At 31.2% G+C, this 57,671-nt stretch carries 44 protein-coding genes and 1 pseudogene (1 of these 45 running past the window's edge); 22 read left to right on the top strand and 23 right to left on the bottom strand.

Going from position 1 to position 57,671, the window contains the following annotated elements:
* From ffh to argS, 8 genes are all read right to left on the bottom strand, one after another.
* Positions 1-160 carry the 5' end (the start) of a signal recognition particle protein gene (gene ffh / locus ABWP78_RS03525; RefSeq protein WP_353169126.1) on the bottom strand. It extends 1,196 nt beyond the left edge of the window, so the window shows 160 of its 1,356 coding nt (coding positions 1-160); its start codon is at positions 158-160; its stop codon lies beyond the left edge, outside the window.
* 140 nt (positions 161-300) lie between these two features.
* Positions 301-492, bottom strand: coding sequence for a hypothetical protein (locus tag ABWP78_RS03520; protein WP_353169124.1), 192 nt, complete (start codon positions 490-492; stop codon positions 301-303).
* Positions 493-575: 83 nt separating this feature from the next.
* Entirely contained in the window at positions 576-1,034 is a 459-nt protein-coding gene (locus ABWP78_RS03515) for a hypothetical protein (RefSeq protein ID WP_353169122.1), read from the bottom strand.
* 67 nt (positions 1,035-1,101) lie between these two features.
* A complete protein-coding gene (locus ABWP78_RS03510) occupies positions 1,102-1,278 on the bottom strand; it encodes a hypothetical protein (protein ID WP_353169119.1) in 177 nt (58 codons plus the stop codon).
* A 67-nt stretch (positions 1,279-1,345) separates the two neighbouring features.
* On the bottom strand, positions 1,346-3,019 hold the full coding sequence (locus ABWP78_RS03505; protein WP_353169117.1) for an MBOAT family O-acyltransferase: 1,674 nt from the start codon (positions 3,017-3,019) through the stop codon (positions 1,346-1,348).
* 6 nt (positions 3,020-3,025) lie between these two features.
* On the bottom strand, positions 3,026-4,459 hold the full coding sequence (locus ABWP78_RS03500) for a GDSL-type esterase/lipase family protein (protein ID WP_353169114.1): 1,434 nt from the start codon (positions 4,457-4,459) through the stop codon (positions 3,026-3,028).
* Positions 4,452-5,909 (bottom strand): SGNH/GDSL hydrolase family protein, encoded by a 1,458-nt coding sequence (locus ABWP78_RS03495; protein ID WP_353169112.1) that lies wholly within the window; start codon positions 5,907-5,909, stop codon positions 4,452-4,454. The genes ABWP78_RS03500 and ABWP78_RS03495 overlap by 8 nt, the downstream gene beginning before the upstream one ends.
* A gap of 101 nt (positions 5,910-6,010) precedes the next feature.
* Positions 6,011-7,789 carry an arginine--tRNA ligase gene (gene argS, locus ABWP78_RS03490; protein WP_353169275.1) on the bottom strand — a complete coding sequence of 593 codons (1,779 nt, stop codon included), beginning with the start codon at positions 7,787-7,789 and terminating at the stop codon, positions 6,011-6,013.
* Between the two features lie 179 nt (positions 7,790-7,968).
* Here argS and ABWP78_RS03485 point away from each other — a divergent pair, with 179 nt between their 5' ends.
* Positions 7,969-10,374 carry a TonB-dependent receptor gene (locus ABWP78_RS03485; RefSeq protein WP_353169110.1) on the top strand — a complete coding sequence of 802 codons (2,406 nt, stop codon included), beginning with the start codon at positions 7,969-7,971 and terminating at the stop codon, positions 10,372-10,374.
* Positions 10,375-10,588: 214 nt separating this feature from the next.
* On the opposite strand, the gene ABWP78_RS03480 is transcribed toward ABWP78_RS03485, so the two are convergent.
* The 3 genes from ABWP78_RS03480 to ABWP78_RS03470 are packed head-to-tail and all read right to left on the bottom strand — an operon-like array spanning position 10,589 to position 13,217.
* Complete coding sequence (locus ABWP78_RS03480; RefSeq protein WP_353169108.1) at positions 10,589-11,173, bottom strand: outer membrane beta-barrel protein; 585 nt, start codon at positions 11,171-11,173, stop codon at positions 10,589-10,591.
* Positions 11,174-11,232: 59 nt separating this feature from the next.
* Complete coding sequence (locus ABWP78_RS03475; RefSeq protein WP_353169105.1) at positions 11,233-12,240, bottom strand: 3-oxoacyl-ACP synthase III family protein; 1,008 nt, start codon at positions 12,238-12,240, stop codon at positions 11,233-11,235.
* Positions 12,241-12,290: 50 nt separating this feature from the next.
* A complete protein-coding gene (locus tag ABWP78_RS03470) occupies positions 12,291-13,217 on the bottom strand; it encodes an ABC transporter ATP-binding protein (protein ID WP_353169104.1) in 927 nt (308 codons plus the stop codon).
* Between the two features lie 173 nt (positions 13,218-13,390).
* On the opposite strand from ABWP78_RS03470, the gene htpG reads away from it, so the two are divergent.
* Positions 13,391-15,271: a molecular chaperone HtpG gene (htpG, locus tag ABWP78_RS03465; protein ID WP_353169103.1), complete on the top strand. Its 1,881-nt coding sequence runs from the start codon at positions 13,391-13,393 to the stop codon at positions 15,269-15,271.
* Between the two features lie 110 nt (positions 15,272-15,381).
* On the top strand, positions 15,382-16,287 hold the full coding sequence (locus tag ABWP78_RS03460; RefSeq protein WP_353169101.1) for a DUF1574 family protein: 906 nt from the start codon (positions 15,382-15,384) through the stop codon (positions 16,285-16,287).
* On the opposite strand, the pseudogene ABWP78_RS03455 reads toward ABWP78_RS03460, so the two are convergent.
* A pseudogene (locus ABWP78_RS03455) lies at positions 16,274-18,394 on the bottom strand (TonB-dependent receptor domain-containing protein). The gene ABWP78_RS03460 and the pseudogene ABWP78_RS03455 sit on opposite strands and share 14 nt — an antisense overlap.
* Positions 18,395-18,516: 122 nt before the next feature.
* On the opposite strand from ABWP78_RS03455, the gene ABWP78_RS03450 reads away from it, so the two are divergent.
* The 7 genes from ABWP78_RS03450 to ABWP78_RS03420 all read left to right on the top strand — a co-directional run bounded on the left by ABWP78_RS03450 (position 18,517) and on the right by ABWP78_RS03420 (position 24,278).
* Complete coding sequence (locus ABWP78_RS03450; protein ID WP_353169098.1) at positions 18,517-18,918, top strand: DUF2721 domain-containing protein; 402 nt, start codon at positions 18,517-18,519, stop codon at positions 18,916-18,918.
* 46 nt (positions 18,919-18,964) lie between these two features.
* On the top strand, positions 18,965-19,861 hold the full coding sequence (locus tag ABWP78_RS03445) for a DMT family transporter (RefSeq protein ID WP_353169095.1): 897 nt from the start codon (positions 18,965-18,967) through the stop codon (positions 19,859-19,861).
* Positions 19,862-19,908: 47 nt separating this feature from the next.
* Positions 19,909-20,511 (top strand): alpha-ketoglutarate-dependent dioxygenase AlkB family protein, encoded by a 603-nt coding sequence (locus ABWP78_RS03440; protein ID WP_353169088.1) that lies wholly within the window; start codon positions 19,909-19,911, stop codon positions 20,509-20,511.
* A 100-nt stretch (positions 20,512-20,611) separates the two neighbouring features.
* Complete coding sequence (locus ABWP78_RS03435; RefSeq protein WP_353077860.1) at positions 20,612-20,899, top strand: TIGR03643 family protein; 288 nt, start codon at positions 20,612-20,614, stop codon at positions 20,897-20,899.
* Between the two features lie 91 nt (positions 20,900-20,990).
* Positions 20,991-22,853, top strand: a complete 1,863-nt coding sequence (locus ABWP78_RS03430; RefSeq protein ID WP_353169086.1) for a M61 family metallopeptidase — start codon at positions 20,991-20,993, stop codon at positions 22,851-22,853.
* Between the two features lie 101 nt (positions 22,854-22,954).
* Positions 22,955-23,674: a DUF4369 domain-containing protein gene (locus tag ABWP78_RS03425; RefSeq protein ID WP_353169083.1), complete on the top strand. Its 720-nt coding sequence runs from the start codon at positions 22,955-22,957 to the stop codon at positions 23,672-23,674.
* A gap of 37 nt (positions 23,675-23,711) precedes the next feature.
* A complete protein-coding gene (locus ABWP78_RS03420; RefSeq protein WP_353169080.1) occupies positions 23,712-24,278 on the top strand; it encodes a pentapeptide repeat-containing protein in 567 nt (188 codons plus the stop codon).
* On the opposite strand, the gene ABWP78_RS03415 is transcribed toward ABWP78_RS03420, so the two are convergent.
* The 6 genes from ABWP78_RS03415 to ABWP78_RS03390 all read right to left on the bottom strand — a co-directional run bounded on the left by ABWP78_RS03415 (position 24,271) and on the right by ABWP78_RS03390 (position 30,201).
* A complete protein-coding gene (locus ABWP78_RS03415; RefSeq protein ID WP_353169078.1) occupies positions 24,271-25,302 on the bottom strand; it encodes an endonuclease/exonuclease/phosphatase family protein in 1,032 nt (343 codons plus the stop codon). The two genes, ABWP78_RS03420 and ABWP78_RS03415, sit on opposite strands and share 8 nt — an antisense overlap.
* A gap of 12 nt (positions 25,303-25,314) precedes the next feature.
* Positions 25,315-26,145, bottom strand: a complete 831-nt coding sequence (locus ABWP78_RS03410; protein WP_353169075.1) for a rhomboid family intramembrane serine protease — start codon at positions 26,143-26,145, stop codon at positions 25,315-25,317.
* Between the two features lie 96 nt (positions 26,146-26,241).
* A complete protein-coding gene (locus ABWP78_RS03405; RefSeq protein ID WP_353169073.1) occupies positions 26,242-26,895 on the bottom strand; it encodes a rhomboid family intramembrane serine protease in 654 nt (217 codons plus the stop codon).
* 2 nt (positions 26,896-26,897) lie between these two features.
* Positions 26,898-28,736, bottom strand: coding sequence for a DNA mismatch repair endonuclease MutL (gene mutL, locus ABWP78_RS03400; RefSeq protein WP_353169071.1), 1,839 nt, complete (start codon positions 28,734-28,736; stop codon positions 26,898-26,900).
* A 182-nt stretch (positions 28,737-28,918) separates the two neighbouring features.
* A complete protein-coding gene (gene ribH / locus ABWP78_RS03395) occupies positions 28,919-29,407 on the bottom strand; it encodes a 6,7-dimethyl-8-ribityllumazine synthase (protein ID WP_353169069.1) in 489 nt (162 codons plus the stop codon).
* The gene (locus tag ABWP78_RS03390) at positions 29,407-30,201 is read right to left on the bottom strand and encodes a tetratricopeptide repeat protein (RefSeq protein WP_353169067.1); all 795 of its coding nucleotides are present in this window, start codon (positions 30,199-30,201) and stop codon (positions 29,407-29,409) included. The genes ribH and ABWP78_RS03390 overlap by 1 nt, the downstream gene beginning before the upstream one ends.
* A 135-nt stretch (positions 30,202-30,336) precedes the next feature.
* On the opposite strand from ABWP78_RS03390, the gene recF reads away from it, so the two are divergent.
* From recF to ABWP78_RS03345, 9 genes are all read left to right on the top strand, one after another.
* Positions 30,337-31,416, top strand: coding sequence for a DNA replication/repair protein RecF (gene recF / locus ABWP78_RS03385; protein WP_353169273.1), 1,080 nt, complete (start codon positions 30,337-30,339; stop codon positions 31,414-31,416).
* Positions 31,417-31,541: 125 nt separating this feature from the next.
* A complete protein-coding gene (locus ABWP78_RS03380) occupies positions 31,542-32,231 on the top strand; it encodes a thioredoxin domain-containing protein (protein WP_353169065.1) in 690 nt (229 codons plus the stop codon).
* A gap of 102 nt (positions 32,232-32,333) precedes the next feature.
* Positions 32,334-33,347 (top strand): UDP-N-acetylmuramate dehydrogenase, encoded by a 1,014-nt coding sequence (gene murB / locus ABWP78_RS03375; RefSeq protein ID WP_353169063.1) that lies wholly within the window; start codon positions 32,334-32,336, stop codon positions 33,345-33,347.
* 77 nt (positions 33,348-33,424) lie between these two features.
* Positions 33,425-34,540, top strand: coding sequence for a glycosyltransferase (locus ABWP78_RS03370; protein WP_353169060.1), 1,116 nt, complete (start codon positions 33,425-33,427; stop codon positions 34,538-34,540).
* Positions 34,531-35,094, top strand: coding sequence for an RNA polymerase sigma factor (locus tag ABWP78_RS03365; RefSeq protein WP_291241136.1), 564 nt, complete (start codon positions 34,531-34,533; stop codon positions 35,092-35,094). Before ABWP78_RS03370 ends, ABWP78_RS03365 begins: the two co-directional genes overlap by 10 nt.
* Positions 35,095-35,193: 99 nt before the next feature.
* Entirely contained in the window at positions 35,194-36,021 is an 828-nt protein-coding gene (locus ABWP78_RS03360) for an energy transducer TonB (protein ID WP_353169058.1), read from the top strand.
* 204 nt (positions 36,022-36,225) lie between these two features.
* Positions 36,226-37,092, top strand: coding sequence for a lipoyl synthase (gene lipA / locus ABWP78_RS03355; protein WP_353169055.1), 867 nt, complete (start codon positions 36,226-36,228; stop codon positions 37,090-37,092).
* An 88-nt stretch (positions 37,093-37,180) separates the two neighbouring features.
* Complete coding sequence (gap, locus tag ABWP78_RS03350) at positions 37,181-38,185, top strand: type I glyceraldehyde-3-phosphate dehydrogenase (RefSeq protein WP_353169053.1); 1,005 nt, start codon at positions 37,181-37,183, stop codon at positions 38,183-38,185.
* A gap of 38 nt (positions 38,186-38,223) precedes the next feature.
* A complete protein-coding gene (locus ABWP78_RS03345) occupies positions 38,224-40,395 on the top strand; it encodes a tetratricopeptide repeat-containing hybrid sensor histidine kinase/response regulator (protein ID WP_353169050.1) in 2,172 nt (723 codons plus the stop codon).
* On the opposite strand, the gene lpxK is transcribed toward ABWP78_RS03345, so the two are convergent.
* Positions 40,373-41,392: a tetraacyldisaccharide 4'-kinase gene (gene lpxK, locus ABWP78_RS03340; protein WP_353169047.1), complete on the bottom strand. Its 1,020-nt coding sequence runs from the start codon at positions 41,390-41,392 to the stop codon at positions 40,373-40,375. The genes ABWP78_RS03345 and lpxK overlap by 23 nt on opposite strands.
* A 151-nt stretch (positions 41,393-41,543) precedes the next feature.
* On the opposite strand from lpxK, the gene ABWP78_RS03335 reads away from it, so the two are divergent.
* The 3 genes from ABWP78_RS03335 (at position 41,544) to rluF (ending at position 44,373) form a co-directional block, all read left to right on the top strand.
* On the top strand, positions 41,544-42,635 hold the full coding sequence (locus tag ABWP78_RS03335; protein WP_353169044.1) for a Nif3-like dinuclear metal center hexameric protein: 1,092 nt from the start codon (positions 41,544-41,546) through the stop codon (positions 42,633-42,635).
* Positions 42,636-42,639: 4 nt separating this feature from the next.
* Entirely contained in the window at positions 42,640-43,419 is a 780-nt protein-coding gene (locus tag ABWP78_RS03330; protein WP_353169042.1) for a zinc ribbon domain-containing protein, read from the top strand.
* A gap of 165 nt (positions 43,420-43,584) precedes the next feature.
* On the top strand, positions 43,585-44,373 hold the full coding sequence (gene rluF, locus ABWP78_RS03325; protein WP_353169039.1) for a 23S rRNA pseudouridine(2604) synthase RluF: 789 nt from the start codon (positions 43,585-43,587) through the stop codon (positions 44,371-44,373).
* 130 nt (positions 44,374-44,503) lie between these two features.
* On the opposite strand, the gene ABWP78_RS03320 is transcribed toward rluF, so the two are convergent.
* From ABWP78_RS03320 to ABWP78_RS03305, 4 genes are all read right to left on the bottom strand, one after another.
* Positions 44,504-45,001, bottom strand: coding sequence for a GNAT family N-acetyltransferase (locus ABWP78_RS03320; protein WP_353169036.1), 498 nt, complete (start codon positions 44,999-45,001; stop codon positions 44,504-44,506).
* Positions 45,002-45,079: 78 nt separating this feature from the next.
* Positions 45,080-54,811 carry an Ig-like domain-containing protein gene (locus tag ABWP78_RS03315; RefSeq protein WP_353169034.1) on the bottom strand — a complete coding sequence of 3,244 codons (9,732 nt, stop codon included), beginning with the start codon at positions 54,809-54,811 and terminating at the stop codon, positions 45,080-45,082.
* A gap of 166 nt (positions 54,812-54,977) precedes the next feature.
* Positions 54,978-55,286 carry a DUF3467 domain-containing protein gene (locus ABWP78_RS03310; protein WP_353169031.1) on the bottom strand — a complete coding sequence of 103 codons (309 nt, stop codon included), beginning with the start codon at positions 55,284-55,286 and terminating at the stop codon, positions 54,978-54,980.
* 268 nt (positions 55,287-55,554) lie between these two features.
* The coding region (locus ABWP78_RS03305) for a DNA-directed RNA polymerase subunit beta' (RefSeq protein ID WP_502905452.1) at positions 55,555-57,671 on the bottom strand (2,117 nt) is incomplete at its 5' end.

Below are 57,671 nucleotides of genomic sequence, written 5' to 3'. Positions count from 1 at the left end.
TTGTAGTAAAATCTTTAGCAATTTTAAAGTTCACATCGGCATCTAATAATGCACGACGTACTTCTTTTAAAGTATCGGCTACGTTTACATCCGTAATTTTTCCGTGTCCTTTTAGTATATGGAAGGCTTTATCTAACTTATCGGTAAGATTATCAAACATAATAATTGAGCTTTTTTAATGAAATGCAAATATATGGTAAAGTTTTAAAAGTCGAAAGTGATAAAGTCGAAAGTTAGAAATTAGAAATAAAAAAACCGTTCTGAAAATTCGGAACGGTTTTTTAACTTATATAAAACATATTATTTTTTAGAACAACATGATTTTTTTTCTGTTGAAGCACAAGACTTTTTTTCACCTTCTTTTTTGTCTGTACAAGAAGATTTTTCAGTTTTTGCTTTTTTCTTTTCTTTTTCTTTTTCTTTGAAGTTAACTACAGAAGCAGAAGAAACCATAAATGCCATTAAGGCAACAATTGACAATACTTTTTTCATGATATTTATTTTTATTTGTTATACTTATTAACTTATATATTTCAAATGTAATAATTTTTTATTACTTAAAACATAAATTTTTCTTAATTTTTTTCAAAGGTTAAATAATCTGTTCCTCCGTTGCCTCCACTCACATCAATCAATTGAATTTTTGTATCAGTTCTGGAAACAATATCCCAGTCGTCTGTTAAATCCAAAAAGTTAGCTGGAGCTGTAAAGGCAATATTAAAATCTAAATCGTTTAAAGTGTCGTCATTACTATTTGAATCCGTAACCGACCAAGTTCCTGATGTAGTTAATCCGTTTCCTACTGCAGTAAGTACATTATTTGATGCAAAAGTAAAGTTATAACCTGTAAAATTAGTGGTTTCATTTACTCCAGAATCCACATAATTTGTAATACGCCAAGTGCCTGAAATAACCGTATTAATTACTTGAGTTTGATTTACATTTGTTGGTGCATCATCGTCATCACTACACATGGAAGCCACATTAAGCACAAATAAAAGCGCTAAAACTGAAATTATTTTAATTTTTTTCATGTCGTAAATTATTAAATTATAAAACAAATATAATCCTTTATTAGTTAAAAACTTAAATTACAATGCTTTAATTCTTGCAACTTCCACCGCAACCTAGATTAAAAACTGCTTGAAACATAAAGAAAACTCCAAAAGGAACAAATACCCATTGATTTTGCTCGTAAGCTGAATAAAAACAAAACATGGCTATTGCAATACGAAAGTATCGCATAAAATGCCAATTATTAAAAAATATCTTTTTCATAATTTAAAAAACTTTAAGCAAATGTACTAAAGTTAAAATCACTACTATGTAACAAATAGTACAGAACTTAAAACTGAAAATAAATAAATGGCTGTGGACCTGCAGATGCAGTGGCATAAACCAACCAAAAAACCAATCCTAAAATAATAGCACGAGTAATTAAAGGCATAGCTTTAAAAACATCTTGAATGGCGATAGTAACTTTTTCAGGAATGTAATGCCAAAAATATCCTAAAAACATCAAAATAAAAACATTTTGATAGCCTTGAATAATAGTGAGCCACTGATTGAAATCTAAAGTTACTTTTCCGATATTCTGAATAATTTGTAATGCAATTGTAAAGTCTTTTGCTCGAAAGAAAATCCAACAAAACGCCACAAAATGAAAGGTTACAAGAATTCCAATAACTTTTAAAAACGGCGTTAAAAAGAATATTTTTCGCTTTGACGGTGGATAATATTCTAAAAATATTTTATGAATAGCCAAAGCCATACCGTGTAAAGCGCCCCAAATTATAAATCGTAAACTGGCTCCGTGCCATAAACCACCTAATAGCATAGTTGTCATTAAATTCACGTTGGTGTACATCGTTTTTTCTTTTTCTCTTGAAAATAAAAAAGTAAATACAAAGACTATAGTTGATGCTACAGCTATTATTAATGGTATATTACTTGTTTTAGAAAAAGAAACACCCCAAACAATAGCACCAATAAAAAACAAACTTGGAAATAAAAATCCTGCAAACGTTCCGTAACGATTTCCTCCTACAGAAATATATAAAAAATCTTTTAACCAAGTAGATAAAGAAATGTGCCAACGCCGCCAAAAATCTGTAATAGAAGTTGATTTATATGGCGAACGGAAGTTGGTTGGTAATTTGAAACCTAACAATAATGCTACCCCAATTGCCATATCTGAATAACCAGAAAAATCACAATAAATTTGAATCGTATAGCCATAAGAAGCCATTAAATTTTCGAAAGGAGTATAACTATTTGGTAAATCGAAAACACGATCTACGAAATTTAATGATATGTAATCTGAGATGACTGTTTTCTTAATTAATCCACCAATTATCAATAGAAACGCACGATTGATATCGTCTTGCGTTACATTTAATTTTTGATAAATTTGAGGTAAAAAATCTTTTGCTCTTACAATAGGTCCCGCCACTAATTGTGGAAAAAAGGAAACGAAAAACAAATAATCTACAAAACGTTTAGTAGGTTCTATTTCTTTTCGATAGACTTCAATAATGTAACTTATAGATTGAAACGTGTAAAATGAAATTCCTACAGGTAAAATCACGTCAAAAAACGCAAATTTTTCTCCAGTAACGGTGTTGGTAATGTCTACTAAAAAATTACTATATTTAAAATAACCTAAAAATCCTAAATTTAGAATAATACTAAATGTTAAACATAATTTTTTATAAAAAACACTTGAAGTACGATGTACTAAATTTCCTAAATTATAATCAACAACTGCCGAACCTAAAAGTAATAAAAAATAAATTCCGCTTGACTTGTAATAGAAAAACAGTGAAAATAAAATTACATAACCCATTCGGAGCGTGTTGGCTTTTCTTAGTAAAATATACCAAAAATAAAACACTAAAAACAAACCTAAAAACAATCCTGTATTAAAAAGTAATGGTTCTTTTTCGTTGTAAACAAACCATTTTTCTATTACTTCAGGAGTAATTTTGCCTATATTTTTATAAAACCATTCTTGCAGCACAATCTCTTATTTTTCAGATTTATATAATTCGTACGATTGAATAAAGGCGTCAAAAAACAATTCGCCTTGTTTATCATAACCTGTATTTGAATAATGCACCTTGTCTCTTGCCATTAATCCCATTCTTGAATTCGTATTGATGTTTTTGTTTCCACCAAAAATATCTAATAAATTCCAAACAGCGTAGTTTTCGGCTGGTGCCATCTCAATTATTTTTTCAGCATATTTTTCAATATAAATATTTTGATATTTTCCATGTAAAACAGAAGGTGGTGGCGTAGTAATTAAAAAAGAAGCCTCTGGGCATTTTTGTTTTATTCCGTCAATCATTGTTTTTAAATTTCCAAAATAAGTAGCAATATCTTGTTTGTCAAAACTTTCATTAGTTCCCAAAGAAATTACATATAAATCAGCTTCTAAACTTGGTAATTGATCAAAAAACAAAGGAAATTTATTGAAATCGTTGCTTTTTGCACCATTTACACCGATAGATGAATAGGTAACACCTGGTTTTTCATTTTCTAAAATTAAACCATTTAAAGCAAATTCAGCACTATTTTCATTTCCAATAATGGTAATTTTATCAATTGGTTTTTGAGAATTATATACATTATAAAACGGTGTGTTTTCTAAAACAATCGGTTCATAAATATACTTTACAGTTGAAACTGTTTTGTATATGGTTACTGTTTTTCCACCAGGAATTTTTAAAGTTTTTCCATCTCTAATATTATCAGATGTCAATCCGTTTGCTGCTTTTAATTGTTTTAATGAAATGTTATATTTATCAGCAATTCCACCTAAAACTTCACCCGGTTTAACTTTATGAGAACTTATTGCTGGTGTTTTAACAGCTACTTTTTCTTGCGTAGTAAAACTTTTTTTAGCAAAAGACACATTGAAAATATTTTCGTTTTTAGGCGAAATGACTTTCAATTTTGTAAAATCGAATTGGGCATCTTTCACCAACATATCAATATGAAAACTCTTTTGTTTTGGCTCAAAAGATATCCCACTTACGCCAACAGGTTTTGAAGTGTCAGCATATAAATTTCGTGTAGCAGAAAATCCACCAGAACCAGTAAAACGTATTGGTGAACTATTATTAGTATTTGCCAAACTATAAGGAAAAGTAAAACCGAAACCCGCATTTCCAAAAATTTGCTGCACTCGGCGTCTTATTTTTGCTGTAAACAAATCTGCTTGAACATGCGAATCACCAATATGAACTATTCGTACTTTTCGATCTTGATTTTCTTCTAGTTGGTATAACTTTTCAAAAATTGTAGCCAATGCTTTTTCATTGGATATTACATTGTTAAATGCTTCAAAATTAGACATATCGATAGAAACGGTTGCGCTATCAATAGCCACTTTTACAGAATCAGTTTGCGAAAAACCAAATGCTGTAAAAAACAACATATATATAAACTTATTCATTTAAAGTATCTTTAATTACGGGTAAAGAATCGATTACCGTTGGTTTTGGATTGTTTTTTTTCTTGGCTAAAATGCGTAATCTTTTATACTCTTTATAACCTGTATTTATTTGTTTATAAATAAGTTGTGCAATTTCTTTAGCACCTCTGTGATTAAAGTGCGTATAATCTTTATTGGCTTTTGCAGGTACATTTTCTACCCATTTTACCATAGAGCCATCGCCTCCCATAAGGGCAAACAAATTGACTAAACCCGCTTCAGATTTTACTGCATATCTTTTCTGAGCCATAATTAAAGGAGCAACTGCAGAATCCGATTTCATTTGCATATCGTATTTAGTTGATTTATCGGCAGTTGTAATAATTAAAATGGCAGCTCCAGGAAAACATTGTTTTACGTGTTTTACAACCGAAGTCATTTTTCTTTCGTACCAAGAATAATTTAATGACCCGTAATTTAAAACGTTTGTTCCGAATTGTAAAATAATTAAATCGTATCCTAACTTTTGCTGAAAAGCATTCATTAAATCAATATTGAACGAACCTAAAGGCAAACCAGAATTTCCTCGAGAAGAAAAATTATCAACGTGAATTCCTTTTCCATTATCAAAATTAAATCCGTAAAACGGAATAGAATCTGAATTTATAAAATTGACCTTAACATTTATAACAGAAGTACCAATTTGAGTTGTATTTAAAATTGCGTTTGCCGAAAGCTTTTTATAAATGGTATCTTTTCCTAGAACTTGGCGCAACATTCCTTTTTTATTATTGGAACTTCCATAAAAAAGAGTAGGATTATTTAAAGTTGATGAAAAGCCATTTCTACCTGCTTTATATTTTACCCAAGTAGGATTTGCAGTGTCTTTTACGAAAAATACTGAACCATTAACTCCAAATGAACGTAACGGGCTTTTAGTTTTTAGATACGATTGCGATTTCCAATTTGTAGAAAATTCATGTGAAATTGACCCTCTAGACGCAGCTGATTCTGATGTAATATTCACAAAACCAACACCTTCACCACCAAAAACACTTTGAAATTGGGTACGAACATCTTGTACAATCATATCGCCATCTGTCATTGAATCTCCAAAATAGGCAATTCGAGCTTTTCCTTTTTTATTGGTTTCTAATTGGTATAATTTTTCAAAAAACGGAATTAAATATTGATATCCTTTGTATTGTTCGAATTTTTCACTGGAAAATTTAATTCCAAGTGGATTTGATACAAATGAAATGGTTTTGTTCGTTAATGTATCTTCTTCAGAAAGGTTAGCGCCTTCCGCAACAGCTTCTAACATTAAACTATCCACCACAACATTTTTACTATTTGTTGTTGTATCAGGGAAAAGTTTTTTTGGTAAAAACGATTTAAATCCAATAAAAGATACAATTGCAATTACTACAATTAGCCAGGATTGAAAGAAATAGGTTTTGTTTTGGTTCACTTTATTTTGTTTGTTATTTCAAATTTCGTTAATCAAAATTCATTGTTCAACATTTTTACACTTGGAACACTCAACTTGGAATTTTGAATGTTGAAATGTGATTACATACGTTCAGGAACGCTAATTCCCAACAATCCGAAAGCGTTTTTAATTACTTGGCTTACCGAGTTTGAAAGTTGCACTCTAAATACTTTTCTATCTAAATTATCTTCTCCTAAAATCGACACATTTTGATAAAACGAATTGAATTCTTTTACCAAATCGTAAGTATAATTCGCAACTAAAGCTGGGCTATGATTTTCTGCCGCACTTTGAATTACTTCAGGAAATAATTGTACTTGTTTTATTAACTCTTTTTCTTTTTCGTGTAATTCTACAAGTTTAGATTCAGAGCTATAATCGAAAGTTGCTTTTCTTAAAATCGATTGAATACGAGCATAAGTATATTGAATAAAAGGCCCTGTGTTTCCGTTAAAATCTACAGACTCTTCTGGATTAAACATCATTTGTTTTTTCGGATCTACTTTTAACATATAATATTTTAGAGCACCCAAACCTATGGTTTTGTATAAACTTTCTTTTTCATCTTCAGAATAGCCATCTAATTTTCCTAAATCTTCAGAAATTTGTTGTGCTGTTGTAGTCATTTCAGCCATTAAATCGTCAGCATCAACAACAGTTCCTTCACGAGATTTCATTTTTCCAGAAGGTAATTCTACCATTCCGTACGATAAATGGAATAAATTTTCAGCCCATTCGTACCCTAATTTTTTAAGAATTAAGAACAATACTTTAAAATGATAATCTTGCTCATTTCCAACGGTATATACCATACCGCCAATGTCTGAAAAATCTCTAACACGTTGAATTGCCGTTCCGATATCTTGTGTCATATAAACAGACGTTCCATCCGAACGCAATACAATTTTTTCGTCTAAGCCATCTGCTGTTAAATCTATCCAAACCGAACCGTCTTCTTTTTTAAAGAAAACACCGCGACTTAAACCTTCTTCTACTACATCTTTTCCTAACAAATACGTATTGCTTTCGTAATAATAGCTATCGAAATCTACTCCTAAATTTGTATACGTTACGGAAAATCCATCGTATACCCATTGATTCATCATTTTCCAAAGATCAATAACTTCTGGCTTGCCGTTTTCCCAATCTAAAAGCATTTGTTGGGCGTCTAAAATAAGTGGCGCTTGTTTTTTAGCTTCCTCTTCTGTTTTTCCTTGCGACATTAAAGCAGAAATTTCAACTTTATAAGCTTTATCAAATTCCACATAAAAATTACCCACTAATTTGTCGCCTTTTAAACCTGTTGAAGTTGGTGTTTGTACGTTTCCGAATTTTTGCCAAGCCAACATCGATTTACAAATATGAATTCCTCTGTCGTTAATAATTTGTGTTTTATATACTTTTTTACCAGATGCTTTAATGATTTCAGCAACAGAATAACCCAATAAATTATTTCTTATATGACCTAAATGTAAGGGTTTGTTTGTGTTAGGCGAAGAATATTCTACCATAACTGCTTTTTCACCTTCAGTAGGCGTTACAAAACCATAAGAATTATCATTTTTTATGCTATTGAAATAAGAAATATAATATTCATCTGAAATTACTAAATTTAAAAAACCAGCAACTACATTAAATTTTGATACCTCAGCAACATTTTCTACTAAATACTCCCCTATTTTAGTTCCTATTTCTACAGGATTTCCTTTAATTTGTTTTACCAACGGAAAAACCACCATAGTAATATCGCCCTCAAAATCTTTCTTTGTAGATTGAAATTCAACTTTTTCAATAGAAATTTGAAATAGTTTTTCAACAGCATTTTTTATAGGTTCGAAAAGAATTTCTTGTAATAACATCATCGTATTTTTAATAGCGTGCAAAGATAGAATTTTTAACCAATTGAAAAGTTCATTTGTAACAAAAATGCACAAATTTTGTCTAATGTATAAAATTCATATTTTGCGCTTTAATTACTCTTCACTTTTTAGAAGAATATTAGGAGTAATTTATGTGTTCAAATCATTTAAAAAGAATCATGAAATTAAAACACATTTTTAGCACCTTAGTACTTGTTTTTTCCACTATAAATTTGGTAGCTCAACAAAACAATCCAGGAATAATTAAAGGGAAAATTATTGATAAAACATCAAACGAACCAGTTGGTTATTCAACTGTTAGCATTTTAGAAGGTCAAAAACCAATCGCAGTTGTTTCAACTAAAGAAGACGGGAGCTTTGAAATAAAAAATTTAGAATTGAAAAGCTATCTTCTAAAAGTCAACTTTATCGGGTATATGGACGCGTCAAGAACGATTGCTTTATCTGAAGGAAATACAGAAATCAATTTGGGAAATATTACTTTAGAATCCAATGCCAATACTATTGAAACGGTATCTATTGTAAAAGAACGCTCTACAATTGAACAAAAAGCGGATAGAAAAGTAATAACTATTGGAAAAGATTTAATTGCTTCTGGAACGACTGCATCGGAAATTTTTAATAACATTCCAACTGTAAGTATTGATCCACAAACTAAGGAATTAAGCTTACGTGGAAACAGCAATGTTAGAGTTTTAATTGACGGAAAACCAACCAATATTGATGCGGGACAGTTATTACAACAAATTCCTTCTGCTTCCATAAAACAAGTGGAATTAATCACCAACCCTTCTTCTAAATACAATCCAGAGGGAAATAGCGGAATTATTAATATTATTTTAAACAAAAACACACAAAACGGATTTAACGGAAGTATAACTTCTGGTTATACATTTGGAATTACACCAAAAACAAATCAGTCGTTAAACTTAAATTACAAAGTGGGTAAAGTAAATTTTTATACAAATTATGGCTTTAATCACGGAAGAAATAGAAGCTTTGGTTTTGTAGAATCAGATCGTCCGAATTTAGAAAACAGACAAGATTTCAATTTTGCCAATACCAACACATCTCATTTGGCTAAAGTTGGTGTGGATTATTATATTAATGACAACAATACTTTATCGTTTTTTACCAACTGGAATATTGCAGATGGAAAAGGAAATTCAAATACAAATATAAATTATTACAATAATACTACGTTTGCAGACGAACTTCAAACCATTACCAATAACAGCGGAAATATTACGCAAACCTACGATTTAAACTTTAAACATAACTTTAAGAAGAAAGGCGAATTAATTGAGTTTCAAGCAAATTATGCCAAGACTTCAAACGAAGACATCTCCTATTTTAGAAACAATGGTGTATTAAGATTGAATGACATAGACAGCAAAACGAATTATGCCCAGTTTAATATTGATTATACGAATCCGATAGACGATAACACAAAAATTGAAATGGGTTTTGAAAGTAGAATTCAAGATGGGCAAAACAATTTCTATAATGAATCGCTGGCATTTTATGGTACTAATCCGTTTACTTTTAACAGAAACATTCATGCGATTTATACCAACTACAGTAAATCATTTGGCAAATTTAGCGCTCAAATTGGCGTTAGAATCGAAGAATATACTTTAGATGCGAAATTTGAAAGAAATGAAAAAAATCCAAATTATTTTGAATCCACTTCGATTGCAGATGAAATATTTACAGCGTATCCATCAGCTTACTTGTCTTATAAATTAGATGACAACAATACTTTTAATTTAAACTATACCAGAAGAGTAGATCGTCCAAGTATTGGACAAATAAACCCTATTAGAGAGTGGACCACACCTTTATTAGAGTCAAGAGGAAATCCTGCGTTAGAACCTCAATTTACGAATTCATTCGAAATTAATCATACTAAAATCTTCAGTCTAGGAAGTGTAACTTCAGCTGTATTTTACCGATTAATTAATGCTGAAATTTCAAGAGTTATTTTTCCAAACCCATTAAACAACATTCAAAACATAATGTCATATGATAATTTTGACAATAACAGTCAATTGGGTGCAGAAATTAATGCCAATTTAAAATTAACAAAATGGTGGTCAACCAACGCAAGTGCAGATGTGTATTACAAAACCGTTAGAGGAACCGTTACAAACATCAACACCAACTTACCAGAAAATAAAGAAATAAACGTAACCACATTTAATACGCGATTAAACAACACATTTACTGCTACAAAAAAATTACGATTTAATTTATTTGGAATGTACAGAAGTCGCGATTTAGGCTTGCAATATTTAAGAACGCCAATGTATCGAGTAGATTTTGGAGCAAATTATAGTGTTTTAAGCGGTAAAGGAACCCTTTCTGCAAGAATGAATGATATGTTTAGAACCCAATTTTTCGGATTCAATGGAAACATTCCTTTCCGTCAAGATGGTGAATTTAGATTTGAAAGCAGAACTTTTTACGTAGGATTCAATTACAATTTTGGTAGCGGTAAAAACAAAGAACTACAACGCAAACAACGTGAGAAAAACGAAACCCAAGGTGGTGGAATGTTTTAGGAGTTGGGTGCTAGGTTTTAGGCATTAGGCATTAGGCATTAGGCAAAACTTAAAAAAGCGTTCAGAAGTTTCTGAACGCTTTTTTAAGTTTTGTTTCCTAGGTTAGCATTAGTATAATATTGATAATTCAACTATATAATTCATAATTACTTAAACAACTCTAAAGATTAAAAAAATTCAAAATGAGTCTATGACTTTTGGGAGTTTATTTTATTTATAATTTTATAACAGCTCCTAAATTTAAATTACTTCCTTTGTTAGTAAGTACGTATATCTCATCTTGGTCTAAACCAGTTGCTCCAGAAAAAAATTGATAATCAATTAAAATTCCAATCCTATTTGAAATTTCAATTTTATAACCTGTTCCAATATTAAAACCACTTTGAATATTTTTAATTTTGGCGCCTAAAATACTTTGGCTTTCTGAGTCATTCAATCTAAGACTTGTAGTCATTCCGATATTAAAATTCCACTTTCTTTTACTTCCAAAATGCCAATTTGCATTAATTGGTAAATTAATGTATTCTATTTGAAATTTGTCATAAAAAGTTTTACCACCCATTTTTTGATACAATATTCCTGTTTGCATACTCCAAATTTGATTAAAATAATAATCCCCAGTGACACCAAAATTTATAGAATTCAATTTTCCAGATGGAAAGCCAGATGCATAATATCTAAATGTCGAATACCCTATTTTAGGGGTTAACTCTATTGTGTTTTTCTCCCTAACTTGAGAATATAAATTGATTGAAAAACAAATTAAAATTATGTAAACCGTTTTATTAATTATTTTCATAAAATTGAAATTATTTTAAACATCTATCCTCTATATTCTGTTTTCTATACTCTAAAAAATTACCATCTTATAATCACACTTCCCCAAGTAAAACCAGAACCAAAAGCAGCTAAAACAACTACATCGCCACTTTTAATTTTACCTTTTTCCCAAGCTTCTGTTAAAGCAATCGGAATAGAAGCTGCGGTAGTATTTCCATAATTCATTATGTTATTGTACACTTGGTCGTCAGATAATTTAAATTTCTGCTGAATAAACTGGGAAATCCTTAAATTCGCTTGGTGCGGCACTAATAAATTAATGTCTGAAACTAGTAAATTATTGGCTTGTAAACCTTCGTTAATGACTTCGCTAAAACGAACTACTGCATTTTTAAATACAAATTGTCCATTCATATAAGGAAAATAACTTTCATCATTTGGATCATTATCTGCAATAATATCGGTAACCCAGCGTTTTCCCATTCCTGGTGCAATAAGAGCTAATTCTTCTGCGTGTTGTCCTTCGGAATGTAAATGAGTTGATAAAATTCCTTTATTCAAATCTTCTTCTCTGGAAAGTACGGCTGCTCCTGCTCCATCACCAAAAATCACTGAAACACCTCTGCCTTTATCAGACATATCTAATCCGGTAGAATGAACTTCGGAACCAATTACTAAAATATTTTTATACATTCCAGTTTTGATGTATTGGTCGGCTATTGAAATGGCATACACAAATCCAGAACATTGATTTCTAACATCTAATGCACCTACTGTTTTTAAATCTAAATCACGCTGTACTAACACACCAGGACCTGGGAAATAATAATCTGGTGAAAGTGTGGCAAAAATTACAAAATCAATATCTTCTTTAGCAACATTTGCACGCTGTATAGCTATTTCTGCAGCTTTTACACCCATAGAAGTAGTGGTGTCTTCACCTCTAATAATATGACGACGCTCTTTAATTCCTGTTCTTTCCTGAATCCATTCGTCATTGGTATCCATTATTTTGGATAAATCATCATTTGTTACAATGTTTTCTGGCACATAATAACCTAAGCCCGATATTTTTGAATGGTACATTTTTTTCGATTTATTAAGCAAATTTAAGAAAAATACGCCTTGTTTTACGCTTATTTTTCCCTTAATGTTAGATAAATAGTGCTTTTTTCTACTAAATTATTTTCTGATTCAAAAAACACAAATTGATTTTCAAATTTGGCTTCAATTAAATAATATTTCCCTTTAAAATAGGAAGACACTACCTCAACTTGTATATCAGATTTTTCAACAATTTGCAATTGATTGGGATAAATTGATTGCATTTTTCCATTTATTTCAATTTCATTTACCTCACCAAATAATGCCGCAGTATATGGATATTTAGGATGATTATATAATTCAAAAGGGGTTGCTTTTTCTAAAATAGTAGTGTCTTTTAAAACAATAACCTCATCTGAAAATGACAACACATCATTAATATCGTGACTGGCAACTAATGTAGTTATTTGTTTTTCTTTTAAATATTGAAATATTTTTCTTCTTAATTTGTTTTTTCTAAAATTATCAATGTGTGAAAATGGCTCGTCTAAAAGTAATACTTCTGGTTCTTGTGCTAAAACTCGTGCCAACGCCACACGCTGCATCTGTCCGCCACTTAAAAATTTGGCTTTTACGTGCTTAAATTCAGACATTTCTACCAAATTTAAAAGCTCATCTATTCGATTTTGTTTTTCTTTTGGATAAAAATTTGATAAAAATTTCCCAACGTTTTCCCCTACTGTTATAAATGGCATTAAATCGAAATCTTGTGCTAAATATTTCATAAAAGGCATTCCGGGTATAAGATGAAATTTCGGACCTAAAATAGGTTCTGACTTCCAAGAAAGATTGCCTTTATCGCAGTCATATAATCCGTAAATTAATTTCAATAAAGTACTTTTCCCACAACCACTTTCTCCAATAATGGCTAATTGTTGTCCTTCATCTAAAGTAAATGTTAGATTTTGTAAAATAATTTTTTCTTGATAAGAAAAAGAAGGAATGTGTACTTGAAGCATTTGCGAATAGTAAGAAAATAATTCTAAAAATAAAGTGTAAATATATTACTTTAAATGTAACCAAAAAAATAGGGTGTTTTTGATGAAATAAAAATGTCAATTTGTCAGCAAAAACAAAATTGGTACTTAATTTGACTATTCATAATCATTAATTTAATTAAAACAAACATCATATGACATCAGGAAAAATTAATGTTTCGGTGGAGAATATTTTCCCATTGATTAAAAAATTTTTGTACAGCGATCACGAGATTTTTCTACGTGAATTAATTTCAAACGGAACCGATGCCACTTTAAAATTAAAACATCTTACCAGCATTGGTGAAGCAAAAACGGAATACGGAAATCCGATTATAGAAATTAAAATTGATAAGGAAGGTAAAAAACTTCACATTATCGACCAAGGTATTGGTATGACTTCAGATGAAGTGGAAAAATACATTAACCAATTGGCGTTTTCAGGTGCAGAAGAATTCTTAAATAAATACGAAGATTCCGCTAAAGATTCTGGAATTATTGGACATTTTGGTTTAGGATTTTACTCTGCTTTTATGGTAGCGTCTAAAGTTGAAATTTTTACAAAATCATTTAAAGACGAGCCAGCTGCGCATTGGACTTGCGATGGAAGTCCTGAATTTACTTTAGAACCACATACTAAAACGGATAGAGGTACCGAAATTATATTACATATTGCAGAGGATTCATTGGAGTTTTTAGAAGAATATAAAATCCGTGAGTTACTTACTAAGTACAATAAATTTATGCCGATTCCAATAAAATTTGGAACTAAAAAAGAAGCATTGCCAAAACCAGATGATGCTGGAGACGATTATAAAGCGGAATATATTGATGTTGATAATTTCATAAACAATCCAAATCCAGCTTGGACCAAACAACCAAGCGAATTGTCTGATGAAGATTATAAAAGTTTTTATAGAGAATTGTATCCATCACAATTTGAAGAACCTTTATTTCACATTCATTTAAATGTAGATTATCCTTTTAATTTAACTGGGATTTTATATTTTCCAAAATTAGGTTCTGATTTACAAATTCAGAAAGATAAAATTCAATTATATCAAAATCAAGTTTTCGTAACGGATAATGTTGAAGGAATTGTGCCTGAATTTTTATTAATGCTTAAAGGTGTGGTAGATTCGCCAGATATTCCTTTAAACGTTTCACGTTCTGGTTTACAAGCCGATAGCAATGTGAAGAAAATTTCAAATTACATTACACGAAAAGTGGCTGATAAATTGAAATCGTTATTCAATGAAAATAGAGAAGATTTTGAATCAAAATGGAGCGATATTAAAATTGTTTTAGAATACGGAATGCTTTCTGAACCAAAATTTTATGAAAAATCGGGTGATTTTGTTTTATATCCTACAACTGAAAACAAATATTACACGTTAGCAGAATTAAAAGAAGCAACTAAAGATTTACAAACAGATAAAGATGGAAAATTAGTTGTTTTATATGCTTCAAATAAAGAAACACAACACAGTTATATTGATATTGCCACAAGCAAAGGATATCAAGTATTACTTTTAGATTCTCCAATTGTGTCGCATTTAATTCAGAAATTAGAAGCCGACAATGAAAATTTAACTTTTGCACGAGTAGATGCAGACCATATTGATAAGTTAATCAACAAAGAAGAAACACAAATTTCTAAATTATCAGATGCTGAAAAAGAAACCTTAAAAACGTCTTTAGAAGCAGTAGTTCCTAAAGCGTATACTGTTCAATTAGAATCGTTAGACAGTGATGCTACGCCATTTATAATTACGCAACCCGAATTTATGCGTCGTATGAAAGAAATGAGTCAAAGCGGCGGCGGCGGAATGTTTGGAATGAGCAATATGCCCGAAATGTATAATTTAGTAGTAAATGCCAATTCGGAATTAGCTACTTCAATTTTACAAGCTAATGAAGAAAATCAAAAAGAATTAGTTAAAAATGCTTTAGATTTAGCTAAACTATCTCAAGGTTTATTAAAAGGTGAAGAATTAACTGCTTTTGTAAAAAGAAGTTTTGAAACACTAAAATAATAAGCAATACATATTTTATAAATCCTGACAGTACATTTTTTCTGTCAGGATTTTTTTATATATTGCGATTAAAGTAACAAAAATAATATTAACTATTTCAGAGCTTATAAATGAAAAAATTTTGGTTACATATTTTGAAAATCATAGTGCCAATTTTTATTTTCTTTTTGGTTTTAGAAATAGCTATTCGTAAAATACCTAACGACTATCAACTAAAAAAAGCCTATTTAGATAAAAATGCTTCAAAAATTAACACTTTAATAGTAGGAAGTTCTCATACTTTTTATGGCGTTAATCCGGAATATTTTTCAAAGCAAACATTCAATGCTGCTTATGTATCGCAAACCTTGGATTTAGACGAAGAACTTTTACATCATTACAAGGATAAATTAACGAATTTAGAAACAGTGATTATTCCTATTTCATATTTTAGTTTGTTTGAAACCTTAGAAACTGAGGTTGAAAAATGGCGTTTAAAAAACTACATCTTGTATTATGGCTTTGAAAATAAATATCATTTTACAGCTAATTTTGAAACTTTAAATCCTGATATTTTACTAAATTTAAAAAAAGTAGTAAAACATTATGTTTTAAATAAATCATTTATAACTTCGTCTAATTTGGGTTGGGGAACAAACTTTAACTCAAAAGAAAGAAAAAAATTTGAAGGTCAATATACTGCAAAAAAACATACTGCAAAAAACTTTAAATTATTTGATGGAAATATAAAAAGTCTTCAGAAAATTATTAAAATGTGTCAAAAAAAGAATATTAAAATTCTATTTATTACCACGCCTACTCATCTATCTTATTATAAGAATTTAAACCAAATTCAATTGTCTAAAACAATTAAAACTATAAATGAATTGGTTCAAAAAAACCAAAATTGCAGTTATTTAAATGTATTGAAATCTGACAAATTTATAACATCCGATTTTTATGATGCGGACCATTTAAATGATATTGGTGCAAAAAAGTTATCTTTATTACTTGACAAAAAAATTAATTCCCAATAACTGTTCCTTCTTCCTTTTTGTCGTCTTTAAGTATGTTTTGTTCTATTTTTGCTGCCTTATTTTTTGTTGGTAATTTGTAATTTATTGTAAAGCCAAATTTTCGAGTATCACTTTTATTGTAAGATAATAATGGATCATTTATTGGTCGGAACAAACTTCTATTCATATTAAAAATATCGTCTCCAAAAATAGTTACCGTTAATTGATCTTTCAGGAACTTCTTGCTAAAAGTCATATCTAAATAATTATTAAATGGTTTGTCAGCTACAAAATAAAAGTAATTTCCACCTGAAGTGATGAAACCAAATTCGGTAATAAACTTAATATCTTTTGGTAAAATTATTTGGGACATTAAGTTTAAATTCCAAAAACCTTTTGTGGTAACATTGGGAATTTGATGCAATTGATATCCTGTATAAAGGTATAAAAAGTTGATTTTATCTGGATTAAAATCAAATTTCATCGTTTCTTTTAAGCCTTTTGTAAATAGCATATAAGGCAGAGGAAGTGCAAAATTAAAGTTATGTATTTTTACTTCCGATACATTAAAATTACTGCTTTGAACTAAATTTCCATTTAAACTAACTTGTTGAACCACTTGATTTTTCGAACTACTTAAGTTGTAGCCAACATACGCATAATCAAAAGCGCTAATTTTAAATTCAAAATTATCAAAAATTGTAGGTTGTAAATTTGGATTACCAACCGTGTTTAAATTCTGATTTTGATACGTGGTATTGTTCGGATTTAATGCAGAAGTAGATGGCAATGTAATTTTCTTGTTGTAATTCATATTTAAGAAAATTTGTGGCGAAATATTATATTGTACCGTAGCGTTTGGAAACCATCTAAATTGGTCAAACGGAATCAAATCAGCTGTGGTGGTTTTGCCGTTAATTTGATATTTTTCGGCTCTGGAACCTAAAATAAAATCGAACTTATTGTATTTCGCTTGAAACTCTAAATAAGTAGCAGCCGTTGTTCTTTGGTAATCTAAATTTATGCTTCAAAAATTTTCAGCTTCAAAAAGTAGTTTTTCATATAAGGCACCAAAACTAACTTTTCCTTCATCTAAAATTTTTAAGCCTTGCGAATAGTCAAATTTTCCGTTGTAATAATTTTGGTTCGAAAAATTATCCAAAACAGCATTTCTAAAAACGTTTGAAAACAAATTGAAATCATTTTTATTGTTGTTATAATTAAAAACAAAATCTAATTTTTGACTTTTATAATCAAATCTTTTCTGATACGTTATTGTAGCATCCTGTCGAGTATTATGGGATTTCCCTTTATCTGATGTAATAAACCCTAAACCAAAACCTTCTGTTTCACTATTGCTATTTGCCAAATTAATATCATAATTTAACAACAACCTATCTTTATTAATATCAAAAGTAATCCCAGATTTTAAAAACTGCGATCTATTTATTTTATCACTTTCTACTTTTGATAAAATAGTGTTAGAACTGGTATTTAAAAATTCGGACCAAGTGGCATTCTCACGATAATTTTGTCCAAAATTTAATTGCCAACCAAAATATTTATTCTTAGCATTTAATAATACGCTATTATAAGTTTTAAATCTTATTTTGTCGTAAGAATTAAAATTTGAACTACTGGTATAAGTAGCGCTTAAATATTTCTTTGCGTTTCTATTTGTAATAATATTTAAAATCGCACCACCAGATGTAGCAGGGAATTCGGCTCCTGGTTGCGTAATTACTTCAATTCGTTCTACAGAATTAGCGGGCATTCCTTCTAAAAAAGAATTTAATTCCGTACTTGAAATATTTAGTGGTCTTCCATCTAAAAAAACCTCTAATTGTTTTCCTTGATACATCATTCCTGCCACATCTGAAGAAATTAATCCTGGCAATTGTTTGATGGTTTCCATTAAAGTTCCCGCGTTTAAATTCGGTTGATCCGAGATATTAAAAATAGTTCGATCTGGTTTTTGCTCAATGGCTTTTTTCTGTTTAATAATTTTAACTTCTTCAATCTGATTTTCTTTTTGAATATCGTCTTTTTTTACTTTTGTGGTATCTTGAGCAAAAGAAAAAAGTACAAAACAAGTGGAAAATAAGAAATTTAGAATAAGCTTTTTCATAAAAAATAAATAAATATTTGAATTTAGTTACTTGTAAGACGAAAAAATGAGCTAAAAGTTACATTATATTTTACATAAAAAGTATCTTTAAACTTTATTAATTTAAATTAAAATTACTTCTGATGAATCTTTCTATTGAAACTCCAGCATTATTGTTTTCAGCAACTTCATTAATTTTATTAGCCTATACCAATAGATTTTTAACCATTGCTCAGATTGTACGAAGTTTAAAGAAAAACTACGACCAAGATCAAAACAAGTCCATTTTAGTTGAAATTAAAAACCTTAACCAAAGAATCACACTAATTAGATATATGCAACTTTTTGGCGTATTGTGTTTGTTTTTGTCTGTTTTTGCGATGTTTTTACTGTTTTTAAACTATGAAGCTGCTGGGATTTATATTTTTGGCATCAGTTTATTGTCGCTACTTATTTCATTAGGAATTTCATTTTGGGAGATTAGCATATCCGTAAATGCGCTTCGAATTCATCTTAAAGATCTAGTTGAGGACGAAAAAAAATAATCGTCATTTTTATAACTACCTTTGTTGACTTTATAAAAACAGATTAATGAAAAATAATGTACTAAAAGGTGTTTTTCTTGTTGCATTAGGCGCTACCAGCTATGGAATGTTAGCAACGTTTGTAAAATTAGCCTACAAAGACGGCTATACAACAGCTGAAGTAACTTTTTCACAGTTTATTTATGGAATACTTGGGGTATTATTAATAAATTTATTCCAAAAAATAATTAATAAAAAAAAAGCTCAAAAAGCCAGTTCAAAAAATATTTTTCAACTAATGGTTGCTGGAACTTCATTAGGAATGACAAGTGTTTTTTACTATTTGTGTGTAAAATATATTGATGTTTCAATAGCCATTGTACTTCTTATGCAAACCGTTTGGATGGGCGTTTTATTAGAGTGGATTTTAGATAAAAAACGACCTTCTACCCAAAAGATAATTTCGGTAATTATTGTTTTATTTGGAACATTTTTAGCTACAAAATTATATGAATTTACAATTCAATTAGATTGGAGAGGCATATTTTGGGGTATTTTAGCTGCAGCTTCATTTACCACAACTATGTTTACAGCAAATAAAGTAGCTTTGGGAATTTCATCCGCACAACGAAGTTTATATATGCTATTAGGTGGCGCAGTAATTGTGTTTGCTTTTTCGGCATTTTCACAAGTTGGATCTTTAAACATTGAAATTTTCAAGAATTACGGATTGTTTTTAGCCCTTTTCGGAACAATCATACCACCAATATTACTAAATGCTGGTTTTCCAAAAACAGGATTGGGTTTAGGAAGTATTGTGGCTTCTTTAGAATTACCAGTTTCTGTACTAATGGCTTTCTTACTATTAAATGAAGAAGTTGTACTTTGGCAATGGTGCGGAATAGTTTTAATACTTCTAGCCATTGTGATTATGAATCTTAATTTTTCAAAAAAGAAACACTAATTCAAAAAAATAGCAATAAATTAGCGGCGTAAATCATCGCTTTTTTTATGCTTAATTTATTTGATAAAGAACCTATATTTTTAAATTTACCCGATGCCGAGTTTATTTATTATCCAAATTTTTTCTCTAAAGAAAAAGCCGATATATTTTTAGAAACCCTATCTAAAGAAATAGCTTGGCAACAAGATGACATAACCATTTTTGGGAAAAAAATAGCACAACCCAGATTAACAGCTCTTTATGGAAATGACGGAAAATCATATGGATATTCCAATATTGTTATGCAACCTCATCCGTTTAATAGCGTTTTAACCTTCATAAAAGAAGAAATTGAAGCCACCACAAATGAATATTTTACTACTGCATTACTAAATTTATATAGAAACGAAAGAGATAGTAATGGTTGGCATGCCGATAACGAAAAAGAATTAGGTAGAGATCCTGTTATTGCTTCCGTAAGCTTTGGAGAAGCAAGAATATTTCAAATAAAACACAATACAAAAAAAGAAATAAAACAATCTTTATTATTAGAACACGGTAGTTTATTAGTAATGAAAAATGGTGCTCAAGTTCATTATAAACATCAAATTCCAAAAGCCACTCAACCTAAAAACCCAAGAATAAATTTAACTTTCAGAAAAATTCTTTAAAAAAAGCCTCTATTTTTTTGCTTCAAAATATTTTTTTTAATAATATTGGGTTATAAATTAAAAATAAGATAGAATAATTAACAAATTATACTTTTCACTAATGAAAAAAAGTAAAAAGATTGAACTAAATTACGAAGATACAGAACGTGTAATTAGTATGGCTCAAGAGGAAAAAAAGCCTTTTGAAGTAATTAAAGAAGAATTTGGTATTTCCGAAAGTGAAGTAACCGAAATTATGCGAAAAAAACTTTCTAAAGATAATTTTGAACTTTGGAAAAAGAAAGTTGCAGCAGGAAAACCCAAACCAAAAGCATTTAAAACCAATGTTTTAGATGACGACATAGACGATTTAGATAGCAAATATTATTTTAAAAATAAATTCGATTAATAAAAATCCTGTCTGATTAGTATCACGACAGGATTTTTTTTGTAACAATTTTTAGCGTTTAGCTACTTATTCAATATATAATAAAATGAAAATGAAAAAAATAGTACTTACCCTAAGTTGCGCCATTTTTTTAATGAGTTGTAAAACATCTAATGTTACTTCAACTGTAAAAAATGATGTTTCTGTTAGCATTGATTTAGTAAATGTAACTGACGACAAAGTAAAAGTTACAATAATTAATCCTACAATTACAACTGAAACTACCACGTTTAACATTCCTAAAATTGTTCCCGGAACCTATTCTGAAGACAATTACGGAAGATATGTAGATAATGTTAAAGCTTTTGACCATAAAGGAAATCCTTTAAAAATCGCTAAAATGGATGAGAATTCATATACGATTTACGAAGCGACTAAATTAGCCAAAGTAACTTATAATGTGAGTGACACTTTCGATACAGAAGGCGGAGCTGGTTTTGGTGAAAGTGAAGATATATTTTCACCTGCTGGAACAAACATTAAAGCTGGAGAAAACTTTATGCTTAACACGCACGGTTTTGTAGGCTATTTTGAAGGAAAATCTGAAATTTCTTACACGGTTGAAATACTACATCCGGCAACTTTATGGGGTGCGACTTCATTAGTTGATACCAATCCCAGTAATGAAGTTGACATCTTTACTGCAGAAAGATATGGCGCTTTAGTAGACAATCCGATAATGTATTCTAAGCCAGATTATACTGAGTTTAACGTTGAAGGTATGGATATTGTAATCAGTGTTTATTCTCCAAATGGAAAGTATAAAGCGGCTGATATAACTCCAGAAACTGAAAAGTTTATGAGAGCTCAAAAAAAATTCTTAGGTAAATTTAACGCCAATAAAAAATATACGGTTTTGTTATATCTTTCTGATATGGCAGCTAAAAATGCAAAAGGTTTTGGTGCTTTGGAACATATGACGTCAACAACCGTTGTAATGCCAGAAATGATGCCGTTAGAAGCGCTACAAGAACAATTAAAAGATGTGGTTTCACACGAATTTTTTCATATTGTAACACCATTAAGTGTACATTCAAGAGAAATTCATTATTTTGATTTCAACAAACCTCAAATGTCTGAACATTTATGGATGTATGAAGGAATTACCGAATATTTCGCGAATTTATTTCAAGTAAATCAAGGATTAATATCTGAAGAAGATTTCTACAAAAGAATGAATGGAAAAATTGAGGAAGCAAATGCCATGAATGACAAAATGAGTTTTACAAAAATGAGTAAAAACGTTTTGGAACAACCTTATAAAGACCAATACCTAAATGTATATCAAAAAGGAGCTTTAATTGCTATGTGTATTGATATTCAAATGAGAGAATTAAGCAACGGACAAAGAGGAATTCTTAGTCTAATGCAAGATTTATCTAACGAATTTGGAAGCAACAAACCATTTAAAGATGAAGAATTATTTGCTACGATTACAAGAATTACATATCCTCAAATTGGAGAATTTTTAAATACCTACGTTGCTGGTGAAACTCCAATTCCTTACGAAGTGTTTTTTGCTAAAATGGGTGTTACAAAAGGTAAAACCATCGCTTCAGGAAATCCTTTTCTAAAAGACGGAAGAACGCCCTTAATTACAGTTGACGGTGCTACAAAACAAATTAAAGCTTTAGAAGATGTTAGCAATAATATTTTTATGACTTCTTTAGGAATTCAAGGTAATGATGTGTTAAAAGCATTTAATGACAAAGAATATAATTTAGACAATATATACGATTTAATTATGTCAAGCGAATCTTGGAAAGACGGCGATGCTATTTCAGTAACTGTAATTAGAGATGGAAAAGAATTAGTTTTAAAAGGTAAAATTAATTTACCTAAAGAAGAAAAATCAGGTTTTATGGCAACGGATAAAACAAAAGAAACAGTTAAAAATGCTTGGTTAAAAGGATAATCAATAAGTAAAGACCAATATAAAATCCTCAAATTACTATTAATTTGAGGATTTTTTTATTTTCTTTGCACTTCATATAAATTGAAATCAACACTTGTAAAATGAAAAAAATAGTTACAATACTTTTAGTTACCATTTTAGTAGCTTGTAGTAAAACAGAAAGCAATAAAACTGGGAATTTAGAAATATCTGGAAGTGTAGAAGGTTTAAAAAAAGGAAAACTATACATTCATAAGCTTAATGATACTAATTTAGTAATTTTAGATAGTATTATAATCTCTGGGAAATCTAATTTTGAAACCAAAATTCAATTAGATGAACCACAAATGTTATATCTAACTTTAGATAGAGGAACGACTGAATCTATAGATAATAGTATTCAATTTTTCGCAGAACCTGGTAAAATGAAAATAGAAACCACTTTACAAGGTTTTTACGCCAATGCAAAAATTACAGGTTCAGAAAATCAAAAAGTGTATGAAAAATTCTTAAAAATTAAGTCAAAATTAAATGACGAAAAGTTAGATTTATTAGAAAAAGAATTGAAAAACAAAACAGCAAACAAGGCAACAATAACAGAAGACATTCAAAACAAACGCGATAAATTAACCATTAGAAAATATTTATATACGGCTAATTTCGCACTAATTAATCCAAAATATGAGGTGTCGCCTTATATCGCTTTAAGTGAAATTCCAGATGCAAATATAAAATTATTAGATACAATCAATAAAATGTTAGTTCCAAAGGTTGCGAAATCTAAATACGGAAAACGTTTAAATGAATGGATAGCTGAAAGAAAAAAAACAGAAGAAAAATAAAATAATTTCTTTTGTTATTTTAACAATTCCTTTCGTTATGAAGCTAATATTAGATAGTACTTTTAGTAAAATAAATTATTCCAACGAATTGTTTGAAACCGCGGAATACGATACTTGTATTTTTGATTCCTGTAAATTTATTAAAACAACACTTTCAAAAAGTGTATTTACAAACTGCGAGTTTATTAATTGTAATTTTGAAGCGCCAATAATCAGTCAAACTTCTTTCAAAGAAGTAACTTTTCAGGAATGTACGCTTTTAGGAATGCAATTTGAATATTGTAGTGATTTTTTATTTGAAGTTTCCTTTGATTCTTGTATATTACAAGTATGCTCGTTTTTTAAGATGAATTTAAAAAATTCAAAATTTAAAGATTCAAAAATTATTGATGTTGATTTTTCTAATGCGACACTTAGTGGGGTTAAATTTGAAAATTGCGATTTGTCAAAATCCATTTTTGACGCAACCAATTTAGAAAAAACAGACTTCAGTTCTGCATTTCATTTTTCTATAGATCCTGAAAAGAATAAACTAAGTAAAACTAAATTTTCAAATGAGAATTTAAGCGACCTTTTAAATAAATATGATTTGGATATTATTTAATTTCTAACCGAGAAATTAGAGGAAAATGATCACTATTATAAAAATCATTTAAAGTTTCAAAACTATTAATCTGAATGTTTTTGTCTGCAAAAATATAGTCAATTCGAGCTGGATAATATTTAAAATTATAGGTTTTACCAAATCCTTCCCCATTTGATTCAAAAGCATCTTGCATTGATCCTTTTATAGTTCTATATACGAAAGAAAAGGCGCTGTTATTCATATCGCCACAAATAATTTTTTTGTATTTACAATTAACGTAATGCTTTTTTAAGAGTAAGGCTTGTACCTGTTGCTTCGTAAACGCATCGCTTATTTTTCTAAAAATATATTTGGTTTTAGATTCATCCATTTTCTGAATTTCTTCTTCTTCAATATCGGTACTAATTTTTATGGATTGCAAGTGCATACTATAAATTCGTAACGTATCCTTCCCTTTAATAATATCGGCATAAACCACATTATTTGTGGAATTTGGAAAATTAATAACACCTTTGTCTATAATTTTATATTTAGAAAAAATAGCATTTCCTACGATAATGTTTTTGCCTTCTTTAAAAACGTGTTTGTACTTATAATTCGAAAATTGTGTTTTTTCTAAATTCGAATACTCTTGAACACATAAAATATCTGGGTTTTTCTCACTTACAAATTCAGCAATTTTGGTTGGGATATTCGCTTTTTTGTTCCAATTAAATTTGTTGAACAAACGAACATTATAACTCATTATAGTAAACTCTTTTTCCGATTTTGGCAGTTTGGTTGATTTTAAATTATAAAACTTATTTATAAAAGTGATTCCTAAAAGCAGCACCAAACCTGATACAAAAATATATTTTTTAAATTGTATCAACCAATACATAAAAAACAACAAATTTACCACCAAGAAAAAAGGCAAAAACAAACTTAACACACTCAAGAAAGGAAACCATTTTGGTGCTAAAAAAGGCAACAAATAAGCCATTAATGTAGTAAACGAAACTACCACATTAAAAAACAACATTGTTTTTGAAATAAATGACATTTTTTTTAACATCTATTTATTGGCTGCAAAAAGAAACTCTTTTTCTTCTTTAGTTAAACTTTCATATCCCGATTTACTAATTTTTTCGAGTATTTCATCAATTTGTCTTTGTGTAAAATTTACATCCGAAACACGAACGGATTGATACTTTTTTACGGACTTGTTTTTATATACTTTTTTAAATGTATCATTTTTTTTATTTTTAAATGCAAAAATGGCACTTATATCAATTCCTTTTTTCATTAACATAGCAAAAATAAATCCAACGAAACCACCAGACAAATGTGCAATATGACCACCCGTGTTTTCAGTTAATAATTGTGCTATATCTATAAAAACATAAAAAAATGCCAAATGCCAAATTTTCAAATAGCCAATTAAAGGTAATCGTAACGAATAACTAGGAGCGTATGAAGCCACAGCTATAAAAACAGCCATAATAGATGCGCTTGCACCAACTATTAAATTAGTATAATTAAATAAATAACCATAAGCTACAAAAATTAATCCTGCAAAAAAACTGCCTAAAAAATAAACCGTTAAAAACTGTCTGGTTGTAAAAAAAGTATAAAACAACGTACTAATGTAGTACAAAAACAACAAGTTAAAAATCAAATGAATGAAATCTGAATGTAAAAACCCATAAGTGATTAAAGTCCACGGAAACCATAAAACATCTTTATAATTAGAAGACAAAGCCAGCCAGTTTGGATATTGAAACTGATTTGAAACAAAACTAAAACACAAAGCACTAATAATGAACACCAAAATATTAATAAAAATTAACTTTTGAGAAACATCACCTGTTTTGTATTGTTGTTTTATTTCGTTTATAAAATTCATTTATTTTATCGCTTTTGACTTTTTTTTAACCATTTAAGTCATATAAGGAAATGTAAGAAATATGAACTATGACTTTTTTATTTTTTACTTTTCTACCTAATTCCACCTAGTATGCGTAAACTTATTTTTTCTCCAAAGCATCATCAAAATAAAACCTGTTAAAGCGCCGCCAATATGAGCAAAATGCGCAATATTACCACCGCCTGAAAATATTGAAAAACCGGTTACGCCTGAAAATAAATCTAAACCTATAATTATTGGTACGAAAAACTTTGCTTTAATTGGTACAGGAATAAACATCATCATTAATTCTGCCATTGGGAACATCACTGCAAATGCTACTAATAAACCATAAATGGCACCTGAAGCACCAACGGCCTGACTATTCAATATTACATCAGCAGCTTCAGGTACATTACTAATTAAATAGTAATTAATTAAAGTATGTAAAAATGCCGCCCCTAAACCACAAGCAATGTAAAAAAACAAAAACTTTTTTCCGCCCCAATAATGTTCTAAAGCCGAACCAAAAGAAACCAACGCAAACATATTGAATAAAATATGCATTAAATTTGGCATAGGCGCGTGCATAAACATATGCGTAAAAGGTTGCCAAAATCGGAACTTTTCACTTTCGAAATAAAATAAGGATAACGTTTCATAATTTTGAGGCATAGCCTGACTCAATATAAAAACCAAAACATTTATTATTAATAGTTGCTTTACAACCGGTGTCATATTATTGAACATACTTAAAATCTTTTATCTAAATCTTCAGAGGTTAATGTAATAAAAATTGGTTTATTAAAGGGCGATACGTTAGGTTCTTTACAAGCAAATAAACCATTTACTATGTTTTCTAATTCAATAGTATTCAAATATTTACCAGATTTTATTGACACACTTTTTGCCATAAATTTAGAAATACTATCACTTAATGAAAAACTATCTTCTGGTAGATTTTCTTGCAAATTGTAAATTAAATCGTGTAAAATTTCTGTAACATTTGTATCTGAAATTTGACCAGGTAAACCTGATATAACTAATTCATCTAATCCCATTTTTTCAAAAGCAAAACCTATTCCTTCTAAATTAGGTTGAATTTCTTTTAAACACATCATCTCTTCTCTTGAAAACTGAAGTTCTAAAGGAAACAACAACTGTTGACTTGAGGCTTGATGAATGGTGATGTTTGTTAAAAATTGTTCGTACAAAATACGCTGATGTGCCCGACTTTGATGAATAACTAATAATCCTGATTTAATGCTATTGATAATATATTTTCTATTGAATTGATATAGTAAAGTCTCACTTTCTGTCGATTTATCATCAAATAATTTACTGGCTACTAAATCGGTTTCAAAATTTGTAGCAGTAACCTCAAAAGAATCTTGCTTTAAATCGGTATATAAACTTTCCCAATGTGGTTGCACTGATTTACTTTTATCGTAAGAAGGCGAACTTGAGTATTTTTTAGTTTCAGGTTCAAATGGATTAAACGAGCGATCCACCTGAATGGTTGGCGTACCTAACATTTTATCTTTATAATCATACGGAACATCTAAGTTAGCATCTCTCTCAAAATCAAGAATTGGCGCCACATTAAACATACCTAAGCTGTGTTTTACTGTTGCTCGTAAAATAGCATACAAGGCTTGCTCGTCGTCAAATTTTACTTCTGTTTTTGTGGGATGAATGTTAATATCGATAGTGTGAGGCGGCACTTCTAAAAACAAGAAATAACTGGGTTGGTTATTATCTCGTAATAAACCATCATAAGCATTCATAATAGCGTGATGCAAAAATGGACTTCGTATAAATCTATTATTGACTAAAAAAAACTGTTCTGATCTGTTTTTCTTAGCAAATTCGGGCTTTCCTACAAAACCAGTAATTTTTAAAATCTCCGTTTCTTCAGTTACAGGAACTAATTTTTCATTTGTTTTACCTCCGAAAATATTTACAATTCGCTGGCGATAATTTGAACTTGGCAAATTAAACACTTCACTTCCATTACTAATCATAGTAAAACTGATATTTGGATGTGCCAAAGCTACGCGTTCAAACTCGTCAATAATATGTTTTAATTCGATATTATCCGATTTTAAAAAATTTCTACGAGCAGGAATATTGAAAAATAAATTTTTTACTAAAAACGAAGTTCCTTTTGGCAAAACAGCCACATCTTGTGTAATTACTTTACTACCTTCAATGATGATATGAATACCTAATTCTTCTTGATCTTGTTTGGTTTTTAATTCTACGTGAGCAACTGCAGCAATTGACGCTAAAGCTTCACCTCGAAATCCTTTTGTATGAAGCGCAAACAAATCTTCCGCGTGACGAATTTTAGAAGTAGCGTGACGTTCAAAACACAATCTTGCATCGGTAACGTTCATTCCTAAGCCATTATCTATGACTTGAATAAGCGTTTTCCCGGCATCTTTTACGATAAGTTTAATTTCGGTTGCCTTTGCATCAACAGCATTTTCAATTAACTCTTTTACTACAGAAGCAGGCCGTTGCACCACTTCCCCAGCAGCAATTTGATTGGCTACGTGATCAGGTAATAATTGAATAATTCCAGACATTAATCTGTTTTGTTTTTTATTTTGGTTATGTTACAAATTTAAGAAATTAAAAACGTATTTTTATATCTCAAAAAATACAAATTTGTAAAAGTTAATAACAAAATAGATTTGTGAAAAATAAAAAATCACAGATTACACGAATGGAAACCTGTGATTTTTGTTTTAATTAACTTTGTTAAAGTTTAGTATCGTTTATTTAAATCTATCATTTTAATAGCGGCAATAGCGGCTTCTACACCTTTATTTCCGTGTTTTCCTCCACTTCTATCGATAGATTGTTGCATCGTATTATCAGTTAAAACACAAAAAATTGTAGGCACATCATAAAGTAAGTTTAAATCTTTCATACCCTGTGTTACGCCTTCGCAAACAAACTCGAAATGCATCGTTTCGCCTTTAATCACACAACCAATAACAATTACAGCATCTAACTCTAATTTTTCGTGCATTTGACGTGCTCCGAAAATTAATTCAAAACTTCCAGGCACATTCCATCGGTTGATGTTTACTGGCAAGGCACCACAATCGGTTAATGCTGAAATTACTCCGTTATACAACCCTTCGGTTACAGTATCATTCCATTCTGAAACAACAATCCCAAACCGAAAATCTTTCGCGTTTGGGATTGTGTTTTTATCGTATTGAGATAAATTTTTATTTTCGGTTGCCATTATTTTTCCAATGAAGCAATTAAAATATCTACTGTACTTCCTTCTTGAGACGTTTCGTATTTTTCTTTTATCGTTTTTAAATAACCTAAAGCTTCATCATTTCTCTTTAAAACAATAGCCCTATTAGCTGCTTTAAGTAAAAATCTTGGCGTTACAAAGTCGTTTTCATCCACATTAGCGGCTTCAACATATAATTTCAACGCTTCTTCATTATTATTTAATTCTGCATTTGCATCACCTTTTGCACCGATAGCCAACGCGTGTAAATTTAATTCTTTTGTAGAAAAATTATCTAAATGTTCAATTGCTTTTTTAAAGTCTTTTAAATGTAAACAAGCCATTCCTGCAGAATATTCTGCTAAGTTAGCTGCTTTTGTTCCTGAATATTCAGAGATAATTCCTTCAAATCCTAATTTACCTTCACCACCTTTTAAAGATAATTTAAATAACGAATCTTGTTTTTCTGAAGCGTCAACCGCTTTTTGAAAATACATTTGTGCCTGATTCATTTCTTTAAATGCTTCTTCCTGACTTGGAGTAGCGATGTATTTATCGTATAAAATATATCCTAAAGTACCAATTGCAACTGCTACAATTACACCTAAAATCGCTTTTTGGTTTTTTATTACCCACTCTTCTGTTTTATTTGCAGTTTCATCTAACGTATTAAAAACGCCAGCAGTTGTGCTTTCTTTTTCATTTACATTAATGTCATCTACACTTGTATCAAATGCTGGATCTTTTTCTACTTCAGGTTTTGGTGATTTATAACCTCTTTTATTATATGTTGCCATTGAACTAAAATTTTATTAGAAGTGCAAAAATATACTTTTTATTTAAATTTAAAAGTTCTTTTATTTATATTTTTAAAAATTGAACTTACATTTGTACTCGAAAGTATAATTTTTGATGCTTTTTACGAAAAAAACGTGATATTAAAAAAACTATCTTTACTTAATTACAAAAACATTGCCGAAAATTCTTTTGAATTTGAAAGCAAAATAAACGCTATTGTTGGAAAAAACGGCATTGGAAAAACTACAATATTAGATGCAATATATCATTTAGCGGTTGGTAAAAGTTATTTTAATCCACTTTCCACCCAAAATATCAAACACGGCGAAGAGTTTTTTGTAATTGATGGTGTTTTTGAAAAAGAAAATCGTAACGAACAAATTATTTGTAGTTACAAAAAAGCACAAAAGAAAATTTTAAAACGCAACGGAAAAATATACGAAAAATTTTCAGAACATATTGGTTTGATTCCTATTGTGATTATTTCACCGAGCGACACCGATTTGATTATTGAAGGTAGCGAAACCCGAAGAAAATTTATTGATAATGTAATTTCTACTTTTGATGCTACTTATCTAAAGACATTAATAAATTATCAGAAAACGTTACAACAGCGTAATGCATTATTAAAGTACTTTGCGTTAAATCAGGTTTTTGATGCCGATAATTTGAATATTTACAACGAACAATTATCTGAATTTGGACACATAATTTTCACTAAAAGAAAAGATTTTTTAGAAAAATTTATTCCTGTTTTTCAAGAATTATATGAAGTTATTTCAGAAAATGCTGAAAAAGTAACTATTGAATACGAAAGTCAACTTTATGATGACAATTTGGATACCTTACTAATTCAAAATCTTCAAAAAGACAGAATTACACAATATACCACTTGTGGGATTCATAAAGACGATGTTTTGTTTAATATTTCTGGTTTTCCGGTTAAAAAATTCGGATCGCAAGGACAACAAAAATCATTTTTAATTGCTTTGAAATTAGCGCAGTTTGATTTCATTAAAAAACATACAAAAACATTGCCGATTTTACTTTTTGATGATATCTTTGACAAGCTAGATGCGTTTAGAGTGCAACAAATCGTAAATATGGTAAACGACGATGTATTTGGACAAATTTTCATTTCCGACACACATCCCGAAAGAACGGAAAACATTATAAAACAGACACATAAAAGCTATAAAATATTTAATATTTAGATTTATTTAGATGGTTAGATAGTTAGATTTTTAGATTTTTAGATTTTTAGATGATTCGATTTTTAAACGGAATACATCATAAACGAATAAACAAAAAACGAATAAACATTATAATTTTTAATAAAATGAAAAACTTAAAATCAATTATTGCAACAGTAATTATTACACTATCAATTAGCTGTACAAATAGTCAAAACTTTAAAAGTGTAGATGCAGCAGAATTTAAAGCGACTATTATAAAAACGGATGATGCACAAATTTTAGATGTTAGAACGCCTGGCGAATATGCTAACGGAAAAATTGCCGATGCTAAAAACGTAGATTGGAATGGAGATTCTTTTGATACACAAGTCGCAGATTTAGACAAATCAAAACCCGTTTTTGTATATTGCTTAAGTGGCGGAAGAAGTAAAAAAGCAGCCAATCATTTAGTGGAATTGGGCTTTAAAAATATTATCGAATTAGATGGCGGATATATGGCTTGGGAAAAAGCAAACCCTAAATCAAATGGTGTTTGGTCTGGTATGACACAAGATGAATACAATAAACTAATGATTTCAGATAAAACTGTTGTAATTGATTTTTATGCAGAATGGTGTGGACCTTGTAAAAAAATGGGGCCTTATTTAGATAAAATTAGCAAAGAAATGACTAATAAAGTTATTATCCACAGAATTGATGCTGATACAAACAAATCATTATTTAACGCATTAGGTTACCAAGGTTTACCAGTAATTATTGTAGTTAAAAACGGAAAACAAACGTTCTTTAAAAACGAATTTGTTAGCGAGGAAGAGTTGAGAAAAGCTTTATAAGAGCAAAGTAAAAATGTGACTTCGAGAAACTCAGTCAACGGTTGGCTGAGGCTCTCTAAGCCAAAATAAAATCAAAATATAATTTACTATTCACTTAAATATATGAATATCGTACAACAACAATCGTTAAAAAAATACAACACTTTTGGTATTGAAGCGTTTGCAACTGAATTTTGCGAAGTGAATTCAATTACTGATTTAGCCAGCGTTTTAAAAGAAAATCAGCAGAAAAAACTATTTATTTTAGGTGGTGGAAGCAACATGCTTTTGACTCAAAATATTGAGGCTTTGGTGTTACACATTAACAACAAAGGCATTGAAGTAATTGAGGAAAACGAGGATTTTGTTTGGGTAAAAGGAAACGCTGGTGAAACTTGGCACGAATTTGTTCAGTTTTGCATACAAAAAAATTATGGTGGCATTGAAAATTTATCTTTAATTCCTGGAAATCTTGGTGCCACTCCAATTCAAAATATTGGTGCGTATGGAGTAGAAATTAAAGACACCTTTATTTCGTGTGAAGCGATGAAAATTGACACACAAGAAATTACCACTTTTGACAAAGCTGCTTGTAAATTCGGTTATAGAGAAAGTGTTTTTAAAGCTGAATTAAAAAACCAATACGTGATTGTATCGGTTGTTTTTAAACTTACAAAAAAGAATCACAAAATAAATACGTCTTATGGTGCTATTGATATTGAATTAGAAACTATGGGCATCAAAAACCCAACCATTCAAGAGGTAAGCAAAGCCGTAATCGCCATTCGTGAAAGTAAATTACCCAATCCGAAAGTATTAGGAAATAGCGGAAGTTTCTTTAAAAATCCGATTGTTCCTATTGAAATTTACGAAAAAGCAAAAGCGAATTGTCCAGATATGCCACATTATCCAGTTTCGGAAACGCATGTAAAAGTGCCTGCGGGTTGGCTAATTGAGCAAGCCGGTTTTAAAGGTAAACGTTTCGGAGATGCTGGAATTCATACCAAACAAGCTTTAGTTTTAGTGAATTACGGAAATGCGACAGGAAATGAAATTTGGAACGTTGCGCAAAATATCCAAAAAACTATTTTTGAAAAATACGGGATTCGTATTGAGGCAGAAGTAAATGTGATTTAATTTACGAATTACTTATAAAAATTAAACTTGAAATTGTAAACAAATAAGACTAAATTTGCACAACTTTTAAAAAGAATATGGAAACAACATTATTTATACTTTTTATTGCATTTTTAGTTTTTTTCGCCGTTCAATTCGTTTATCAATCGTTTGTTTTTAGTCGTTTTTCATTTGTAAAACCTAAAAAAGAAACTCCAAAAAGCGTACCTGTTTCTGTAATTGTTTGGGCAAAAAACGAATATGAAAATTTAGTAACACAACTTCCTGTTTTAGTTTCTCAAAATTATCCAAATTACGAATTAGTACTTATTGACGATGCGTCTAATGACGAAACATTAGACTTATTTGAAGAATACGAAAAACAATATTCTTTTGTTAAATTAGTCAAAGTAAAAAACAATGAAGCCTTTTGGGGAAACAAAAAATTTGCATTAACCTTAGGAATTAAAGCTGCAAAAAATGAATATTTATTGTTTACAGATGCAGATTGCCGCATTACATCTGAAAACTGGATTTTAGAAATGACATCGCACTTTTCATTCAAAAAAACGATCGTTTTAGGATATGGGGCATATAATAAAATTAAAGGCTCTGTATTAAATAAAATAATTCGTTTTGACGATGTGGTTGTTGCCTTACAATATTTTTCTTGGGCAAGAATCGGAAAACCTTATATGGGAATTGGTAGAAATTTGGCATATAAAAAATCTGAGTTTTTCAACGTAAACGGATTTATCAATCATATTAAAGTGCGTTCAGGCGAGGATGATTTATTTATAAATGAAGCTGCAAATGCAAGCAATACAACCATTTGTTATAGTCCAGAAAGTTTCACCTATTCTGAACCAAAAACAACTTTTAAAGAATGGTTAAATCAGAAAAGAAAAGAAACCTCAACCAAAAAACATTACAAAAGTTTTGACAAGCTGCAACTTGGATTGTATTTCATTTCACAACTATCTTGTATTATTTTGGCCATAATTTTACTATCTTTCCAATATAATTGGATTATTGTATCAAGCGTTTTAGGTTTTAGATACGTTTTTAACTGGATAGTTTTTGGTTATGGCGCAGCTAAATTAAAAGAAAAAGATATTATTGTTTGGTATCCAATTTTTGAAATTATTATACTAATAACTCAAATCAGAGTGGCTTTTACCAATTTGATACACAAACCAGAACATTGGAAGTAAAACAAGAAAAAATACTCAAAAACATTCAAAAAGCTAAACTTGGCGATCAAGTGGCTTTTACTTTTCTTCTCGATTTTTATTGGAATGAAGTGTACGGATATATGCTAAAACGTACCGAAAACGAAACCGATACAGAAGACATTGTAATTGAAACTTTTGCTAAAGCATTTGATAAAATAAGCACGTACAACCCTGAATTTGGTTTCAATACTTGGTTAATTGCCATTGCTAAAAACGCCCATATTGATATGCTTCGCAAAAAAAAATCTACTTTGTTTTTAGAAATCACAGATGAAGAAGACAGTTTGGCCAATCAAGTTTTAGACAATACTCCAACAATTGAAGATAAATTAATTACCGAACAAAATTTATCGCAATTACTACAACAAATTAAGCAATTAAAACCTGCGTATCAAGAAGTTATTCAATTGCGATACTTTCAAGAAATGAGCTATCAAGATATGGCAGAACAATTGAACGAACCACTGAACAACATCAAAATAAAATTGCTTCGTGCTAAAAAATTATTAGCAGAAATTATTATCCATAAATAACAATAATTTATCTTTTTAGTCCAAAACCTATTTTTTTTGGCACGATTATTTCATATAGTTTAAATTATACACAAGTTGTAACCTTTAAAACTATATATTATGTCAAACTTCAATGTACAAAACGACAACTGGTTAGAAATAGCTTTCGAAAACAGAAACAAAGCGTATGGCGCTTACAAATTAAGAAAAGAAAGTGACGCAACGACTATAAAAGCAATGTTGTTAACTTTTGGATTTATTGCTTTTGGAATTGGATTGTTTTCATTTACAACTCCTGAAACTAAACCAATAGTAAAAACAGAACCTAATGTATTACCACCAATTGTAACAATTGTAAAATTCACACCTAAAGTTCCAACGGAAAAAGCAATTCAAACTAAAGGAACGGATAAACCAAAATTAAATCTAACTCCAAATAAAGTCCCACCAGTTGTTGTGGATAGAACAGAAGTAAAACCTATTGTTGAACCCAAAAACCCTGATACTTCTACAACATTCAATCCAAATGGTAGCGAAAATGGGAATCCGGGACCTGTTGGAAATCCGTTAGGCACCTCTACTACTCCAATCACAACAACTACGCCAGGAAATGGAAGTGGTACAAGTATATTTAAAGGCGTATTAGGTTCAGAAGCAAGTTATCCTGGAGGAATTAATATGTTCAGAACTTTTATTGCTGAAAACTACAAAGTTCCAAATTCTTTTGATCAAGACGTATTGTTTATTGAAATGATTTTTGTGATAGAAAAAGATGGATCAATGACGGATATCAGAATGGTAAGTAAAGGAGATAAAGCTTTAGAAAAAGAGGCTATTAGGGTTTTAAAATCTATGAAAAAGAAATGGACACCAGGTCGCATAAATGGCGAAGTGGTAAGAAGCGAAAAAAGACTTCCAATTCAAATTAATCTGCTTGAAGAAAATTAGAAATAGTTGAAATTTATTATAATTTTCAAAACCACATAATGCATTTATTATGTGGTTTTTTTTGAAAAAATAGTTCATAAAACAGACAAAAACAAAATAATTAAACAAAAGTTAGCGATATGTTACAATTGAAAAATAACACTTTAAAATAGGATTTGTTTTTAATGCATTTTGTATATTTGCAGTAGATTTTATATTCAAATTATGGCAACAGAAAGCGTATTTCCTCCTACTCCAAAACCAAAATGGTTACGCGTAAAATTACCCGTTGGACAAAAATATACCGAACTTAGAGGTTTGGTTGATAAATACAAATTAAATACCATTTGCGCTTCTGGTAGTTGTCCGAATATGGGAGAATGTTGGGGAGAAGGAACCGCAACTTTTATGATTTTAGGGAATATTTGTACCCGTTCTTGTGGATTTTGTGGCGTAAAAACTGGTCGTCCTGAAAATGTAGACTGGGAAGAACCAGAAAAAGTAGCCCGTTCTATTAAAATTATGAATATCAAACACGCTGTTATTACAAGTGTTGATCGAGACGATTTGAAAGATATGGGCACCATTATTTGGGCGGAAACTGTAAAAGCCATACGAAGAATGAATCCGAAAACCACGCTTGAAACTTTAATTCCAGATTTTCAAGGTAGTGAATCGCATTTAGATAAAATTATTGAAGTGGCACCCGAAGTGGTTTCACATAACATTGAAACCGTAAGAAGATTAACACGCGAAGTACGTATTCAAGCAAAATACGATAAAAGCTTAGCCGTTTTAAAATATCTAAAAGAACAAGGTTTAAACCGAACAAAATCGGGAATTATGCTTGGACTTGGCGAAACAGAAGAAGAAGTTATTCAAACTTTACACGATTTAAAAGATGCGAAAGTAGATGTAGTGACTATTGGTCAATATTTACAACCAAGTAAAAAACATTTACCTGTAAAAGAATTCATCACACCAGAACAATTTGAAAAATACGAAAAAATTGGCAAAGAATTAGGTTTTATTCATGTTGAAAGTGGCCCGTTAGTGCGTTCTTCGTATCATGCTGAGAAACATATTCACTAAAATAGTTTATTCGGTTATTTGTTTTTTGTTTAGAAGTAAAACTTTTTAACAACCAATCGAATTAACAAATAAACAAACAAGCTAAAAAATGAAAATACGTGTCGCTATAAATGGTTTTGGAAGAATTGGAAGAAATGTATTCCGATTATTACTCAATCATCCTAACATAGAAGTTGTTGCAGTAAATGACATTGCGGATATAAAAACCATGAGTCATTTATTGAAATATGATAGCATTCACGGTGTTTTACAACATTCTATTTCATCTGAAAATGAAACGTTATTAATTGACGATTTAAAATTTCAATTTTTCCATGAAAGTGATATTTCTAAATTACCCTGGAAAAACCTAAATATCGATTTTGTAATTGAGTCGACTGGTAAATTTAAAACTACAGAAACTGCTGGTTTACATATTTCAGCCGGCGCAAAAAAAGTAATTTTATCGGCACCTCCTGAAGACGAAAAAATAAAAACTTTTGTTTTAGGTGTTAATGAACATATTATAGATGGTTCTGAAACCATTATTTCCAATGCCAGCTGCACAACAAATAACGCAGCGCCAATGCTTAAAATCATCCAAGAATTGTGTGGTATTGAGCAGGCATACATTACCACGGTTCACTCCTACACTACCGACCAAAGTTTGCACGACCAACCACACAAAGATTTAAGACGTGCGCGTGGTGCTTCGCAATCCATAATTCCAACTTCGACGGGTGCTGCAAAAGCTATTACCAAAATTTTTCCAGAATTGGACGGAAAAATTGGCGGTTGTGGTATTCGAGTTCCTGTTCCAGATGGTTCGTTAACCGATATTACATTTAATGTACAGCGAAAAGTTACTATAGAAGAAATTAATTTAGCTTTTAAAAATGCCGCTGAAAACGAATTAAAAAATATTTTGGCATATACAAAAGACCCAATTGTTTCGGTAGATATTATTGGAAATAAAAATTCGTGTGTGTTTGATTCGCAATTAACTTCTGTAATTGACAAAATGGTCAAAATAGTGGGTTGGTATGATAATGAAATTGGGTATTCTTCTCGTATAATTGATTTAATTCTTTTTTTATCGAAAAATAAATACTAATTTTAACATTATTAATTATAGGTTTCGAATACTAAATAATGAAAAAACTCCTTTTTCTACTTACTTTTTTCACTCTAATTACTTTTTCTCAGACAAAGGAAAACAAACCTGACAGCATTACCTATTTTCTTGAACTAGCCAATTATTCTTTTGAAGAAAAATACAATTCTAAGGATGCCGTAAAGTACGTTCAGAAAGCAATTGAATATTCAAAAGCATGTAAAAATAATGAAAAACTTTATGATAGTTACTATTTTTTAGGAAGCTTGTATTTAGAAACCAATAATTATAATGAAGCCATTATTAACTTCATAAAATGTTCAAATTACTATGAAACTAATCAAATTCGTTCGTCAAAAGTAGCAAAAATAAACTATGCATTGGGAACCTTATATTTAGAAAAAAGAAATTTTAAAATTGCAAAATTATATTTCAATAAGTCCTATTCTATTTACAATGCAATCAATTCAAGCAATACATTAGTATTAATCGAACTTCAAAAAGGATTAACTTTAAAAGCCAACAATAAATTAGAAGAAGCCATTCTTGTGTTTGACAATATTGCCAGTACGAGCAGAGATGTAGAACCTAGTAAAATTGAAGCGCTTTATCAGCTAAGCAAAATTTACTACACACAAGAAGATTATGAAAAAGCATTAGATTTTTCTAAAAGAGCTTTGAAATTGGTAGAAAATAATTCTGTAGGCATTTCGAAAAAGAAAATTTTAAATAACCTTATTTTAATTTGTGAAAAACAAGAAGACTATAAATTATCTAATTTTTATTTAAAAGAGTTTTTAACTTTAAATGAGATAAAAAACAACTCCAGTCTTGCCAATACAGATTTACTTATCAATAAAAAAGAGCACGACAATCAATTAGAAATTGTTGAAAAACTGGAAAAAGAGAAAAACGACCAATTAAAATCCATTAGGTTTAACAAACTAATTAGTATAATGAGCATTGTATTAATTGCCATTTTATCTCTATTGAGTTTTTCTTTATACAAGAACAATAAAATTAGAACCGTTACGAATAAACTTTTACAAGAAAAAAACGAAGAATTAACCGAACAAAAAGAAAAAGCAGAGCTCGCATCAAATGCCCGTTCAGAGTTTTTATCTACTGTAAGTCACGAGTTACGAACGCCTTTAAATGCTATAAACGGAATTACACATTTGCTGTTGCAAGAAAATCCGAAATCGACGCAATTAAATTACTTAAAATCATTAGAATTTTCAGGAAATTACTTATTAAGTTTTATTAATGACATATTAGAAATCAATCGATTAGAATCTAAAGCAATACATATTGAAAAAATTAATTTTAATTTAGAAGAATTAATTAAAAATATTAGCGAATCGTTCAATGGATTTATTGAACAAAACAATATTGATTTTACATTAGAATTGGATTTTGAAAACCACAAAAACTTACTTGGAGACCCTACAAAATTGTCTCAAATTTTAATAAATTTAATTAATAATTCCATCAAGTTTACCAAAAATGGAAAAGTTACATTTTCAGTGAAAACCTTAAAAGAACATGACGATACGGTAACGTTAAATTTTGTGATACAAGATAACGGTATCGGTATTCCGGAAGACAAAATAGCCAATATTTTCGATAGTTTTTCTCAAGGTTCAGTAGAAATAAATAGAACATATGGAGGTACTGGATTAGGACTTTCTATTGTTAAAAAAATTATTGAGTTATTGGGCAGTGAAATTCATTTAGAAAGTAAAGTAAACGAGGGAACTAAATTGTATTTCGATTTAAATTTCGGAAAATCAAATGCAGAAATTATTTTAAATCAAGAGAAAAAGAAAGTTACTTCTTATGACAATTTAAAAAACAAAAGCGTTTTATTGGTTGAAGACAACAAAATCAACCAAATGATTACCAAAAAAATGGTGGAAAACAAAGGTATGATTTGCACAATAATTGACAACGGCGAAGATGCAATTATTGAAATGCAAAAAAACAGCTTTGATTTGGTTTTAATGGATGTTCACTTAACTGGAATTAACGGAACTGAAGCCACAGCAGAAATAAGAAAATTTGACAAAACAACTCCAATAATTGCTTTAACCGCTATTTCGTTAAACGAAAACAAAGAAATGTTGTTATCTTTTGGTATGAATGAAGTAATTACAAAACCTTTTAATCCAGACTATTTTTACAGCGTTATAAGTGATTACTTAGTATAACTCTTACCCAATTAGTAACCAAAGCATCAAATTGCTCTTTTTCTGAAACAAACTTGGATTGTATTGGTAAATAAAACAAGTTACTCGAGTTTATTTTTCCGTTTAAACGCATAAAATCCTTTTCGGTGGTAACTATAATTTTATCTTTTGAAAGTTCATTTATTTCTGAAATTTCTGCTTCTGAAAAATTATGATGATCTGGATATATCATAACTTTATCAGTCCCAGAATTTAAATAATCAACAAAATATTTTGGCTTGGCAATTCCCGCAACAATAACTTTTTCTTTAGAAATTATATCTGAAACCGAAATGCTGTTTTCTGAACCAAAAACATCAGAATCATAGTCAATTGAAGTAAAAAAAATGGGCACATTTACGTTTAATTTCAGTTTTACATCATCTTTGTTTAATTCAGAAATATTTTGTGGACATTTGGTAACAACAACTAAGTTGGTACGCTTTTTACCGATAGCACTTTCTCGTAAATTTCCGAAAGGCAAAATAAAATCATTAGAAAACAAATCGTCATAAGCCGTTAAGAGTATGTAGAAACCTGCTTTTACTTTTCTATGCTGAAACGCATCGTCTAATAAAATAATATCTGGATTGTTATTTGAAATTAAGTTGTCAATTCCGGTTTGTCTGTCTTCGCAAACGGTAACTGAAATTTCAGGAAATTTGGAATACATTTGAAACGATTCGTCACCCAATTCCGAAGCCGTAACAACATCATTTGCCAACACAAAACCTTTTGAACTTCGTTTGTATCCACGACTCAAAACGGCAATTTTATAAGTATCTTTTAATAATCGAATTAGGTATTCTGTTTGAGGTGTTTTACCGGTTCCACCTGCGCTTAAATTTCCTATTGCTATAATAGGGAAATCATATGATTTTGAAGGAAAAACACCTAAATCATATAACCAATTTCTTATAAAGGTAACTAACCAATATACACCTCCAAATGGAAAAAGTAATTTTCGTAAAAAATTCATAGTTATTTATCTAAATAATTACATACAAAAGTATTCCTTATAATTAGACATGCAAATGTACAAAATTAGCATGAATTAAATTTCACGTAAATTATATTTAAAATCAATTGCATTTTTTATCTTTGAAAACACAAAATTTCTAAAACGAAAAATGCAATTATCTGAAATCACAAAACAACTTGAAGAATTGGCTCCTTTAGCTTACGCTGAAGAATTTGACAACGTTGGACTTTTAGTCGGTCACGCCAATGACATTAATGGTATTTTGGTTTGCCACGATGCTTTAGAAGAAGTTATTGACGAAGCCATTTCCAAAAAATGTAATTTAATTGTTTGTTTTCATCCAATTTTATTTTCTAGATTAAAAAAAATTACAGGAAAAAATTATGTAGAACGAGCAATTATCAAAGCTATAAAAAATGATATTGCCATTTATGCCGTTCATACTGCATTAGATAATCATCAAAATGGAGTAAATAAAATTTTCTGTGATGCTTTAGGTTTAACGAATACTAAAGTTTTAATTCCAAAACAAAATTTCATTTATAAATTAGTAACATATACCAAACCTGAAAACGAAAACCAAGTAAAACAAGCCTTGTTTGAAGTTGGCGCTGGAAGTATAGGCAACTATGATAATTGTAGTTTTACATCAGCTGGAAGTAGTTCTTTTAAAGGTAATGAAAAAAGCAGTCCGGTAATTGGACAAAAACACATTTTACAGAAAGAAGACGAAATTAAAATAGAGGTAATTTTCGAAAAACACTTACAAAGCAACATATTAAAGGCATTATTTGCTAATCATATGTACGAAGAAGTGGCATATGAAATTTACAAAACAGAAAACGAACACCAAAATATTGGCTTAGGCATGATTGGCGAATTAGAACATCCAATGAAACCAAACGCTTTTTTACACTTTGTGAAAGAAAAAATGGAATGTGGTGGCATTCGTCATAGTCAATTTTTAGCAACGGAAATCAAAAAAGTTGCGGTTTTAGGTGGAAGTGGTAGTTTTGCAATCAATAAAGCAATTGAAGCTGGAGCGGATGCTTTTTTAACCGCAGATTTAAAATATCATCAGTTTTATGAAGCCGAAAACAAGCTGCTTTTAGCAGATATTGGTCATTTTGAAAGCGAAAGATATACAAAAAATTATATTGTTGACTTTCTTAAAGAAAAAATCACTAATTTTGCAATCATTTTATCAGAATTAAATACAAATCCCGTTAAATATTTTTAACAATATGGCAAATACAAAAGAACTAAGCGTAGAAGAAAAATTAAGAGCAATTTATGCCTTACAATTGATTGATTCTAAAATTGACGAAATAAGAAACGTACGAGGAGAATTACCTTTAGAAGTAGAAGATTTAGAAGATGAAGTAGCTGGATTATCTAAACGTTTAGACAAATTAAACGACGATTTAAACAACATTGATCATCAAGCAAAAGAAAAAAAGAACAATATTGATGACCACAAAGCAGCAATAAAAAAATATACAGATCAACAAAAAAATGTGCGTAACAATAGAGAATTTAATTCTTTATCAAAAGAAATTGAATTTCAAGAATTAGAAATTCAATTGGCTGAAAAGCACATTAAAGAAATGAAAGTTACTTTAGAAAACAAAAAAGAAATTGTTAATCAAACTAAAGACAAACTGGATAGCAAACAAAACCACTTAAAACATAAAAAAGCTGAATTAAGTGCTATTATGGCAGAAACCGAAAAAGACGAAAACTTTTTAATTGAAAAATCTAATGATTTTAGAGGCAAAATTGAAGCTCGTTTATTAGCGGCGTATGACAGAATTAGAAATAGCGTTGTTAATGGCTTAGCCGTAGTTTCTATCGAGCGAGGGGCATCTGCAGGTTCTTTCTTTACTATTCCACCACAAACTCAAATGGAAATTGCAGGTAGAAAGAAAATTTTAACCGATGAGCACAGTGGACGTATTTTAGTGGACACTATTTTAGCTGACGAAGAAAGAGAAAAAATGGAGAAAATTTTCGCCAAAATGTAATTGAATTAGTCGAAAGTTTTAAAGTCGAAAAAAAAGACCAACATATACAATATAAAATCCCAATGTAAATTGGGATTTTTTTTATAAAAACAAACCTCATAAACAAAAAACATCCAAACAAATAAACCTAATAACCATTTAAACTAAAAATACTACCTTTGCCTAATGGACGAACAATTAGTACGAATCAATAAATATTTGTCAGAATCTGGATTTTGCTCTCGTAGAGAAGCCGATCGGTTATTGGAAGAAGGCAGAATCACCATCAACGGACAATCTCCAGAATTAGGCACGAAAGTAGCTCCAGGAGACGAAGTTCGCGTAAATGGGGAATTAGTTTCCAACGCGAATAAAAAACCTATTTATTTATCCTTCCACAAACCTGCAGGAATTGAATGCACTACGAATTTAAACATTCAGGACAATATTGTAGATTATATCAATTATCCCGAACGTGTTTTCCCTATTGGAAGATTAGACAAAGCCAGTGAAGGATTAATATTTATGACCAATGATGGCGATATTGTAAACAAAATTTTACGCGCCAGAAACAACCACGAAAAAGAATATATTGTAACTGTTGACAAACCAATTACTGAAACTTTCATTAATCAAATGAGCAATGGATTGCATATTTTAGACACCATTACCAAAAAATGTAATGTAGAAAAAATGAGTCAGTTTGTGTTTAAAATTGTTTTAACACAAGGTTTAAACCGTCAAATTCGTCGTATGTGCGAGTATTTAGATTACGATGTAACTTCCCTAAAACGCATCCGAATTATCAACATCACTTTAGATGTTCCTGTTGGAAAATACCGCCCGTTAACAGATAAAGAAATCGTAGAATTAAATACACTTATCGAGCCTTCCAGTAAAACCGAAGACGCAAGTATTTTGCGTGATAAAAAAATCAATTACGGAAGTAGAAATTACGACAAGCGAAACAGATAATTTTATTTGGGCGTTCCCTTTCAGGTCGTGTCTTCCGCTATATCTTTTTATATTTTGTTACCTTAGAGAACCTCAGGCAACAAAATACAAAAAGGATGCCGCTACAACCACTAACGCACATTCGTTTTCATTAGAACAGATATTCCATTACGTAGTCGTCCATAACGTAACCATTTCCAATATCTATTACTTCCTCTTTTGAAATAACAAAACCTAATTTCTCATAGAAAAATTTAGCTCTATTATATTTATTAACATTTAAATAAATGCCCTCCTGATTATTGCTTTTTGCGATTTTTACTATTTCATCAATCATAAATTTTCCGAAACCTTTTCCTTGCGTTTCTGGTAACAAATAAATTTTATGAATTTTAGTTAATGGCCGGCCAAGGTTCTCAAAGTTGCAATTCAATTCGTAGGCAACAAAACCAATAACATTAGTATCTTCAAAAAATAATTCAAAAACTTGACCCTCATCCATTTGCTTTTCTAAATTGGCAATAGAATAAAAAACATCTAACATATAAACTAATTGCGCATTAGATAATATGTCTCCATAAGTTGAAGGCCAAATAGCATACGCCAAATCGCGAACTTTTGGAAGTTGTTCTTTTTTACAAGATATCATTTTCATTTGGCTAAAATAAAAACAAAAAGGGTCAATCTGAAGTAGATTGACCCTTTTTTTATTTATAAAAAATAGTGACTATTTTTTAACTACTTTAAATTGACTTGAAGTATCATTAGCAAAAACTTTTACTATATAAACTGATGTAGCTAAATCAGATAAATCAACAGTAACTAAGTTACTATTTGGTTTCATACTTCTAAGTTGTCTTCCGCTAATATCGTACACTTGAACAGCAGTAATTTCACTACTATAACTAATAGTTAACCTATCAATTACTGGGTTAGGATAGTATTTTAAAGATTTGATATCAAAACTTTGGTTTTCTAATACTACTACAACCGTAACCGCTAATGCTGTACTTCTACACGTTCCTACAACTGAAACTGCATAATAAGTAGTTCCATTTACTAATTGAGTTCCTGCAGCAATTGGATTCGTTCCTGCTGCTGCATCAGCTGCAGTTGGATACCAAATTACATTTGTTCCTGATACTGAAATATCTTCAATTGTTGCGTCTGGACCTACACCTCCAAAAATAGTTTGTGTAGCAGCACCCGTTGGTGTAGCTGGAGAAGATATTGTAACATTTACTGCAGTTCTTGAACTTTCACAACTATTTACCGTTTGTGAAACATAATAGATTCCACTAGTAAGTGCGGTAGTTGAAGCTATTGGTGAACCACTAGTAGGTGATGAATACCATTGTAAACTAGAACCTGTTGCAACTAAATTGGCCACAGTTCCAGCAGTACAGAAAGTTTGAGAGGCTGCTGTTGGTGCTGTTGTTGCATTAACAGTTACCGTAACTGATGTTCTTGTACTTTCACAACCATTTAACGTTTGAGAAACAAAATAAGTACCCGTAGCTAAAGCTGTTGAAGCACTTAAAGCAGATCCACTTGTTGAAGCTGAATACCATTGTAAACCAGTTCCGGTAGCAGATAAATTAGCTACTATAGCACTATTACAAAATGTTTGCGCAGAAGCTGTAGGTGCAGTTGTAGTATTTATTGTAACTGTAACTGAAGTTCTTGTACTTTCACAACCATTAACCGTTTGAGATACATAATAAGTTCCTGATGAAACAGAAGCTGAAGATACAACAACATTTCCAGCCGTTGCAGCATCATACCAAGTATAAGCTGAACCGTTTGGCAATAAATCAGAAACTAAAGCTGCATTACAAAAAGTTTGAGCAGATGCATTAGGTGCTGTAGGAATTGGATTCACGACAGCTGTTACTGCAAATCTAGTTGTACTTTCACAACCATTAACTGATTGTGAAGCATAATATATAGTTCCATTTGTTAACCCAACTAAAGGCAATAATGAAGCAGGGTATTCTGTACCACCTGTAGCAGCATTGTACCATTTAATATTACTACCCGTAGCAACTAATTGCGATAAATTAGCCGAACCACAGAATGCTTGAGAAGCAGTTCCTGTTGGTGTATTTGCAACATTAATTGTTACCGTTACAGGCATAATTTTTTCACAGCCATTTGCATTATTAACTGCTTTGATGTAATATGTTCCAGAAGTGGTTACCGCACTAGCTGTCGTTAAAGCAGTAGTTGCCGTACTATCTGACCAATACGATAATGTTATTCCTGTATCCGAACCAGCTGTAATTGCATTTGCTGTAATATCTATTGTAGATGGACTACAAACCGAGGCTGGATTAGTAATTGTTAATACCGGTTGTGGATTAATAGTTACTGTAACTGGAATTATAACTGAACATCCATTAGTGTTTGTCCCTTTAATATAATAGGTACCTGAGGTACTAACAGCACTTGGTAAAGTTAAAGCAGTAGTAGCCGCTAAATCCGTAAAGTATGTAAATGTTAATCCTGAATCAGAACCTGTTGTTACCCCTGATGCTGTAAGATTTACAGTAGTTGGCGCACAAACCGTTGTTGGGTTTACACTTACTACATTTGGTAAAGCATTTACTGTTACTATTACTGATGCCATTGCAACACAACCGTTAGAATTTGTACCTTTAATATAATACGTTCCAGAACTTGCAACTGCATTTGGATTTGCCAATACTGTTGTAGCTGAAACATCTGTGAAATAACTATAGGTTAAACCTGCAGTTGAACCAGTTGTTACAGCAGCAGCTGTTAAGTCTACTGAAGATCCAATACATACTGCACTTGGAGCATTTGCAACAACCACTGGTAATGGTTTAGCTGTTACAGTAAATGTAGCCGTATTAACACATTGTCCTCCAGAATTTTGGTTTGCAGTTAATGTATACGTTGTAGTTGCTGTTGGATTAAATACCCAACCATTTGTAATATCTCCTGAAATACCTAATAAAGGTGACCAAACATAAGTATCAAAATCTAATAAAGTAGATGTTACAGTTACAGGAACAGTAGTAACTACTCCTGCACAAATTGTTGTACTTGCGCTACTTAACGTTAACGCTGGTGCCGGGTTAACAGTTACTGGAACTGCAACTCTTGGAGAAGCACAAACTGTTGGAATTGTTAAGTTCATTTTATGAATAAATCTTAGGTCTGTAAGGTACGTTGTTGTTGAAGACCAACCGTATCCACCGGTTATTGAAACCCCAGTTGTAGTAAATGGATAAGCACCTGTTTGATAATACCAGATTAAACCAGTCCCTAAAGAAGAACAAATTAACCTATAACCTGCCCCTGCTGTTGGAACAACAAAAGTTGATGGTAAAGTAATATTTGTTAGTGCAGTATCTGATCCCGTAAATCCAGTCACAGTTGTTGAAGCAATATCTACACCATTTGAATCTTGTAAATTAATGGTTAAGTCACCAGAACCTGAAACCAAAACATCAATACTATTAATTACAACATTATTTGTAGTAGTTGTAAATAACATCCCTCCATTTGTAGAGCCTGTTGTTAATGCAGTACTAATTGCTGCAGTAGATCCTAATGAAACTGTTGAATTGGCAATGGTTTCTGCACTAGCATAGTAAGTAGCCGAAGTACTTAATTGTGGCGTAACAAATGGCGAACCAGTTCCTACAGAAGTACCTCCTGTTGCAGTTGTATACCATTTAATTGTTGTACCAGTGCTTGCTGTAGCTTGAATACTCGCGGTACCTGTTCCACAACGAGTAGCCGGTGTTGTTGTAGTAATGTTATTGTTAAATACTACTGAAGCTATACTTGAATATCCAGGAGTTCCTCCACAAGCAACAATCTTACAACGATATTGAGTGGCAACAGCTGGTGTAACTGTTATTGTTGTAGCTGTTGCAGATGCAACATCTTGCCATGAACCTCCATTGTCAATACTAGATTGCCATTGGAAAGCTAAACCATCATTACTTCCTGTGTAATCGATACTTAAGTTTACGCTAGTACCCAAACAAATTGTAGTAGCACTAGCTATTGTGTTTACACCTGTAGGTGGAGTATTATTTAAAATATTCATTAATACTTGAGCCGAACCTGGGGCATTTGTACAACCCGTAGTTTGATTCGTATAAGAAATAGAATACGTTGTAGTAATTGCTGGCGCTACAGATTGAGAGAAAATGTTTGTTCCAGTTGCAATTGTAGTTGTACCATTGACATTAGTAGCCGTCCATGTTGTATTGTAATTTGCTGGTGGTGAAAATCTCCAAGCTAAAGGAGTGGTGATTTCAGCTGATTGGCCATTCCAGTAATTTGCTGCATTTGTTGTGCAGTTTGGAGCAGTTGCACCAATTGTTTTTGTTGGATCCTGAAGACCAATATATTTATTTCTTGAATCATTATTAAAAGAACAAGTTGTAGCCAATTGATTTGTAGCGCTGATAACTCTAATTTCAATAATCCCTGTTGTTTCATATAATACCAATTCTGCAGAATTTCTTCCATCTGTTGCATTAGTAGAACACCATAATGGAGCATTAGCATATTGCACAATGAATCTTCTATTAGGAGCAATTCCTTCTGTCCAATATGCAATTTTTCCTTTATCAGTTCCAACTGTACTGTTATCAAATTTTAAATCTCTAGCACATACCGCTATTGTACTCGCGGGATTTACTGTATTTGGAAAGCCTCCTGTAAAATTATATTGAGTTGAACCTGTTGCACCAAAATTAACTGTACCATTAGTAGCAATATTCAAAGTAGTATAAATCGTTCCAAAAAAGTTGAAATTAAAACCTATTGGTTTTGCGTTCCAATAACCATCGTCAAGACCTGATACATTACCTGTACCGGCCGTAGCTACTGCATTTTCACATAATACAACCCCATTAGAAGGAATAGTACTTAATGCAGTTGGAGCTGTTATACAAGTAGCAGTAAAATTCCCTGCACTTAAACCTGAATTGATAGTTGCACTAGTTCCTGGACATACTCCACTAGCTGTTGTGGTAACCGTAGCAGTAGGTAAAGGATACACACCTACAGAAATAAACGCCACTGAAGGACATCCACCATTATTTGGTGTTCCAGTTACTTTAAAATCAGTAGTAGCAGAAATAGTAGCCGTAATTGAAGCTCCTGTTGTAGTGGTTAGGGTTGTTCCACTTGTTAATGATTCCCAAGTGTAAACTACACCTATAATTGAAGAACTTGCAGTTAATGTAACGTCACCACCTGTACCACAAAAATTAGGAACTGAAGGGGTTATTGTAATAATATCATTACTAAATCCTTCATCTGTGTAAGAAACACCTGCTTGATTTTTATTTAATGAATTAGAATCAGTAGCTGTAACCGACCAAGTTACCGTAGCGTTAGACGGAGTAACAGTTGGTATAACACCTGACCAATCATTACCTGATGTATTAGTCATAGTGATTGGTGTTTGTGCTGTTCCATTAATACTATAATTAATTACAACACTAGCAATAGTTCCAGAAACTGGAGTAACAGTAACAGTAACTGTTCTTGCTATATTTGGGCAAAATTTACCCATTGGTGTCATCAATAAATTTGATAGAGCTGGACTTGGTGAAATCGCATCAAATTCCCAAGCACCTATGTCATAACCTGTTCCTGTACCTCCTGGACGTGTAACGCCATTAAAATCTGGACTTGTTACAGTAATTGAATTACCACCACCTTCAGCTTGCGTTGTAATACCAGCAGCTGGTTTTAAGAAAGTAGCATCTGATCCTGTTGTAGAAGTAAAGAAAGTTGCTGGAACAAAAGCTGTTTCAGTGAATGAATTTGCATCACGAGGCGCTATTGTACCTGCAGTAAATACTCCTGCAATATATTGTGCCATAGTTTGTGCACCCATTGTTCCGTCACTATAAATTAAATTACTAGCACCCGGAGTTCCTGCATAAAATAAATTATTGTTTGATGTTGCTGCATAATTTGCTAATGTAGAAGCAATTCCACTAGTTCTTCTAAAAGCAACAGCTAAACCTGTACCAGTTGGTGTTAGGTTATTGAAAATCATATTATTTTGTATATCTAACGAAGCAGTTGTAGCCGTTGTACTTGTGGTATGTAAAATACCTGTACCTCCAAAGTTTGCTCCACCACTACCTGCTAAATAAACCGAGTTGTTATAAACTTTTTGCGTTGAAGTTGCAGTGGTAGAGGAAATAGAAATACCATGAATAGCATCTGGTAAACTTGCATTTGGCGCTGTTAATCCTCCAATAATATTATTATAAGTACTTACGTTAGTTCCCCCTGATAATAAAATACCTTTTACAGGATTGACTGTAAGTAAAGTATTAGTAATTGCACCACTTTGAGATAAACCATATACTTTATTTCTGTACATATTTACAGCGGTTCCACCAGAAACTGACATACCATGTACTAAAGGAGATGTAGCTCCAGAACCAGATAAAGTATGAATTGTATTTTGGAATGCATTTGTTAAGGTTGCTCCTGTAACAGCTAAACCTGTTACAGTTGATGAAGCTCCTGATGAAGATAATGTATTAATAGTATTTGCATTAATATTAATAACTGGTGATGTATTTGCACACAATATACCTACTAAACTACCACCTGTTCCTGTAGAAGACAAACCAGTAATTGTATTATTTGCAATATTTAATGGGTTTGCTAAATTACCTGTTGATACAATATTAATACCAGTAATTGTACTTTGACCAGTTAAATTAGTAATTGTATTATTTGATAATGAGGAAGTTCCTCCAAAATGAGAAAAGCTCATACCTAAAATAGCGCTCCCACCAGTTATCCAGTTATTAAATGTGTTCCCTGTAACTGTTCGAGTAGCACTATTACTGGCAGTACCATCAGCATTATTAATACCTGTAATTGCTGTAGCACCTGTTGTAGTAATATTTGAAAAATTATTATTCGTTATATTACTAATAGCGCCAGTAGCTGAAGACGCGGAAGCAAATAATCCTAAAATTGTTCCACCTGCACCAGGCTTATTAAACGCAGTTACAATACTGTTATTTGTGATGTTTTGAGTACCTGTTGCCGCAACAGTATAACTATGAGAAATAAACGTTACTGAGCCTGCAGTATTCACATTTAAATTTGTAAATGTATTACCTGAAACGGTAGCAATATTATTAGCCGCTGTAGCTCCAGTAAGGTTAATATATGTTTGAGAATTTGTTCCTGCAACAGCATGAGAAATTCCTTGAAAATTATTATTAGTAATATTATGAGTAGTTGCAACACTATTCGCTACACTTAAACCTGTTAAGGTTCCTGAATTTGCAAAGACATATTTTACAAATCCTAGAGTAGATGTACCGATACTGTTTGTAGAAACATTTACAGAAGGCGTTGTTCCTGTCATTGATCCAGATGTAATAATACCTGTAACAGCAGTTACTGTTCCTGAAACGGCTATACCACGAATAGTATTGTTTGATACCACTAAAGTATTTCCTGTTGCCGTACTCCTAATTCCTAATGCTATTGCAGTTGCACCCGTTGTTGAAGTAAGTACACCCGTTGAATTTGAAAGAGGAGTTGCAGTAATATTAAATGTATAACCCGTTCTAATATTATCAGCAGTTGTATTTCCTATCGTATTATTACTAATATTGAATACTCCGGCTGTACCAGCGGTATCAATTCCTGTAAATCCACCACTAAGAGTAGCAGTAGTTCCCACTGCATCAATAGCACCTATAGTATTATTTTGAATAGTTACAGTTCCTGTGCTTGTAGCGTAAATACCTACTACCTGACCACCAGTTGTTGTACAAGCTGCATAAACCGATGAGTTTCCTGTAGTTGCTCCAATTGTGTTACTTGTAGTAGTACCAATATTTGCATTTCCAGAAGTTACGTTAATACCTGCCCATATACCATTAATTGTCCCTGCACCACTTGAAGTAAATAATGCAAAACCAGCAATAGTATTTCCTTGAATATTAGAAACTGCGGCTCCTGATGTAAAACCTAACGTCATACCTGTATAACGAGTTGCAGTTGCAGTACCTGCAGTAGCATACGAAGAAGGAAAACCAGCAAGAAGAAGCGAGTTACCTATTAAATTAGTTGTTCCAGTTCCAGATGCACTAGCATAACCAATAATGTTACCTGTAATAGTATAACCACCTCCTGAACCAATATTAATACCATTGTGCGTATTACCTGTAGTGTATAAACGTGTAGCGGTTTGGAACAATTTGTTATTGGTAATTGTCCATGTAGCGTTTCCTGTTGAAGCAAAAATACCTACAGTAGCAGTAAGCGGACTGTAATAATCAGAAATTTGATTGTTATCTATTGTGTTTCCACTGTTATCTACCGCAGCACTTGTACCTAACGAATAAATTGCATTCGCTGGGAAGTTAGTTAGTGTTAATACAGTTGATGCAACTGTTGCAGTTGCATTTACTGTATACGTTCCATTTCCTCCAAGTCCTGTTCCTGATGCCGTAATAATCGTACCTGCAGTAACACCAGTACCTGAAACAGTAGCTCCCGGAACCACAAAACCACTAGTAACTGCAGTTACAGTTATAGCAGTTGTCGTTTGAGAACCCGTAACCACAGCCGTTGCAGCATTTGCTGTAAAGGTACAGTTATTTATAGTATTGTTGTCATTACCTGAAAACAATCCAGCACCAAAATACACTGAACCTCCTGTTGTAGAAAGGTTGGCACTTTTAATATCTAGATATTTTAAAGTATTGTTATTGGCATCATTAGTAAACATAATGGCATTTGCACCTCCAGTAGAGGTTCCAGTTAAGGCAATTGCAGATACATTATTAGTACTATTGTTTAGCGTGTATGTTCCAGCGCCTCCAGTTCCAGTTCCATATCCTGTAATTACAGTACCTGGAAGCACACCTGTTCCTGAAAGTGTTTGACCAATTAAAAATGGCCCTGAACCTGCTGTTAATGTTCCCACAGTAAATGTTGCTCCTGCAATAGAAGAACCTGTAGCTGTAGTTGATGCTGTAGCTCCACCTGGCGCTAAGTTAGCAATTGTAATAGCAGAAGTTGTACCTGTTTGATTTACACGTCCATCAATTGTTATTTTTGCTGTGCTATTTAAATCAAAAATAGAAGATGATGTAGCATTAGAAATAGTTAAAGGTGTAGCTACTGTAGTAGGATATACATTAATTGTATACCCAGCCCCTGCTCCACCTGTAGGTCCTACTATAGGAAATGTTTCTGGTGTTACTGGATAACCTGTAATTAATTCTAGATTAACATTACCTACTAATCCGTTTGAATTAATAGCAGCGAAAGCAGTAGTTAAATTTGCATAATCTCCACCCGTACCAACAGTTTTAGTTCCTGTAAGAGTACCTGATGGGGTAGCTTGAGTGCCTTCTAAACTTGCACTAACCGCACCTTCAGTAAATGCTGCAACTCTCCAATAATAAGTGGCTCCAAAAGTAAGACCTGTAGCCGCATATGTACTAGTATTAGCGGCTGATGTATTTACTAAAGTATATGTAATACCATCCGTTGAACGGTACACAAAATAACCTAATTCATTAGTAGCATTATCTGTCCAGTTTAGAGTAGTAGATCCACCAGTTACTCCACTAAATGTTAAAGCAGTTGGTGCTAAAGCCACCGGCGGTGTGAATTTATAAAAAGTATTAGCTAAATTAGCTATTTGAACACTAGCAGCAAAAGAATTGGCTGTAGGAGTTGTTGTTGTAGTATTTTGTGTTGATGGTGCACCAACAGCAACAAAAGCTGATGAATTAGCAACATTACTTGAACTATGAAAAATTGATCTAGTTACACTTGCAGTATTTGAATTTATTATACTTCCATATAAAAACTCAAAAACACCAGTGCTTTCATTTAACACTAATTGCATATTACCAGAAATAGTATTATCAGTATAAAATGCGTAAAATTGATTCCATTCAATTATTAATTTTCTATTTGGAGCAGTTCCTGTTACAATATAAGACATACCATTCCCTGTTTCATTATCTCCATCCATTAGAGCTAAAGTAACTGTTGAAGCAGCATATCCAGTAACAGCTGAACCACCTATTGCAGTTGCTCCACTAGTAGTATGTAACCTTGCTTGACCATTACTATTAACACTTATATGAGAATAATTGCTACCCATATAAAGGAAATTAAACCCAATTGGAAATACGGAACTTCCAAAGCTATCTTGAATACCTGTAGTTAAAGATGTTGCACCCGTCATCGAGTTTAAAGTACTAACACCTGATGTAAAAGAATAATTGACAGATGTTGATTGCCCTTGAACAAAAACAAAAGAAAGTAATGCTACAAACACTGTTACAAAAGAAAGCCAGTTTTGTTTTGTAGCTGTGTACGATGTGTTTTCTTGTTTTTGAGAACTAGCTGCTCCTTTAGTAAGAAGGGTAGCAACCGAATCGTAAATGTTTATCATAATAAGTAATTTAGTTTAATAAGTGTAATTCACAAATATATTTATTTTTTTAAATAAATAATAGTATTGACTCACTTTTATTAAATTATCACTAAAATATAGGGAAATAATATAAATTATTAATAAAAAATAAAAAACTTCCCAATTTTTTGAGAAGTTTCTATATTTATGCTTGACCGGTTGGTCCAAAATTTAGTGGAATGGGTGGATGTTCTTCCTCTTTTATCTGTCCGTGTGCGTTTTCAAAACGATGAATGTTTTCGTTTAGCGCTTTTAACAAACGTTTAGCGTGTTGGGGCGTTAAAATGATTCTGGATTTTACTTTTGCTTTCGGCACGCCTGGCATTAGGGCAATAAAATCTAAAACAAATTCGGTATTCGAATGGTTAATAATAGCTAGATTGGAATAGGTTCCTTCTGCTACTTTTTCGTCTAGTTCAATATTGATTTGACCTTCTTGGTTGTTGTTTTCCATGGTTTTAATTGATAATTTATAATTGTGATTAGAACGTTATTTTTTTTGCTTAAACGCAAAGGGCGGAAAGATTGTCGCTAAGATCGCTAAGATATTAAAAATATGGACTTTTGACTTTTTAATTAAACATATAAGGCATATAAGAAAATGTAAGTTATTTTTTGACTTTTGACTTTCATCTAATGCAATAATACAAAAACCTTTTGATTTAAAAAAAGCCTAACAGAAAAAAATCTGATAGGCCTTTTTAGTATATTAAGAATAAGAATTAGTAATTAAATTCTACTTTTCCAGCCATTAATTCGCTGTATTCTTCTTTAGAACCTACAATAATGTTATCGTAATCTCTCATACCTGTACCTGCAGGAATTCTGTGACCTACGATTACATTTTCTTTCAATCCTTCTAATGTATCAATTTTACCAGCAACAGCCGCTTCGTTTAATACTTTAGTAGTTTCCTGGAACGATGCCGCAGAAATGAATGATTTTGTTTGTAACGATGCTCTTGTAATACCTTGTAAAACTGGTGTTGCAGTAGCGGTAATTACATCTCTAGCAGTAACTAAGTTTTTATCTTCACGTTTTAATAATGAATTTTCATCCCTTAGATCTCTTGGAGAAATAATTTGTCCTGGTTTTAAGCTTGAAGAATCACCTGCTTCTTCTACAACTTTCATTCCGTATAACTTATCGTTTTCTAAAATGAAATCTGAAGTATGTGCTAATTGATCTTCTAAGAATAACGTATCTCCCGGATCTTGGATTCTTACTTTTCTCATCATCTGACGAATCACTACTTCGAAGTGTTTGTCATTGATTTTTACCCCTTGTAAACGGTACACCTCTTGAATTTCATTTACCAAGTACTGTTGTACAGCAGATGGTCCTTGAATTCTTAAGATATCTTCTGGAGTAATTGCTCCGTCTGATAATGGTGTTCCGGCTCTTACGAAGTCATTTTCTTGAACTAAGATTTGAGCTGAAAGTTTTACTAAATATTTCTTAACATCTCCAAATTTAGATTCAATTGACAACTCGCGATTTCCTCTTTTCACTTTTCCAAATGTAACTACACCATCAATTTCAGTAACTACTGCAGGGTTTGAAGGATTACGAGCTTCTAATAACTCGGTAATTCTTGGTAAACCTCCTGTAATATCACTTGCTTTAGAAGAACGACGAGGAATTTTTACAAGAATTTTTCCTGCTTTAATTTTCTCGCCATTATCAACCATAAGGTGTGCCCCTACTGGTAAATTGTATGATCTAATTAATTCTCCATCTTTACCATAAATATGTAAGGTTGGAATTAATTTTTTGTTACGTCCTTCAGAAATTACTTTTTCTTGGAAACCTGTTTGCTCATCAATTTCAACCATGAATGATTGTCCTTGTTCTAAATCTTCATAAGCAATTTTACCTGTAAATTCAGATACAATTACACCATTATAAGGATCCCATTTACAAATAGCAGCTCCTTTTTCTACTTTATCTCCGTCTTTAACAAAAATGGTAGAACCGTAAGGAATATTGTGTGTACTTAATAAAATACCCGTATTAACATCTAGTAATTTTAATTCGGTAGAACGAGAAATTACGATATCGATAGGATTTCCATCTGCATCATCTCCTTTTACTGTTTTTAAATCTTCGATTTCAAGTTTTCCTGTGAAACGAGCTGAAATTCCAGCTTCTTCAGAAATACCTCCTGCTACCCCTCCAACGTGGAATGTACGAAGTGTTAACTGTGTACCTGGCTCTCCAATTGACTGCGCAGCAATTACTCCGACTGCTTCACCTCTTTGTGCCATTTTACCAGTTGCTAAATTACGACCGTAACATTTAGTACAGATTCCTTTTTTAGCTTCACAAGTTAATGCAGAACGCACTTCTACTTTTTCAATTGGTGACGCTTCAACAGCTTTAACAATTGCTTCAGTAATGTGTTCGCCAGCTTGAATTAAAACTTCAGAGTTGAATGGATTTACAACATCTTGTAAGGCTACACGTCCTAAAATTCTTTCTCCTAATGTTTCAACAATTTCTTCGTTTTTCTTTAACGCAGAAACTTCTACACCTCTTAATGTTCCACAATCTACAGAATTGATAATAACATCTTGAGATACATCATGTAATCTTCTTGTTAAATATCCCGCATCGGCAGTTTTAAGAGCCGTATCCGCTAATCCTTTACGTGCACCGTGAGTAGAAATGAAGTATTCTAAAATTGATAAACCTTCTTTAAAGTTAGAAAGAATTGGATTTTCAATAATTTCACCACCACCTGCAGTAGATTTTTTCGGCTTAGCCATTAATCCACGCATACCCGTTAACTGACGAATTTGTTCTTTAGAACCCCTTGCACCAGAGTCAAGCATCATAT

The organism is Flavobacterium sp., from assembly GCF_040402955.1.
GTDB lineage: Bacteria > Bacteroidota > Bacteroidia > Flavobacteriales > Flavobacteriaceae > Flavobacterium.
This window is presented reverse-complemented; position numbering and strand designations above follow the sequence as displayed.

Excerpts from the sequence above, each read along its gene's own strand:
- ABWP78_RS03520 (WP_353169124.1), bottom strand. The coding sequence starts at position 492 with ATGAAAAAAGTATTGTCAATTGTTGCCTTAATGGCATTTATGGTTTCT.
- ABWP78_RS03515 (WP_353169122.1), bottom strand. The coding sequence starts at position 1,034 with ATGAAAAAAATTAAAATAATTTCAGTTTTAGCGCTTTTATTTGTGCTT.
- ABWP78_RS03510 (WP_353169119.1), bottom strand. The coding sequence starts at position 1,278 with ATGAAAAAGATATTTTTTAATAATTGGCATTTTATGCGATACTTTCGT.
- ABWP78_RS03500 (WP_353169114.1), bottom strand. The coding sequence starts at position 4,459 with ATGAATAAGTTTATATATATGTTGTTTTTTACAGCATTTGGTTTTTCG.
- argS (WP_353169275.1), bottom strand. The coding sequence starts at position 7,789 with ATGTTATTACAAGAAATTCTTTTCGAACCTATAAAAAATGCTGTTGAA.
- ABWP78_RS03485 (WP_353169110.1), top strand. The coding sequence starts at position 7,969 with ATGAAATTAAAACACATTTTTAGCACCTTAGTACTTGTTTTTTCCACT.
- ABWP78_RS03480 (WP_353169108.1), bottom strand. The coding sequence starts at position 11,173 with ATGAAAATAATTAATAAAACGGTTTACATAATTTTAATTTGTTTTTCA.
- ABWP78_RS03475 (WP_353169105.1), bottom strand. The coding sequence starts at position 12,240 with ATGTACCATTCAAAAATATCGGGCTTAGGTTATTATGTGCCAGAAAAC.
- ABWP78_RS03470 (WP_353169104.1), bottom strand. The coding sequence starts at position 13,217 with ATGCTTCAAGTACACATTCCTTCTTTTTCTTATCAAGAAAAAATTATT.
- htpG (WP_353169103.1), top strand. The coding sequence starts at position 13,391 with ATGACATCAGGAAAAATTAATGTTTCGGTGGAGAATATTTTCCCATTG.
- ABWP78_RS03460 (WP_353169101.1), top strand. The coding sequence starts at position 15,382 with ATGAAAAAATTTTGGTTACATATTTTGAAAATCATAGTGCCAATTTTT.
- ABWP78_RS03450 (WP_353169098.1), top strand. The coding sequence starts at position 18,517 with ATGAATCTTTCTATTGAAACTCCAGCATTATTGTTTTCAGCAACTTCA.
- ABWP78_RS03445 (WP_353169095.1), top strand. The coding sequence starts at position 18,965 with ATGAAAAATAATGTACTAAAAGGTGTTTTTCTTGTTGCATTAGGCGCT.
- ABWP78_RS03440 (WP_353169088.1), top strand. The coding sequence starts at position 19,909 with ATGCTTAATTTATTTGATAAAGAACCTATATTTTTAAATTTACCCGAT.
- ABWP78_RS03435 (WP_353077860.1), top strand. The coding sequence starts at position 20,612 with ATGAAAAAAAGTAAAAAGATTGAACTAAATTACGAAGATACAGAACGT.
- ABWP78_RS03430 (WP_353169086.1), top strand. The coding sequence starts at position 20,991 with ATGAAAAAAATAGTACTTACCCTAAGTTGCGCCATTTTTTTAATGAGT.
- ABWP78_RS03425 (WP_353169083.1), top strand. The coding sequence starts at position 22,955 with ATGAAAAAAATAGTTACAATACTTTTAGTTACCATTTTAGTAGCTTGT.
- ABWP78_RS03420 (WP_353169080.1), top strand. The coding sequence starts at position 23,712 with ATGAAGCTAATATTAGATAGTACTTTTAGTAAAATAAATTATTCCAAC.
- ABWP78_RS03415 (WP_353169078.1), bottom strand. The coding sequence starts at position 25,302 with ATGTCATTTATTTCAAAAACAATGTTGTTTTTTAATGTGGTAGTTTCG.
- ABWP78_RS03410 (WP_353169075.1), bottom strand. The coding sequence starts at position 26,145 with ATGAATTTTATAAACGAAATAAAACAACAATACAAAACAGGTGATGTT.
- ABWP78_RS03405 (WP_353169073.1), bottom strand. The coding sequence starts at position 26,895 with ATGTTCAATAATATGACACCGGTTGTAAAGCAACTATTAATAATAAAT.
- mutL (WP_353169071.1), bottom strand. The coding sequence starts at position 28,736 with ATGTCTGGAATTATTCAATTATTACCTGATCACGTAGCCAATCAAATT.
- ribH (WP_353169069.1), bottom strand. The coding sequence starts at position 29,407 with ATGGCAACCGAAAATAAAAATTTATCTCAATACGATAAAAACACAATC.
- ABWP78_RS03390 (WP_353169067.1), bottom strand. The coding sequence starts at position 30,201 with ATGGCAACATATAATAAAAGAGGTTATAAATCACCAAAACCTGAAGTA.
- ABWP78_RS03380 (WP_353169065.1), top strand. The coding sequence starts at position 31,542 with ATGAAAAACTTAAAATCAATTATTGCAACAGTAATTATTACACTATCA.
- murB (WP_353169063.1), top strand. The coding sequence starts at position 32,334 with ATGAATATCGTACAACAACAATCGTTAAAAAAATACAACACTTTTGGT.
- ABWP78_RS03370 (WP_353169060.1), top strand. The coding sequence starts at position 33,425 with ATGGAAACAACATTATTTATACTTTTTATTGCATTTTTAGTTTTTTTC.
- ABWP78_RS03360 (WP_353169058.1), top strand. The coding sequence starts at position 35,194 with ATGTCAAACTTCAATGTACAAAACGACAACTGGTTAGAAATAGCTTTC.
- lipA (WP_353169055.1), top strand. The coding sequence starts at position 36,226 with ATGGCAACAGAAAGCGTATTTCCTCCTACTCCAAAACCAAAATGGTTA.
- gap (WP_353169053.1), top strand. The coding sequence starts at position 37,181 with ATGAAAATACGTGTCGCTATAAATGGTTTTGGAAGAATTGGAAGAAAT.
- ABWP78_RS03345 (WP_353169050.1), top strand. The coding sequence starts at position 38,224 with ATGAAAAAACTCCTTTTTCTACTTACTTTTTTCACTCTAATTACTTTT.
- lpxK (WP_353169047.1), bottom strand. The coding sequence starts at position 41,392 with ATGAATTTTTTACGAAAATTACTTTTTCCATTTGGAGGTGTATATTGG.
- ABWP78_RS03335 (WP_353169044.1), top strand. The coding sequence starts at position 41,544 with ATGCAATTATCTGAAATCACAAAACAACTTGAAGAATTGGCTCCTTTA.
- ABWP78_RS03330 (WP_353169042.1), top strand. The coding sequence starts at position 42,640 with ATGGCAAATACAAAAGAACTAAGCGTAGAAGAAAAATTAAGAGCAATT.
- rluF (WP_353169039.1), top strand. The coding sequence starts at position 43,585 with ATGGACGAACAATTAGTACGAATCAATAAATATTTGTCAGAATCTGGA.
- ABWP78_RS03320 (WP_353169036.1), bottom strand. The coding sequence starts at position 45,001 with ATGATATCTTGTAAAAAAGAACAACTTCCAAAAGTTCGCGATTTGGCG.
- ABWP78_RS03315 (WP_353169034.1), bottom strand. The coding sequence starts at position 54,811 with ATGATAAACATTTACGATTCGGTTGCTACCCTTCTTACTAAAGGAGCA.
- ABWP78_RS03310 (WP_353169031.1), bottom strand. The coding sequence starts at position 55,286 with ATGGAAAACAACAACCAAGAAGGTCAAATCAATATTGAACTAGACGAA.